We start from the raw sequence: 57,093 nt of genomic DNA on the forward strand, positions 1-57,093 counted from the left end.
GGCCGTCCGGCAGAGCCGCGGCCCGCTGGAGCAGGCCCGCGCCTGGCGCGAGCACGGGGACGTCCAGCAGGAGATCCACGCGCACACCCGGGCGCCGGACCGGCTCGACCGGGCGGCGGACTCCTACCGGCGGGCCTGGCGCTGCGCGCTGGCCGCGGACCGCGAGGAGCGGCGGGACATGGCGGTGGAACTGGGGGCTCGGGTGCAGGAGTTGCGTGGCGAGGTGCTCGAACGCCTGGCGCGGCCCCGGGCGGCGCTGGACGCCTACCGCTCGGCGCTGGAGCTGTGGACCCGGCTGGGGGATGCGGCCGCCGACCGGCGGGAGGCCCTGGGATCCCGGGTCCGCACCCTGGAGGCGGGGCTGTGACCCCCGTAAGTGGGTAGTGGACCATCGACACGCGACTCGACGGGGGGACGGGCAGCCCATGGTGACTCGGCAGCATGAAGTGGAAACGGCGGGCTCCGCCTGCCCGGGGCAGTTACCGGACCTCTCCGGGTTCGATCTGGCAGCACTGCGCGGGATCGACCACCCCGTGCTGGCCCGGGTCATCGAAGGCATGGTGGAGAGGGTCACCCACCCCGCGGAGATCCTCAACGCCTTCGACTCGGGGGTGGCCTGACGGCGGACCCCTCACGCACCGCAGTCCCAAGGCCACGCAGAGCACCCACAGTTGTCCCGTTTCCGCCGTTAGCAGGTGCCGTCCGCCGGGCAGGGATGCACCGTCCGCGGCGCGGGAGGTACAGGTGATGAGGCAGACCGACACGAGCGACGCCGTGCTGCCCTCGACGCCTTCGACGCCCTTGACGCCATCGATGCCCGTGACGCCCTCTCGGCGGAACCACCTCGTCCACGCGCCGTGGCCGTACGCCCGGCTCGACGTGCCCGCGCTCCGCGCCGCGGGCCACCGGCCCCACCCGGTACGGCAGTTCGTGCTCAAGACCCGCAGCCGCTGCAACCTCGCCTGCACCTACTGCTACGTGTACGAGATGGCCGACCAGGGCTGGCGCGGCCAGCCCGCCGCCATGTCCCCGGCCACGGCCGCCCGCGCCGCCGCCCGCATCGCCGAGCACGCCGCCGCCCACGACCTGGCCCGCGTCGACCTCGTCCTGCACGGCGGCGAACCCCTGCTCACCGCACCCGCCGAACTGGCCGCCCCCGTCGACGCGGTACGGGCCGCCCTGGCCCGGACCTCGCCGCGGACCCGGGTCACCGCCACCGTCCAGACCAACGGCACCCTGCTCACCCGGGGCCGGCTCGGCGCGCTCGCCGCCGCCGGGATACGCGTCGGCGTCAGCCTCGACGGCGGACTGCCCGCGCACAACGCCCGCCGCGTGGACCGCACCGGCCGACCGGGGTTCGCCGCCGCCGCCCGCGGACTGCGCCTGCTCGCCCGGCACCCCGAGAGCTACGCCGGGGTGCTCTGCGTCGTCGACCTCGCCCAGGACCCGGTGGAGACGTACGAGTCCCTGCTCGCCTTCGCCCCGCCGGTCATCGGGCTGCTGCTCCCGCTGGCCAACTGGAACACCCCGCCGCCCGGCCACCACCCGCCCCGCACCCCGTACGCCGACTGGCTCGTCGCCGTCTTCGAACGCTGGTGGCACGACGCGGTGCTGCGGACCCGGATCCGGATCTTCGAGGAGATCATCGCCCTGCTGCTCGGACTGCCCGCCGCCACCGAGACCCTCGGCCTCGCCCCCGCCGCCACCGCCGTGATCGAGACCGACGGCTCCATCGAGCAGGCCGACTCGCTCAAATCCGCCTACGAGGGCGCGGCCGCCACCGGGATGACCGTGGAGAGCCACGGCTTCGACGCGTTCCTCGACCACCCCGGGCTCGCCGCCCGCCAGCTCGGCCGAGAGGCGCTCGCCGACGGCTGTCGCGCCTGCGAGCTCGTCGAGGTCTGCGGCGGCGGCCACTACCCGCACCGCTACCGCGCCGGCGAGGGCTTCCGGCAGCCCTCCGTCTACTGCGCCGACCTCCAGGTCCTCATCCGTCACATCGCGACGGCACTGCACACGGCCGCCGCGCAGGCAGCCCCCGGGCAGCCGGCCCCCGGGCAGCCGGGCGCCGGGCAGCCCGGACCGATGTCCGCCGGCCAGGCGCCCCGGCGGGCGGCCGCCTCATGAGCACGCCCCTGACCGGGTTCACCGTCACCTCGGCCACCCTGCGCGCCCTCGCGTCCACCGAGCCCTGCGCCGACGGCACCCGCCTGGTCCGCGACATCCGCCGCTCCAAGCGGCTCGTCCTGCTGCGCGGGGTCCTCGACGCCGCCCCCGGCGGCCGGGCCGGGGAGGCCGCCGACCACTGGGCCCTGCTGGAGGAGGCCGAACGGCGCGACCCCGACGCCGTCCGCGACGTACTGCACTACCCGGCCACCGGGGTGTGGGCCGAGGAGACCCTGCGCCGGCTGCACGCCCCGTACGGGCCCCCGGCCGACCTCGGCCACCTCGGAGCCCTCGCCGTCGCCGCGGCCCTGCGCTCCGGGATCACCTTCAAGACCACCCTGCGGCCCGTGCACGGCCGGCTCGTACTGCCCACCCTCGGACTGCTGCGCCCCGCCCGGCCCGGCCCGCTCGCCCTCACCGAAGGCTGCTGGGACCCCGACGACCCCGCCGCCCTCGTCCTGCACCCCCTGCCCGGCGGCCGTACCGCCCTCGACGACCTCGACCCGTACCGGGCCCCCGGGCCCGCCTACCCCGGGCCCGCCCACCCGGGGCCCGTCCGCCCCGCCCGCCGGCTCACCCCCAAGGGCCACAAGCGCTGGGACACCCAGTGGTCCGGGGCGCTCACCCTGCTCGACCGGTACGACACCGCCCGCGCCGACGAGATCGGCCTGCTGCTGCGCTCCGTCGTCCCGCTGGGCGGCGGCTCCCGCTCCAGCGGCGCCACCCTGCCCGCGGCCGCCGGGTCCGTCCTCGCCCGTACGCAGGCCCCGCCCGCGCTGGCCGCCACCCTCGTCCACGAGGTCCAGCACGGCAAGCTGACCGCCCTCGCCGACATCCTGACCCTGCACACCGCCGACCGCACGCCGCGGCACTGGGCCCCCTGGCGCGGCGACCCGCGCCCGTTGGAGGGACTCTTGCACGGCGCGTACGCCCATCTGGCCCTGGCCGGGTACTGGCAGCGCGCCGCCCTGTACGGCGCGCGCGGCGCCTGGGCCCAGCACGCCCGGATCCGCGCCCAGGTCGCCGCCGTCCTCCCCGTACTCCACGGGCATTCGCAACTCACCACGGCCGGGCGGGAGTTCACCGCCGCCATGGCCGTCGCGGAACGGGCCATGGACGACCTGCCGCCGCCCGGCGACCAGTACGCCGTCGCCCGCCGCGCCGTCGACCGGGAGCGCCGCGCCTGGTGCGCGCTCCACCCCGAACTCGCCCCGTTCGCAGAGGTCTGACGGGCCGTCCGCTGCGGTACCTTTCAAGCCCGTCCACCGCCCGGATGCCAGGGAGACGGCCGCATGACCACCGGACTTCGCCAGGACCGAGACCGCGACGGAGCCGCGCAGCCGCAGCGCTTCGTCATCAGCTTCGCCGGGTTCAACCGGCCCTGGGCCGTGTGGATCGCCCACCGCCTGGAGGAGCACGGCCACCGCGTCGCCCTCGCCCGCTGGGACCCGCGGTCCACCCCCGGCCTGGCCCCCGCCCTGGACGACCTGGCCCGCAGCGGCAGCCGGGTCCTGCTCATCCTCAGCGAGCGCTACTTCTCCGCCGCCGCCCACACCGACGAGGAGTGGAACACCGCCCTGCGCGCCGTCACCGACGCCCACCCCGACCGGTTCGCGGCCGTCTGCCTCACCGACGCGCATCTGCCCAGCGCCGTCGCCGTACTGGAGAAGACCGACCTGTGGGGCCTGGACGCGTACGAGGCGGAGTACCGGGTGCTGCGCCGGCTCGAACTGCCCACCGACCGCATCGGCGCCGAGACCGGCCGCCGCGGCCCCCGCTTCCCCAACGACCCGCCCGAGATCTGGGGCCGGGTCCCGCGCCGCAACCCGCGCTTCACCGGCCGCAACGACGTGATCGGCCGGCTGCGCGCCGCCCTCGCCGACGCCCCGCCCGGCGCCTCGACCGTCACCCTGCTCGGACTGTCCGGGGTGGGCAAGACGCAGGTCGCCACCGAGTACGCGTACCGCTTCGCCTCCGAGTACGACGTGGTGTGGTGGGTCCCCGCCGAGGACCGGCCCACGCTGCGCGAGCGGCTCGCCGACCTGGCTCCGGCGATGGGCCTGCCGCGCGGCGCCGGAAGTTACGGCGAGCAGATCCGGGCCGTCCTGGAGGCGCTGCGGCGCGGATCCCCGTACAGCCGCTGGCTGGTGGTCTTCGACGGCTGCGACAACCCCGACGACCTCACCGATCTGCTGCCCTCGGGCGCCGGCGACGTCATCATCACCTCCCGCAACCGCGAATGGGCCTCGCGGCACACCAGCCTCCTCGAAGTCCCGCTGTACGCGCGTCCCGAGTCGATCACCTTCATCCGCCGCCGGGCCCGCCGGCTCACCGGCGAGGAGGCCGACCAGCTCGCCGAGGCCCTGGAGGACTACCCCCTCGCCCTCGACCAGACCGCCGGCTGGCTCGCCGACTCCCCGCTGACGGTGGGCGACTACCTGGCCCTGCTCCAGCGCAGACTGGACTCCCACGAGGCCGTCACCGTCTCCGACGACTACCCGCTGCCCTTCCCCACCGCCCTCGCGATACTGCTGAACAACGTCCGGGAGAACTTCCCCGACGCGCTCGCCCTGCTGCGGCTCTTCGTGTTCTTCGCGCCCGGGCCGGTGCCGCTGCGGCTGCTGCGGGAGTTCCCCGCCGACGACGTGCCCGAGCAGCTCGCCGGGCTCATCAACGACCAGATCCGGTGGAACGCCGCCCTGAACAAGCTCGTCCAGTTCTCGGTCGTCCGCCTCGAATACTCCGACCTGTCGGTGGAGGAGGGCGGGGGCGGGCTGGAGACCGTGCAGCTGCACCGCATGGTGCACGGGATCGTCCGCGAGGACCTCTCCGAGGAGGAGGCCGAACCGCTCTCCCGCGCCGTCCGGCAGGTCCTCGCCGCCGCGGACCCGGGCCGCCCCTCCGACTCCCGGCTGTGGCCGCGGTACGCCGAGCTGATCCCGCACCTGGAGAGCGCCGGCGTCCTGACCAGCAGCAACCCGCGGATCCAGACCTTCCTGCTGCACTGCCTGCGCTACCTGATCCTCGCCGGGGAGTACCGCACCTGCCTGCGGCTCGCCGAGCACACCGACGCCGTGTGGCGCGCGATGCTCGGCGACGACCACGACCAGGTCCGCGAGCTCAGCTACCACTACGGCGGCGCCCTGCGGATGCTCGGCCACTTCAAGCGTGCCGAGACCCTCGCCAAATCGGTCGCCGACCGGCTGCTGGCCGAGCGCGGCGACCGGGACCTGGAGACCCTGCGCGCCACCAGCACGTACGCCGGGGTGCTGCTCAGCACGGCCAAGTTCGACCGGGCCCGCGAACTGCTGGAGCACGCCTTCGCCCGCTACCGCGAACTGCTCGGCGAGGACGACTCCACCACCCTCAACGCCGAGAACAACGTGGCCGTCGCGCTGAGGCTGCTGGGCCGCTACCAGGAGGCGTACGACACCGACCTCGACACCCTGCGCCGGCGCGAGCGGGTGCTGCGCGTACGGCACATCGCCACCCTCTCCTCCGGGATCGGCTGCGCGATGGGGCTGCGGCTGATGGGCCGCTACCGCGAGGCCCTCGCCCGCCAGGAACAGGGCCTCAAGCTCAACAGCCAGGTCCTCGGCCCCAACCACCCCCAGACCCTGCGCGCCGAGCACAACCTCGGCATGTGCCTGCGCCGCTCCGGGGACATCCCGGGCGCCGGGGCCCGGCTGCGCAGCGTCCTGGAGCGCTCCACGCGGGTGTTCGGCGCGGAGTTCCCGTGGACGCTGATGGTCGCCTCGGACTACGCGACGTACCTGCGGGAGTACGGGGACATCGGCGAGGCCCGCCGGATCTCGGAGGAGGTGGTCCGCGGCTATCAAACCCAACTCGGACTCGCCCACCCGTACAGCATCGGCACGGTCGGCAACCTCGGCCTCGTCCTGCGCGCCCAGGGCGAACGGGTGGAGGCCCTCAATCTGGCGGAACAGGCGCTGGTCGGCATGCGCGGCGCAGTCGGCGACCGCCACCCGTGGACCCTGGGCTGCGCCCTGAACGCCACGGGCCACCGCAACATCACGGGCCACTTCGAGGACGCGGTGTCCCTGAGCCGTGAAACCCTCCGCAGCTGCGAACAGATCCTGGGCCCGGACCACCCGATGACCCTGAGCGCCCAGATCGCCCTGGCCGCCGACCTCCGCTCGGTCCGCGAGGACACGGAGGCCCAGAAACACGAGGACGCGGGCCTGAAGGCCCTGACCCGCACCCTGGGCCCCCAACACGTCCACACGGTCTCGGCCCGCCAACAGAACCGCCCGTACTGGGACTTCGAGCCGCAGCCGTAGCGGGTACCCGCGCCACCGGTCAATCCCGCGGACGGGCCGCGACCTCGTGGACCGACGCCCGGTCGGCGTTCACCCGTGCGCGGAACCGTCCGGCTTCCAAGGACAGGGCCACGGGCGTACGGGCTCCGGGGCCGAGCGTGATGCGCCCCACCGGGTCACTGTCCTGCGCGGCCTCCAGTGCGGCGGCCGCGCCGGTCAGCGGAAGCTGCACCTGGACCGTGTCGCATCCGTCCTCGGCGGGCAGGTCGAAGCGGATCAGCAGCTGAGGTCCGTCCTCGACGCGCCACACGACCTCCCGTACGAGGACCCCGTCGAGCTCCGGAACGGACCGAGCCCCGTATACCGTCCGTACCGCTTCGGGATTGTCGACGAAATCGAGCCAGCCGACAGCCTGCCCGACCGCTTCCGCCTGCGGAGCCGCAACCTCCTCGGGGAGCGGGAGCCTGACCCGGTCGATCAGCCGGCGCTCACTGGCACCGAACGCCTGGTAGTTCCGGCGGGCCTCACGGAGCGTGACGTGATTCGGGCCGCCCACGTACCGGTCGGGATCACGGTAGTCCCCACCGTCGTCCTGCCATCCGCAGACGGGGCAGATCTCATGGTGCCCCGGCACAAGGACAGTGAGGTTCCCGCAGACGATGCAGGGAAATACGTGCGCGGTCACTACTGCTCCAGCCCTGGACGATCGTTTCAAGCATTGTGCGCGCAGCGCTGTTCGCGTAGCCCTGGGCCTTGTACTCGATGCCCTGGAGCATGCCCTCCAACTTGTCCGCGCCGCGCGTGCAGACCGCCTCGGGCGTGTACCGAGTGCTCGCGCTCACGTCGCCGCGTGAAGAACTCGTATATATGCGCGGGTGGTTGTGGCTGGTGTGGGTAGCGTGGCGGTCGGGGCTGCTCTGCGGCCAGGGACACGGGGGTCTCGGCGATGTCGTTCGATGAAGAGTGGGCCGCGGACAAGGCGGCGGCCGTCAGCATGAGGCTGAACCACGCCGACAGTACGGGTGGTTCGGCTCCGAAGGAGGGCTCGGCCGACTACGTGGTCGAGGACGACGACCTCGGCGAGATCGGCCATGCCGCCCACGGCCTGTTCGACGGCCTGGAACCCGCCGGGAAGCACGCGAGCGCGGCGAGCGAGAGCGCCGGGAGCGGCCTGAAGGGTGACGGCTTCGACGCCGGCGCCGCGCTCTCGGAGGTGAACAAGACCTGGGAGACGCAGGTCAAGACCCTCCTCCAGGCGTGCGCGCACATCTCCAACCACCTCGACTACACGAAGAGGTCGAACAAGGGCAACGACGAGTGGATCGGGGCGCAGCTGCGCATCATCGGTCCCGTCGTGCCGGGCCGCGACGGCGCCGTGTCCGCGTCCAAGATCAACGAGTTCTTCCGGTAAGGAGCCGCAGCCATGCCCACGTTCGAGCAGCTCCTGAACGTCAAGCTGGGTCCGATGGACACCGCGGTCACCCAGTGGACCGAGATGATCGCCAAACTGACGCAGCTCAAGACCGATGCGTCGGCCATGCAGGGCAAGGCCGGCAAGTCCACCTGGAGGGGTGAGAACGCCTCCGTGACGAAGGAGTTCGTCACGAAGACGGCCAAGGAGTTCGGTGACGCCGTCACCGAGGCCGAATCCGTACGCGACCTCCTCCAGGACGCCCACACCTTACTCAAAACCGCCCATGACGACCTCAAGGCCACGTACGAGAACCCTCCTCCGGGCATCACCATCTACCCGAACGGCGTGCTCAGCCACCGCGTCCACCCCGACCGCCGGTCCAAGGACAGCACCGAGCCGATTGCCACCGAGGCGCAGTTCGAGGCGCTGCGCGGCAAGATCGAAGGCATCCTGCAGCGTGCCAACGAGGCCGACGAACTGTGTGCCTGGGGTCTTCGCGCGCTGATCAAGAACCACCCCAACGACTTCGGCAGCACCGACCTCGGCGGCGTAGCCGACGCCAAGAAGATGCGCGCCGAGGAGAAGCAGCAGACGGAGAACGGCCGCGAGGCGGCCAAGCTCTACGGCCGCTGGGAGTACCTCGACGACAAGGAGCGTGAGCGGCTCCTCACCCTGGTCGAGGGTGGCAAGGACTCGCCGGCGTTCTCCGCCGAGCTGATGCAGAACCTCAGCTACAACGGCCGCGAGGACCAGGAGGCGGTGCTGCTGCTCGCCGGAAGCCTGGAGAACGGCGGCCGCGACGGCCAGGTCTCCGCCACCGACGCCCGTCTCTACAAGGCCCTGTCCGGGAGCCTGGCCACCGCCACCGGACCCGACTCGCCGATCGGCTCGCCGGGCGGCGTCACCTCGCCCTGGACCGACCGGCTCATCGCCACCGCGCGCAACGGCAACGGTCTGCCGAACCAGCACCCGGGGCAACTGTCGGGCGGGGCGACGGGCTGGAAGGCCCTCACCGATCTGATGGCCGCCGACGCCGGGGACAAGCCGTACGACCCGAAGGACCCCAAGGACAGTCCGTTCCGCAAGGACAAGGACGACCCCGTCTACAGCGAGGCCTTCCTGAAGAAGGTCGGCGACGGCATCCGCGAGTGGGAGACCCACGACAAAGACGCCTACGACGGGGTCATGAAGAACTGGCAGGGCACCCAGGAGGACCCGATGAAGGGTCTGATGAACGCGATGAGCCGCAACCCGTCCGCCGCCACCCACTACTTCGATCCCCACACGACGGACAACCTGAAGTACTTCCTGGAGGACCGTGAATGGCCGGGTGGCGACGTTCAAGACAAGATGCCTGAGGACCTGCAGCGGACCTCCGCCCGTGGCGAGTTCGCGGCCGCCGTCGACGCCGCGGCCACAGGCCGTCAGCCGGGCGGCCCGCTGCACCCCGTGGGCACGCGCCACGACGGTGCCGAGACCGCGATCTTCGAGCGAATGGTCGACGAGTACGCCGAGGAGACGAAGAAGAACCAGAGCGCCGTGCCCGTCACCATGCGCATGGCCATGGGCGAGATGATCGGCGACTACGGCTCCGACGTGCACCAGATCCTCGGCAAGGACATGGATGGGCACACCGCCTTCAACGATCTCGACATCGACCGCGGGGCCCTGACCCGGATCATCCGCTCCACCGCCGAGGACCCGCAGGCCTTCGGCGTCATCCACGCCTCGCAGACCGCGGTGATCGCCGACGGCCTCGACCGCTTCCCGGCGGACTCCTACCGTAAGGAAGACCCGGAACTGCGCGCCTGGGTCAAGCAGTCCTCTGAGGTGCTCGGCCACCTCGACGGCACGCGAGGGGATGTCATCTACGACCTCGGGCAGGCACAGAAGGACGCCAACAGCTGGAACAAGATGATGAACTACCACATCATCGGCGCGCCCCTGACGGCCATCCCCGTAGCGGGTGACGTCCTCCAGCGCTCGATCGACGTCGGCACGGCCGCGTACATGAACGATCTCAACTCCAAGGTCGATGCCGAGACCCGCAACAACATGATCAACCACTACGACAACGGCGAGAAGCAGATGGACGCCATGCTGCGCCAGATGGCGCAGGGGCGGGGTCTTGCCCTGTCGGAGCTGGACGCGAGCCCTGGGGAGTACGAGGACGGCCTCCAGCCCACCGCCCAGCAGTGGTATCAGAACGGCATCAAGGACGCTGACATGAAGATGGGCGAGCGTTGACCGTGAACAGGAAGTACCTGGTGCTGCCCGCCGTGCTCCTGGCCGCGGCGGCGGTCGTCACCGCGATCCAGCTGTGGCCCAGCCCGCTGAAGGACCTGCGTGCGCGTAACCTCTGCCTCGGCATGCTCACCGAGAAGACGGCGGGGCTGCTGTCCGACGGCATGGGTGGCCGGGTCACCGTCGACGAGCACAAGACCGGCAAGTCCGGGGCGGACCCCGTCTTCTCCACCACCTGCTTCTTCATCCGGGTCCCGGAGAAAGCCACCGAAGGCCCGCTCCAGTACACCCTCGCCGTCCGTCCCGCCAACACCCTGAACAACCCGGCCAAGGGCGCCACCGGGCTTCCCGACGGCCGTTCGGGATGGGTGGGCCCCCGGCAGAGCGAGGTCCAGGTCCCCGCCGGCTGCCCGAAGAGGATGAAGGCGGGCACTGAGTACGTAACGGTCTCGCTGGAGGTCGCACCCGGCGTCGTCGTGGCGGAGAACTGGGACGACGCGGCCCTCGTAGCGGCCTCTCGCACCGTGGTCCTTGAGGCCGTTGACCACCTCGCCAAGCAGTACGACTGCGAGGCCTGAGCTCGCTCGGGCCTTCACCCTTCTCCCACCACCGGCGGGCCTGGGGCTTCGAGGTTCGGCACCTCATCACCCGGCATCAGGGAGGGTTTGGGGGTTTCCCGTCAGTCCCATCGTCCTTCCGGTGCGGGCCGGCCCGTCAAGGGCGCTCCCTGCGGTCGCGTCGCTCCGCGATGGCCTTCGGCCACCCTTGACCCCCCGTCCCACCCCGGAAAGACAAAGGACTGCCGGGAACCCCCCAAAAGAACGGCACGGGCCAGAGCGCAATGAGCGGGGCAGATCAGGGACCGACTGCCACGTTCCCCGGGCAGCGTCCGGCAAGGCTCACCACCCCGTCCGGGCAGGGTCGGGGCGCGGGCATCAGGCAACCTTCCGCCCGGGCCAATGCGTAGGCATGTTTCGAGTCGGTGGCGGCTCTACCCGCACGAATCAGCGACCAGCAGCCCATCGGAGGCAGGCCCGCAGCAGATCGCTACGCGCTCCTCACGCCTGGCGTCCGACGGCCGTCCGGGGCTGAGCGGTTGGTCATTGGACTGTTCTCGTCGACTGCAGGGCCTCAGGCCTTCTCGCCGAGGGCGTTGCGCAGCCAGTCCAGCGGTCCCTGTGCGAGCAGCTCGTCGGCCAGCCGCTGCCCCGTCTCGGTCGCGATCCGGGCCCGGCTGTTGTCGATCCACCGCTGTGCGTTCGCGTAGCCCTGGGCCTTGTACTCGATGCCTTGGAGCATGCACTCCAGCTTGTCCGCGTCGCGGGCGCAGACCGCCTCAGGTGAGTCTTTCGCCTCGTACTCGGCGACCAGCTCGCGAATCGCCGACGCGAGTACGTCGGGCATGCCCGCGGTCTGGTCGGCCGTCACGGCCTGCGGGTCGCCGGCCGGCGCATACTTCTTCCCGAGGTGGTTGACGTCCCCGGTACGGGTCTCCTGCGTGTCGTGCCAGACGGCCAGGAACGCGGCACGCGCGGGGTCGGCGCCCTCCAGCTTCGCGATGACCGACGCGATGAGCGAGGTGCGCCACGAGTGCTCGGCGACGCTCTCGGGGTCGTTGACGCCGGCCATCCACCAGCCGGTACGGCGGGTGTGCTTGAGCGTGCCCGCCTCGTAGAGGAAGCGCGCCACCGCGGACAGGTCGTCAGCCACTGTGTCTCCTTCTCATGCCTCGGCGAGGCGAATCGCGTACCGGATGCCCTCCAGCTCTCGGCGCGCACGCGCCGAGGCCGCGTCACCATCCAACATCAGGTGGTCCGCGAGGAGGGCTCACAAGCAGTGGACACTGAGGTCTCTGGTACGCCAACGGGGCCGCGAGGGAGGCGTTTTCGTGCGTTCTGGATCACACAGAATCGGCCCTGCCCCATACCCTGTTGGTGTCGAGCTGCAAGGAGAGGGGCAAGGCCGCCATGTCACCTGAGGCTACTCCGGACCCGTACACCGACCCGTTGGTCTTCGGGCAAAGAATGCAGATCCTCCGCCAGCGCCGCGGCCTCACCCGCGACCAACTCGGCGGCCTTCTCGCGCGATCCGGATCATGGGTCAAGGCCATCGAGACCGGCCGTCTGCGGACCCCGCATCTGCCCGTCATCCTCCGCATCGCCGAGGTGCTGCGCGTCCGGGACCTGTCCGACCTCACGGGGGACCAGTCCATGCGGGTCGGGCTGTTCACCGGCCCCGGGCATCCGCGGTTCGCCGCGGTCCGCGAGGCCCTCAACACGCTCCAGCTCGGCGACAGCCGAGAGGCACCGCCGGCCGCGCACCTGACCGCGCGCCTCGCGCGCGCGTGGTCGGCCCGGCATTCGGCGCCGAATCACCGCGAAGTGGTCGGGGCGCTGCTCCCGGATCTGGTGCGGGACGCGCAGGCTGCGGTCCGCCAGGCCACGACCGTTGCCGACCGGAAAGCGGCCCAAGCGCGCCTGGCAGAGGTGTACTTCCTCGCGCAGTTCTTCTGCGCCTACCAGCCGGACGCGCCCTTGGTGTGGCGTGTGGCGGAGCGCGGCATGATGGCCGCGCAGGACTCCGAGGACCCGCACGCGATCGGCCTCGCCGCGTGGCTGACCACGCAGGCCCACCGGGAGAGTGCCCACCTGGACGCGGCGGACGCTGTGACCCTGGAGACGCTCCGCTACCTGGAGCCGCTCCTCCCTGACGCCGACACGGACGTCCGCGCGGTCGCCGGTGCCCTCACCGTCGAGGCGGGGCTGACGGCCGCCCGCCGCGGCGAGACCGGCACGGCGTGGCGGTACTGGGACGATGCCCGGGCCCTGGCCGAGTCCCTACCCCGTGGGTACTTCCACCCGGTGACGAGCTTCTCCCGGGCCGTCATCGGCGCTCACGCGGTCACCGTCGCAGTCGAGCTGCACGCCGGCGGCGAGTCGGCGCGCCAAGCCGCGCGGGCGGAGGCGGAGGCGATTCCGTCGCGGCCGCGACGGGCCCGGCATCGGATCGAGCAGGCCCGCGCGTACCACCTCGACGCGCAGCCGGACGTGGCACTGGCGACGCTGGCGCAGGCCCACGAGGCTGCGCCGGAAACCGTGCAGTACAACGGGTACGCGAAGCGGATCGTCCTGGAGGAGGCCGAGTCGAAGAGCCCTGCCCGCCGCAGGCGAGCGTCTGAACTCGCCTCGCGGCTGGGGCTGCTGACTGCCTGAAGGCACGGGCACAAACTGTGCCTCTGCCTGTACCGGGCCGCCCCTACCGTCGTCACACCACCCAATGACGACGGCAGGGAGTGAGACCCCGTGATGCATGAAGCAGTACCCCGCCCCTTCGAGGATGTCCCTCACGCACTGCTCCACAAGCGGGTGCGGGACATTGCGTCCGGCGTCGAGGGGGAGCTCATGGCGGTGGTCCGTCAGGACGTCTCCGACACACCGGTCCGTGAGCGCTGGGTGCAGCTGGCGTATGTCCGGGGTCCGTCCGGCCGGGAGATCTCCACGGCCGTGGCCAACATCGAGGCCGTGTGATGGAGGCCGCCGACCTGTTCCCCCGGCTGCCGGTCCCTCCGGACTCCTGCGCCGAGTGCACCGCCCACGTCGCAGCCCGCTTCCAGGCCCACGTGGACCGTGACCGCTCACGCGTCAGCGACATGAACGTCCTGATCATGCGACACCACCCCGAACTGCGCGTCCGTCGCCAGACAGGCTCAGGCGCGTAGCGATCTGTGGCGGCCTATGTCCAGCCACAGAGGGGCGTCGGACGCCAGTGGCGAGGAGCGCGTAGCGATTTGACGCGACCGGGGACGCTGATGGGCTGCTGGTCGTCGTTTCGTGCAGGTTGGGCCGTCGGCGACCCGGTTCACGCATGCTGGTGGGCCCGATGGCCAAGCCCCCGGACTCTGGCTGCTTCCTGAGCCGGCCGCTCATGGCTCTCCGCCCCGTGCCGTTCTTTTGGGGGCTTCCCGGCAGTCCTTTGTCTTTCCGGGGTGGGACGGGCGGTCAAGGGTGGCCGAAGGCCATCGCGGAGCGACGCGACCGCAGGGAGCGCCCTTGAGGGCCCGGCCCGCACCGGAAGGACGATGGGACTGACGGGAAACCCCCAAACCTTCCCTGATGCGGGTCAATTGGATGCCGAACCCCGCGTCGCCGGGGTCCACTGGCCGACTCGGCCCGGCGGAACTCTGCTGTCCGAGGCCCGTCCGGCGATGTGCCGCGCCCGCTTCGTTGCCGAGGGGGCGGGTGGGCAAATGCCGGGTCCGGTGGGGGGAGAGGGGGGTGAAGGCCCCGGGCGAGCGGAGCTCCTCGACTCCGTCCGGCGATGCGCTGCGCCGCGCCTCGCTGCCGATGGGGGCGGGTGGGCAGCCACCGCTTGGCGGTGGGGGGAGAGGGGGCGAAGGCCCCGGGGCGGCGGAGGCCCCGGGGCGGCGGAGGCCCGTACGTAGCCGGAAGGCCCGGCACCCCCTTTGGGGGCCGGGCCTTCCGTCGTGCCGTCGGCTTCGTGGTTACGCCTCGAAGACCTCGTTCAGGAGGAGCTGCTGCTCCGCCTGGTGGCGCTTCGCCGAGCCCACCGCCGGGGAGGAGCCGTGCGGGCGCGAGATGCGCCGCAGGCGCTCGCCCGCCGGGACGTCCGCGCCGACCGCCAGGTCGAGGTGGTCGATCAGGTTGAGGGCGATGAAGGGCCACGCGCCCTGGTTCGCCGGCTCCTCCTGCGCCCAGATGTACTTCGCCGCGTTCGGGAACTTGGCGATCTCCGCCTGGAGTTCCGCACCCGCCAGCGGGTACAGCCGCTCGATGCGGATGATCGCGGTGTCCGTGATGCCGCGCTTCTCCCGCTCGGCCTCCAGGTCGTAGTAGACCTTGCCCGCGCAGAACACGACCTTGCGGACCGCGTTCGGGTCCACCGTCGAGTCGCCGATCACCGGGCGGAAGGAACCGCTGGTGAACTCCTCGGCCTTCGACGCCGCCGCCTTCAGACGCAGCATCGACTTCGGGGTGAAGACGATGAGCGGCTTGTGGTGCGGGTTGTGGACCTGCCAGCGCAGCAGGTGGAAGTAGTTCGACGGCAGGGTCGGCATCGCGACCGTCATGTTGTCCTGCGCGCACATCTGCAGGAAGCGCTCGGGACGCGCGGACGAGTGGTCCGGGCCCTGGCCCTCGTAGCCGTGCGGCAGGAGGAGGGTGACGCCGGACGTCTGGCCCCACTTCTGCTCCGCGGAGGAGATGAACTCGTCCACGACGGTCTGCGCGCCGTTGACGAAGTCACCGAACTGGGCCTCCCAGAGGACCAGAGCGTCCGGGCGGGCCAGCGAGTAGCCGTACTCGAAGCCCATGGCCGCGTACTCGGAGAGCAGCGAGTCGTAGACGTTGAAGCGGGCCTGCTCGTCCGACAGGTACTGCAGCGGGGTGTAGTCCTCGCCGGTCTCCCGGTCGATCAGCACCGCGTGGCGCTGGCCGAACGTACCGCGGCGGGAGTCCTGGCCGGACAGCCGGACCGGGGTGCCCTCCATCAGCAGCGAGCCGAAGGCGAGGGTCTCGCCCATGCCCCAGTCGATGGTGCCCTCGTCGATCATCGCCGCGCGGCGCTGCAGCTGCGGCAGCAGACGCGGGTGGACGGTGACGTGGTCCGGGATGTTGACCTGGGACTCGGCGATCCGCTTGACGACCTCCTGGGAGACCGACGTGTTCACCTTGACCGGGAACTCCTGCGCGGTCTGCGCCGGGGACACCGGGGCGCCGACGGGCTGCGTGGAGGCCTCGCGGACCTCCGCGAAGACCTTCTCCAGCTGGCCCTGGAAGTCCTGGAGCGCCTGCTCCGCCTCTTCCAGCGTGATGTCGCCGCGACCGATGAGGGACTCGGTGTACAGCTTGCGCACCGAGCGCTTCTTGTCGATCAGGTCGTACATCAGCGGCTGCGTGAACGCCGGGTTGTCCGACTCGTTGTGACCGCGGCGGCGGTAGCAGATGAGGTCGATGACGACGTCCTTGTTGAACGCCTGACGGAACTCGAAGGCGAGCCGCGCGATGCGGACCACGGCCTCCGGGTCGTCGCCGTTCACGTGGAAGATCGGCGCCTCGATCATGCGGGCCACGTCGGTCGCGTACATCGAGGAACGCGAGGACTCCGGGGCGGCGGTGAAGCCGACCTGGTTGTTGATCACGACGTGGACGGTGCCGCCGGTGCGGTAGCCGCGCAGCTGAGACATGTTCAGCGTCTCGGCGACGACACCCTGGCCGGCGAAGGCCGCGTCACCGTGCAGGGCGACGGGCAGGACGGTGAAGTCCGTGCCGCCCTTGTTGATGACGTCCTGCTTGGCGCGGGCGACACCCTCCAGGACCGGGTCCACGGCCTCCAGGTGCGAGGGGTTGGCGACGAGCGAGACCTTGATCTGCTCCCCGTCCAGGCCCGTGAAGGTGCCCTCGGCGCCCAGGTGGTACTTGACGTCGCCGGAGCCGTGCATGGACTTCGGGTCGAGGTTGCCCTCGAACTCGCGGAAGATCTGCGCGTACGACTTGCCGACGATGTTCGCGAGCACGTTCAGGCGGCCGCGGTGGGCCATGCCGATGACGACCTCGTCGAGGCGGGCCTCGGCGGCCGAGTCGAGGACGGCGTCGAGCAGCGGGATGACGGACTCGCCGCCCTCCAGCGAGAAGCGCTTCTGGCCGACGTACTTCGTCTGCAGGAAGGTCTCGAAGGCCTCCGCCGCGTTCAGGCGGCGCAGGATGCGCAGCTGCTCCTCGCGCTCCGGCTTGGAGTGCGGGCGCTCGATGCGGTCCTGGATCCAGCGGCGCTGCTTCGGGTCCTGGATGTGCATGAACTCGACGCCGGTGGTGCGGCAGTACGAGTCGCGCAGCACGCCGAGGATGTCGCGGAGCTTCATCATCGACTTGCCGGAGAAGCCGCCGACCGCGAACTCGCGCTCCAGGTCCCACAGGGTGAGGCCGTGCTCGGTGATGTCGAGGTCGGGGTGCTTGCGCTGCTTGTACTCCAGCGGGTCGGTGTCGGCCATGACGTGGCCGCGGACCCGGTAGGAGTGGATCAGCTCGAAGACGCGGGCGGCCTTCGTGACGTCGTCGTCGTGTGAGGCGTCGATGTCCCGGAGCCAGCGGACCGGCTCGTACGGGATGCGCAGGGCCTCGAACACGTCGTCGTAGAAGCCGCTCTCGCCGAGCAGCATGTTCGCGACGATGCGCAGGAACTCGCCGGAGGCGGCGCCCTGGATGACCCGGTGGTCGTAGGTCGAGGTCAGGGTCATGACCTTGGAGATGCCCAGCTTGTTCAGGGTGTCCTGCGAGGTGCCCTGGAACTCGGCGGGGTAGTCCATGGAGCCGACGCCCATGATGACCGACTGTCCGGGCATCAGGCGGGGCACGGAGTGGACGGTGCCCAGGCCGCCGGGGTTGGTCAGCGAGACGGTGACGCCGGTGAAGTCGTCCATCGTCAGCTTGCCGACGCGGGCGCGGCGGACGATGTCCTCGTACGCCTGCCAGAACTCGAAGAAGTTGAGGGTCTCGGCCTTCTTGATGCCGGCGACGACGAGCTGGCGGTCGCCGTTGGGCTTCACCAGGTCGATCGCGAGGCCGAAGTTCACGTGCTCCGGCTTGACCAGGGTGGGCTTGCCGTCCTTCTCCGCGAAGGAGTAGTTCATCGACGGCATGGCCTTGATGGCCTGCACCATCGCGTAGCCGATCAGGTGCGTGAAGGAGATCTTCCCGCCCCGGGCGCGCTTCAGGTGGTTGTTGATGACGATGCGGTTGTCGAACAGAAGCTTCACCGGGACGGCGCGGACGGACGTGGCCGTCGGGACGTCGAGGGAGGCGTTCATGTTCTTGGCCACGGCTGCCGCCGGGCCGCGGAGCGTCACCAGCTCGGGGCCCGCGGGGGCCTCGGTGGCGGGCGCGGCCTTCTGGGCGGCGGCGGGAGCGGCGGCCGGAGCCGGAGCCGGGGCCTGAGGGGCTGCGGCGGCCGGTGCGGCGGCCTGGGCCTGGGAGGTGACAGTCACAGCAGGGGCACCAGAGGGGGTGGCAGGAGCAGGGGCAGGAGCTGACACAGGCGTGCGCGCGGCGGCAGGAGAGGGCGCGGCGGCGCTCGCCGCCCCCGTGGCGGCGGCGTCGGAGACCTGCGGGGTGACAGCGGCGGCGGCCTGTGCGGAGGCGCCGTCCGTCGTCGGGGACTTCTTGGGCTCGTCCGGCTTCACCGGAGACGCAGTGCCCCCCGGCTTGTAGTCGGCGAAGAAGTCCCACCAGGCCCGGTCGACCGAATTCGGGTCCTGGAGGTACTGCTGATAGATCTCGTCGACGAGCCACTCGTTGGCACCGAAGCCTGAGGCAGGGGTCTTCCCGCCCTCTGCTGCTTCGGTCGTGGTGCTCGGGTTACTGGGGGACTGTGGCGACACGGCGGCAACCGCCCTCTTCCGCTTCACAAGGTATGGACAGCGGGAATAAAGGCTACGCCTCCCTGGCCGGTGGATGCAGACCGGGCGGGAGATACGTCATGTAGGTCACACCGAACGGCGGGTTTCGCCGCTCTGAATGGCGGGAAACCAGCCTGGTTCGGGTAGGGGGCACCGTGGTTGCGGCCCCCATGGCTTCGCACCCCTGACGGACCCCGGCACGTGTGGCCGAGATCATGTCCTACGCACTCGAACCCTACGTCAATGTGACGCCGGGGAGCTGCCCGGAAGCGTGACGAGGATGCGGCAGCCGCGTGACGATTCGGCCACCCCGATATGCCCTCCGTGCAGGCCGACGGCCCAGCGGGCGATCGCGAGCCCCAGTCCGGTGCCCCCGTCGCCGCCGTTCGCGCTGCCCCGGTTGAACCGCTCGAAGACCCGGTGCCGCTCGGCCTCCGGGATGCCCGGGCCCTCGTCCCGTACCTCCAGCGCCAGGCTCCCGGGCCCGTCGCCCTCCCGGGCCCGGACGGTGACCCGGCCGTGCGGCGGGCTGTGCTTGACCGCGTTGTCGATCAGGTTCGCCACCACCTGGTGCAGGCGCTCGGCGTCCGCGTACGCCGTGAGCTCGGGCGGGAACACGTCCAGGTGCAGGTGTACGTCGTTGCGGGTGTGCCCGCCCGAGCCGGAGGTCAGGCCCGGCCGGCCGGCCGCCGCGAGGCCCGACTCCTTCAGGACCCCCGACAGGTACGGCCACACCTCGAAGCGGCGCGCCTTCAGCGGCACGACCCCGTTGTCCACCCGGGACAGGTCCAGCAGGGTCTCCACGAGCCGGCCCAGACGCTCGGTCTGCTTCAGCATCGTGCGCATGGTCTCCGGATCGGCGGCCGAGACCCCGTCCACCACGTTCTCCAGCACCGCCCGCAGCGCCGCGATCGGCGTGCGCAGCTCGTGCGAGACGTTGGCGACCAGCTCCTTGCGGTGCCGGTCCACCGCCTCCAGGTCGTCCGCCATCAGGTTGATCGTGGAGGCCAGGTCGCCCAGCTCGTCGCGGCGCCCGGCCCCGCGCACCCGGCGCGTGTAGTCCCCGTCGGATATCGCCCGGGCCACCGTGGTCATCTCGTCCAGCGGCGCGGTCAGGCTGTGCGCCACGAACTGCGTGATCAGCATCGAGGCGATCACCGAGAACACCGTGATGAACCGGAACTCGGTGCTCGTGCGCACCGCCACCATCAGCAGGCCCGTCGTGATGAAGACCGAGACCACGACGAGCGTGCCCAGCTTGGTCTTGATCGAGAACGGGGAGAACGGCCGCAGCCCCCCGGCGCGAGCACCGGCTCCACCGGAGCGGCTGACGCCGCGCCCTCGATCGCGCCCGATGCTCACGCCTGGGCCGGGGTCTCCAGGGCGTACCCGACGCCGTGGACCGTACGGATCCGCTCCGCCCCGATCTTGCGGCGCAGGGCCTTGATGTGGCTGTCGACCGTACGGGTGCCGGACGCGTCGGCCCAGTCCCACACCTCGGCGAGCAGCTGCTCCCGCGAGAGCACCGCCCGCGGGGTGCCGGCCAGGCAGACCAGCAGGTCGAACTCGGTGGGCGTCAGGTGCACGTCCTCTGCCTGCACCCGGACCCGGCGCTGCGCGTGGTCGATCTCCAGATCGCCCAGGCGCAGGGTGGCCCCGCGCGGGGCGGTGGCGGCCAGGGTGGCCCGTTCCACGCGCCGCAGCAGGACGTGGACCCGCGCCGCGAGCTCGCGCATGGAGAACGGCTTCGTCATGTAGTCGTCCGCGCCGACCCCGAGCCCGACCAGCATGTCGGTCTCGTCGTCCCGCGCGGTGAGCATCAGTACCGGCACCGGCCGTTGCGCCTGGACCCGGCGGCAGACCTCCAGGCCGTCGAAGCCGGGCAGCATGACGTCGAGGACCAGCAGCTCGGGCTGCCAGCTCTCGGCCGCAGCCACGGCGGCCGGGCCGTCGAACGCGGCCTGCACCTGGAAGCCCTCGGCGCGCAGCCGTGCCGCGATGGCGTCGGCGATCGTACGGTCGTCCTCGACCACGAGCACGCGCCGCTGTGCGCCGGGGGTGGCCGCGGCGCCGCCGTGGGTGGTGTGTGTCTGTTCCATGTCCCGCCCCTGAAGATCCGCGTGGTAGGGGTGCAGCGTAGAGGAGGCACCGGCCTGCGGCTATGCGGGGTTCAGACAGGGGAACGTGCGGAACCAGTGGTTCCGATTATGGCGGGTATGGGGATATGGGCGGTGATGCCGGGTGGCCGTCCCCCCACAGAACGGCCACCCGGCGCGCGGTGATCGTCAGCCACCGCGCGCATGTGGCGACCCTTTTGTCGACCCCCTACAGGGACAGACCGTGTCCGTACGGGAACACAGGGTCGACGGTGTCGTTCGGCACGTCCGGCCGCGAGGCCTCCACCGCCGCCATCGAACGCGGCAGCTCGAAGGGCAGCCGGCCCTCGGGGACGGCCCGGCCGAAGGCCACGTCGAGCAGCGCGGAGTCCTCGGCGCCGTAGTCCGCGATCAGCGCCGCCGCCCGCTCGGCGATCTCCGGGATCACCGCCGCCCGCTCCAGGTTGATGCAGACCAGGGTCGGTACGGCGGCCAGCAGCGCCAGGATCCGCGACAGTTCCGGCTCCGGATGGGCCAGCGAGCCCGAGTGGAAGAAGGATTCGAAGATGTTCTCCCGCGGCTCGTACGGGGTGTGCAGCCGCAGCACCGCCAGATCCGCCGCCCCCGGGTCGGACACGACCTCGCCGTACCCGGCCGCGACGGCCTCGTCCACGCCCTCCACGTACAGCTTCGGGGTCCCGGAGACCGGCAGCAGGGCGCCGGGATTGGTCAGCACCGTGAGCGAACGGCGCTGGGCCGCCGCCCCCGCCGCCGCGAAATCGGCCCGCCCGACCGTCTCCGCCGCCGCGTCCGGGTCCACGTACGGGTTCTCGAACAGGCCCAGTACGAACTTCTCGCGCAGCAGCCGCGCCACCGACGCGTCGATCCGCGACTGCGCGATCCGGCCCGAGCGGACCAGTTCCACGATCACCTCGGGGCACTGCTCCCCGCCGAACTGGTCGGAGCCGGCGTCCAGCGCGTGCGCCGCCCGCTCGGCGACCGTCAGGTGCTCCACGCCCCAGGCCCGCGCCGGGTGGACCTCGCCGAAGATCGACGCGTCGTTGAGCAGCCCCCAGTCGGTGCAGACGATCCCCTCGAAGCCCAGCTCCTCCCGGAGCAGGCCCGTGACCACGCCCTTGTTGAAGCCGAAGCCGACCTCCTCCCAGTCCGTGCCGATCGGCTGGCCGTAGTACGGCATCATCTGCGCACAGCCGGCGGCGATGGCCGCCTTGAACGGCTCCAGGTGGTGCTCGCGCATCCCGCCCGGGTAGACCTGCTCCTTGCCGTGCGCGAAGTGGGGGTCCTCGCCGTCCTTCTGCGGGCCGCCGCCGGGGAAGTGCTTGACCATCGCCGAGACGGACTCGGGGCCGAGCTCCGGGCCCTGGAGCCCGCGGACGTACGCCTGGACCAGCTCGGCGGTGAGCTGCGCGTCGGAGCCGAACGTGCCGGTCTGGCGGGCCCAGCGGGGCTCGGTGGCCAGGTCGATCTGCGGGTGCAGGGCGACGCGGAAGCCGACGGCCAGGTACTCGCGGCGGACGGTGTCCGCGAAGCGGAAGACCAGCTCCGGGTCGCCGATCGCGGCCAGGCCCAGCGCCTCCGGCCAGGCGGAGAAGGCGCCGGCGTTGAAGGAGGCGCCGACGTTGTCGGTGAAGGCGTGCCGGGGGTCGGTCGAGAGGGTGACCGGGATGCCGAGGCGGGTGGCCGCGGCCATCTCCTGCACCGCGTTCTGCCACTGCGCCATCTCGCGGGCGCCGTAGGTGCCGAGCAGGTTGAAGTGGCTGATGAACCGGTCCCCGACCAGCTCGGGCGTGGTGAACGGGAGCATCGAGCCGTCGGTCTCGGTGACCGGGGTGCCGTCCGGATTCATCATCAGCATGGAGTGGAAGAGCTGGCCGGCCTTCTCCTCCGGCGTCATCCGGGAGAGCAGGTCCGCCACGCGCAGGTCCACGGGGAGGGCGGCGTCCTTGTACGGGGGGATGGCGGCGGGGGGCGTGGCGTTCATCGGCGTACGGCTCCTGGGTGCGGTCCGGGATGGGGGGCCATCCCGGGGGAGGGGCTCACCGTAAGCGCGAAAACCATGCACCCACTAGGTTTTGGAAAAGTGACCTGAATCACTCCCTTCGGGGGCCGGGCGTGGGCACGGCCTAGGGTGGGCCGTATGGCACAGCACAAGGAGGCGGCCGCCGCGAAGGCCGCCGGCCGCGGCACCTACGCGGTCGGCGACGCCCGCCGCCGGAAGATCCTCGACACCGCGGTGGAGCACTTCGCGCAGTGGGGATTCCACGCCTCCTCGCTCGCCCGCATCGCCCACGACTGCGGCATCACCCAGGGCGGGCTCCTGCACCACTTCCGGGGCAAGGAGGACCTGCTGCTGTCGGTGCTGGCGCAGAGCGAGCAGCACGACGTGGAGCGGCTGTTCAGCGAGCCGGCGGAGTCCGTCGCCGCGTACTACGCGACCGTCGTCGCCCTGGCCGCGGACAACGCCCGCCGCCCCGGCCTCGTACGGATGTACAACACGCTGGTCGGCGAGTCCGGAAACCCCGGCCACCCGGCGCACGCGTACTTCACGCAGCGCTACGCCCGCGTCCTCGCGCACAACGTCCGGCTGCTGGAGACGGGCGTCGCGCGGGGCGAGCTGCGGCCCGCCACCGACTGCGAGGCCGTCGCCCGCGAGACCATGGCCGTCATGGACGGGCTCCAGATCCAGTGGGTGCTGGCCCCCGAGGCCGTGGACATGCCGGCCGCGCTGCACGCGTACCTGGACCGCCAGCTGCGCGGCATCTCGACGGCGGGCACGGGCCTGGCGGGCCAAGACACGGCCTAGCCCTCTTCGAACGCCGGCAGCTCGTTCAGGACGTTGCGCAGGCCAGGGGTCAGGGACTGCTGGTCGGCGGCGACCTCGTAGCCGCCGTGCACGAAGACGTACAGGAACCCGTCGAAGACCCCCGGACCGCCCGTCGGGATCCTCGGCAGGTGCGCGAGATCCGCCTGCGCGAGCGCGGTGCGGAGCTTCGCCACGCGGTCCGCCGGCAGCTTCCCGGTGCCGATCGGGCGGGCCTGCCCGTCCAGCCGGGTCCATGAGCCGTCGCCCTTGACCAGCAGGCTGGTGGTCTTCCCGGCGTAGCCGCCGCTGCGGGTGACGGTGACGAGGCGCTCCAGCGCCGAGGAGGGCCCGGGGGAGACGGGCACGGACGAGGCGGACGCGGTGCCCGTCGGCTTCCCCGGCGGAGCGCCGGTCGTGCCCGGGGACCCGGGTCCGGGAGACGGCTGAGCCGAAGCGGAGGCGGAGGCCGACGCCGCGGGGCTGCCGCTGCCGCCCGGCGGGGGGCTCGCGGACGGCTTGGCCGACCCGCCGCCCCCCGAGCCGCACCCCGCCAGGACCACCGCACTCAGCAGTACCGCCGCCACCGCTCGGAACGCGCGCACACCCCACCCCCGGAGGTCTTCGGGCCGACCCCCGAGTATGGAGTCGGCACTGCCCGTACGGAAAGCACCAGGAGGACGACATCCGCCGCATCGCCGCCCGGCGCTGGCTGCCGCCGCTGCTCGCCGTCCTCCTCGGCCTCTGGGGCCTGGAGCGCGCCGGCGCGGACGGCCGCGGCAGCATGTGGCGCGACGAGTCCGTCACCTGGCAGGTGGCGCACCGGCCGCTCGGTGGGATCTGGGAGCTGCTCGGGCAGGTCGACGCCGTGCACGGGCTGTACTACCTGCTGATGCACACGGTGTTCCTGGTCTGGGACGGCGGCGGGCCGGGGGCGGGCGGGCCCGGCGGTCTGTGGGCGCTGCGCCTGCCGTCGGTCGCCGCGACCGCGCTCGCGGCGGCCGGGGTGGCCGCCATCGCCCACCGGCTCGCGGGGGAGCGGGCCGCGCTGTGGTCCGGCGCGGCCTACGCCGTGCTGCCGCCCGTGCAGACGTACGCCCAGGAGGGCCGCTCGTACGCCCTCGTCGCGGCGGCCGTGGTGTGGGCGACGTACCTGATGCTGCGCGAGCGGTGGGTCGCGTACGCCGTGGTCCTGCTGCTGGGCTGCTGGCTGCACGAGTTCGCCGTACTGGCCCTCCTCGCGCACGCGGTCACCGCCCGGCGCTCGCGCGGCTGGCGGTGGAGCGCCGCCGCGGTGGTGGCCCTGCTGCTGCCGCTGGCCGTGGTCAGCGCCCGGCAGGCGGAGCAGCAGCTGGGCTGGCTCGGCCGGCCGAGCTGGCGGGACTGGGCGGCGTGCGCGGTGGTCGCGGCGGCCGCGCTGCTGCTCGCGCGGGGCCCGGTCGTACCGCGGGAACTGGTCCGGGTCGCCCTGCCGCTGGCCCTGATCCCGCCCGGCCTGCTGATGGCGGTCTCCCTCGTCCACCCCTGGTACGTGGACCGGTACGTCCTCTACGCGCTCGCCGGGCTCGCCCTGCTCGCCGGGACCCGGCTGGCGGCGGCCCGGGGGTGGTGGCCGTGGCTGCTGGTGGGCGCCCTGCTGGTGCCGTTCGGATGGTGGTCGCTCTGGCTGCGCACCCCCGAGAGCCGCAAGGACGACGTGCTCGCGGTGGCCGCCGCCGTACGGGAACGGGCCCGGCCGGGAGACTCCGTACTGTTCATGCCGTCGCGGCGGCGCGAGTGGCTGCTGTCCTCGCCCGAGCTGTACGCGACCCTGCGCGACCCGGCCCTGGACCGCACCCCGGCGGCTTCGCACAGCCTCCAGGGCACGGAGCTCCCGACGGCGGAGATCTGGACCCGCCTGGTGGACACCCCCCGGGTGGTGGCCCTCCAGGACCCGGCGGACCAGCCGCTGGACCCGTACCCCCGCGAGGCGGTCAAACGCCAGACGCTGGCCTCGCACTTCGACCTGTGCTCGGTGGACGAGGTCCGGGGCGCCCGCATCGCCGTCTACGCCCGGCCGGGCCACTGCACGGACTCCCCCTAGCTAGGGGGAGTCGCGAAGTCTTTCCTGGTAACGGGCGTGCGGACCGGCGAACGGTTCGAGGAAGTCCTGCTGGTGCGCCGGGTTCAGCATGGCCTTGCCGGGCCCCAGCAGGAACGGCTTGCCGTGGTCGGACAGCGTGAAGGAGGCGCGTTCGCCGGTCGGCAGGGTGATCGTCACCTCCACCGTCATGCCGAAGGTGGCCTCCTCGGGCGCGATGACCGCGCTGATGCCGAAGGTGCCCCGGCCGTCCGCGCCCGCCTGACTGAAGGAGAACAGCTCGTCCTTGGCGAGCGGCATCGAGAGGCCCACACCCCGCTCGGGGCGCCAGCTCGGGTCGTACTTCAGCGAGCCGCTGGGGAACGGCCCCAGCGCGTGCAGGGTGTTGGGAAACACGTGCCGCTTGATGTCCGGCCTGTCGACGGGGTCGATCGGGTCCACGCCGGCGCGTGCGCAGGAGTAGCGGTGGCGCTCCGCGGCATCGAGGCGGACGGTTTCGAGCCGCACCGACGCGTCCAGTACGGCCCCTTCGACGAGGGGCGGACCGCTGATCCGGAGTTCGAGTTCGTGGTCCGCGGCCGGCACACCGCCGGCGCGCAGCACGGAGTCGTACATGCGGCGGCAGGCCACGCCGCCGAGCCGCGCTTCGCCACCGACGGCGGCCGCCGGGTCCTGCGGGGCGTCGGATTCGGCCTCCCAGCCGTCGGGGTTCGGGACCAGCGCGGCTGCGACGGAGATCCCGGCCGGGGAAGGCTGCGGGTCGCCGAAGGCCCGGGAGAGCGGGCGCGCCCCGAGGAGTTCCCGGTCGGCGGAGGTCGAGAGCGGGGTCGTCGGCGGTGCCAGGGTGAAGGGGCGGCCGCCGTCGTCCACCCGTACGGTGGCCTGCCTGCCGTTCTCCTCCACGTCCAGTTCGAGCCACCAGGCGCAGGTGCAGGCGGCCGTCGTGACGGTGACCAGCCCCGTGGCCGTACCGCCCGCCCGGACCGGAAGCGCAGCCTCCTGATGGGCGCCGGCGTGGTCCAGGGAGAGGCGGACCGGCTGCACGGGCTTGCCGCGGGCCACGGTGACGGCGTCCAGCCGTTCGTCCCGCGCGGATCCGGCGCAGCCGACGTCGTCGCCGCGGGGTACGGGGACGGCCGGCCCCTTGACCACGCGGATCCCGCGGACCACGGCCGCGCGGGACGGGGACGCCCCGACGGAGTACGCGACGGTGACCTGCCCGCGGGGTACGGCGCGGGCCGTGGTGGCCCACCGGAACAGCGGAACGCAGCCCAGCGCACCGCGCATCAGCTCGGCCGGGGGCTGTCGGCCGGGCTGCGGGAGGGTGGCGGTCCAGGAGCCGTCGCCGCCCAGGAGCGGTGAACCGGTCGCGTACAGGCCGTGCCGGCCGGGACCGTCCGGGCCGGGGAACAACGCACGCAGCAGGGCGACGGTGAGGGCGGAGCACAGGGTGAGGACCAGGACGGCGACGGCCGCGGTGATGACGGTCCGGCGCCGGCCTCTCGGCTTGCCGCTCGTCATGTCGGCTGTGGTGTCGGGTGTCATGACGCTTGCCCTAATGCGCTCCACCCGGTGGCGTTGCAGCGGAATCCCTGGGACAAGCCTTCGACCCCCTGGGCCAGGACGAACGGACGTCCCGCGTTGTCCACGAGCAGGTGCTGCTGCCGGTCCCCCTGTGTGTAGGCGACGTCGAGTACGAACTCGTAGGCGACGGCGCTCGGGCCCGTCGCGTTGTCCGTTCCGACCTCGACATCGAAGTAGGCCGGGTCCCCTTGGGCGGCCACCTGGACCTTGGTGCTCGGATACTGCCCCGTCGGCCTCCCCTCGGGGTCCTGCTCCATTGCGGGCCGCTGCGGGGTGGACAGATCGAGGACCACCCGGCTGACCTCGGAGCTTCCCTGGGGTCCGCCGCATTGGAAGAGCGGGCCGGTGGGCGCGGGGTGAGTGCGTTCGATGCGGGCCCGGACGGAGGTGATGGTGGCGGGCGTCCGGGTGAAGTTCGTGAGGATCAGCCGGATCCGCATCCTGCCCGCGTCGGCCCCGCCCTCGGTGACCATGTGGGCGAGGGTGTCCTGGGCGTCGCCGAAGAGGAGCGGTTCCTTGTCGTACGTGGATCCGGGCGCGGTCCGTACGAGGTGGTGGTCGCTCAACAGGTCCCACCAGACCTCGGAGGCGGCCGTGATGCGCGGGGCGCCGGGCGGTGGTTCCCGTACGGACCAGATGTCGAGGTACGCCGAGACGACCGCCGCGACCACGGCGCTGAGCGCCACTCCGGCGCCGGCGAGCGCGAGCGTCCGCAGCTGCCCCCGCAGCCGCTTTCCGAGCCGTTGGTCTTCCGGTTCCGCTTCCGCTTCCGGTTCCGCTTCCGGTTCCGGCTCTTCGGGCGGAGTGGCCGCTTCGGGCTCGGATTCGGTCTCCGGCTCGTCGGCGGTGTCGACCGCCACCTGTTCGACCTGTTCGTCCTGCTCGGTCGGTCCGACATCGGACTCGGACTCGGTCCCGACGACGCTCTCGGGCTCCCCCGCCGGTTCTTGCTGCTCGCTGGTCGTCTCCGTCACGGCTCCCCCAAGCCTTGGCCCCGTCTCCCGGGAACCGCCATGGTGAGGCACCCGGGGCGCGGAGCAGAGGCGAAAAACAGCCGATCCGAAACGAGATCGTGGACGAGGTCCCGGTCGGTGGTGACGATGTGCGTCGGGCCCCTGCGGCTGCACGGCCCGCCGACCCACTCGGAGGTGCCGTATGACCATGTCCCGCCACGCCGCGGACGCTCCCGCCCGGCCAGGACCGCTGGTCGGGGCGGACTGGCTGGCCGGCCGGCTCGGCGAGCCGGGGCTCGTCGTGTTCGACGCCTCCGTCGGCGCCCACCGCGGCGCCGGCCGGCGGATCCCGGGGGCCCGGCCCTTCGACCTCGACGGCGCCCTGTCCGATCACGACGCCCCCGCCCCGCACACCATGCCCGCAGCCGCCGCCTTCGAGGAGGCGCTGCGCGGGCTCGGGGTCGACGACACCAGTACCGTCGTGGTCTACGACGGCGCCGGCGTCTACTCCAGCGCGAGGGCCTGGTGGATGCTGCGCGCCATGGGCTTCGACCGGGCCGCCGTCCTGGACGGCGGACTGCCCGCCTGGACCGCCGCCGGACTGCCCGTCGAGGAGTGCGGACCCGCGTACGAGGGCCCGCGCGGCTCCTTCACGGCCCGGCCGCGGCCGGGGCTGCTGGTGGACTTCGGCGCAGTCGGGGCGGCGCTGGCCGATCCGGGAGCGCTCGTACTGGACGCCCGTACGCGCGAACGCTTCACCGGCGCGGCCCCCGAACCGCGGCCGGGACTGCGCGGTGGCCACATGCCGGGCGCGGTGAACCTGCCGTTCGGGGACCTCCAGCGGGACGGCGGCCTGATGCGGCCCGCCGGGGAACTCCGCGAGGCCTTCGCGGCGTTGGCCGGTGACCGGGAGCGGCTGTACTTCAGCTGCGGTTCGGGAGTGACGGCCTGCGTCCTGGCCCTGGGCGCCACCCTCGCCGGCTACTCCGCCCTGGCGGTCTACGACGGCTCCTGGACGGACTGGGCCATGCGCCCGGAGCTGCCCGCGGTGACGGGCCGGCGGGCGCAGTTCTTCGACGGCGCCGACACCGAGAGCCGGTTCGCCGCGCCCGCGACGGGCGACGAGCGGACGCTGCTCACCGATGTCCTGGCCGCGCAACGGGCGACGCTGGAGCTGAAGTGTGCCGGGCTGGACGCGGAGTTGTTCCTGCGGTCGGTGGAGCCGTCCACGCTCTCGCTGCTCGGCTTGGTCCGCCACCTCGCGGAGGTGGAGCGCCGCTGGTTCCGCCAGGTCCTGGCCGGGCAGGAGGCGCCGGCCCTGTTCTCGTCGGAGGCGGACCCGGACGGCGATTTCGACGGGGCGGTGCCCGGCCCGGGGGCCGTCGCGGCGGCGTGGGAGGCCTGGCGGGACGAGGTCGCGTTCGCGGAGTCGTTCACGGCCGCGGCGCCCGACCTGGACGTGGAGGCCGAGGACGGGTGGCGGGGGAAGGTGTCACTGCGCTGGGTGCTCATCCACATGATCGAGGAGTACGCCCGCCACAACGGCCACGCCGACCTGCTGCGCGAACGGATCGACGGCGCGATCGGCGTCTGAATCCGGGGGGCCGCCCCACCCCGGGCCGGGGCGGGGCCCCGGATCGCCCTCAGCGGGCCGCCGAGGGCGTTCGCCGCAGGCGAACGGGGGGTGGGGAACATTGGGGGGCGCACATGCATTGAGTCGGCATAGCTCAACTTCACTGCCGGAGGGAAGATCATGGCTTCGACGTCCGTAACGCTCACTCTGCCCGTGCTGCCGCTCGACGACGAGGTCGTGCTGCCTGGGATGGTCGTACCGCTGGACCTGTCCGACGCCGAGGTGCGGGGGGCCGTCGAGGCTGCCCAGGCGGCGGTCCGGAGCGGGAAGCCCCGGGTGCTGCTCGTGCCGCGGGTCGACGGGAAGTACGCCGGCACCGGTGTGCTCGGGACCGTCGAGCAGGTGGGGCGGCTCTCCGACGGGGACCCGGGGGCGCTCATCCGCGGCGTCGGCCGCGTCCGGATCGGGGCCGGGACCACCGGGCCCGGTGCCGCGCTCTGGGTCGAGGGCGAGAGCGTCGACGAGAGGCTGCCCGATCCGCTGCCGGGGTCGGTCACCGAGCTCGTCAAGGAGTACAAGGCACTCGCCACCAGCTGGCTCAAGAAGCGCGGGGCCTGGCAGGTCGTGGACCGCGTCCAGCAGATCGAGGGCGTCTCGGCCCTCGCCGACAACTCCGGGTACTCACCCTTCCTGACCGTCGCGCAGAAGGTCGAGCTGCTGGAGACCGCCGACCCCGTCGCCCGGCTCAAGCTGGCCATCACCTGGCTCCGCGACCACCTCGCCGAGCAGGACGTCGCCGAGTCCATCGCCAAGGACGTCCAGGACGGCGTCGAGAAGCAGCAGCGCGAGTTCCTGCTCCGCCGCCAGCTGGAGGCCGTCCGCAAGGAACTGCGCGAGCTGGGCGGGGAGAAGGACGGGGAGGAGTCCGACGACTACCGGGCCCGCGTCGAGGGCGCCGACCTGCCCGAGAAGGTACGGGAGGCCGCGCTCAAGGAGGTCGACAAGCTGGAGCGGTCCAGCGACCAGTCCCCGGAGGGCTCCTGGATCCGCACCTGGCTCGACACCATCCTGGAACTGCCCTGGAACGAGCGGACCGAGGACGAGTACGACATCCGCGGCGCCCGGGCGATCCTGGACGCCGAGCACGCCGGGCTGAGCGACGTGAAGGACCGCATCACCGAGTACCTCGCCGTGCGCAAGCGGCGCAGCGAGCGCGGCATGGGCGTCATCGGCGGCCGCCGCGGCGGCGCCGTACTGGCGCTCGTCGGGCCTCCCGGCGTCGGCAAGACCTCCCTCGGGGAGTCCGTCGCCCACGCCATGGGGCGCAAGTTCGTCCGCGTCGCCCTCGGCGGCGTCCGCGACGAGGCCGAGATCCGCGGCCACCGGCGTACGTACGTCGGCGCCCTGCCCGGCCGGATCGTACGGGCCATCAAGGAAGCCGGGTCCATGAACCCGGTCGTCCTGCTCGACGAGATCGACAAGGTCGGGTCGGACTTCCGCGGAGACCCGGCGGCCGCGCTGCTGGAGGTCCTGGACCCGGCCCAGAACCACACCTTCCGGGACCACTACCTGGAGGTGGAGCTGGACCTGAGCGACGTGGTGTTCCTGGCCACCGCCAACGTCCTGGAGGCCATCCCGGAGGCGCTCGCCGACCGCATGGAGCTCGTGCGCCTCGACGGGTACACCGAGGACGAGAAGGTCGTCATCGCCCGCGACCACCTGCTGCCCCGCCAGCTGGAGCGCGCCGGACTCGGCGCCGACGAGGTCGTGCTGGAGGAGGACGCCCTGCGCAAGCTGGCCGGGGAGTACACCCGCGAGGCGGGCGTGCGCACCCTGGAGCGCTCCATCGCGCGCCTGCTGCGCAAGGTGGCCTCCCAGCACGAGCTGGGGGAGCGGGAGCTGCCGCTGCGCCTCGGCGCCGAGGACCTGCGCGGGCTCATCGGGCGCCCGCACCACGTCCCGGAGTCCGCGCAGGACCCCGCCGAGCGGCGCACCGCCGTCCCCGGCGTGGCCACCGGGCTCGCGGTGACCGGAGCGGGCGGCGACGTCCTCTTCGTCGAGGCCTCGCTGGCCGACCCCGAGACGGGGGCCGCCGGACTCACCCTCACCGGGCAGCTCGGCGACGTGATGAAGGAGTCGGCGCAGATCGCGCTCAGCTTCCTGCGCTCGCACGGCGCGGAGCTGGAGCTTCCGGTCGCCGACCTGAAGGACCGGGGCGTGCACATCCACTTCCCGGCGGGCGCGGTGCCGAAGGACGGCCCGAGCGCGGGCATCACGATGACCACGGCGCTCGCCTCGCTGCTCTCCGGGCGGCAGGTGCGGACCGACGTGGCCATGACCGGCGAGGTCTCGCTGACCGGGCGCGTCCTGCCGATCGGCGGGGTCAAGCAGAAGCTGCTGGCCGCACACCGGGCCGGCCTGACCACCGTGATCATCCCGAAGCGGAACGAGGCCGACCTGGACGACGTCCCGTCCGAGGTGCTGGAGGGCCTGGAGGTCCACCCGGTGACGGACGTACGGCAGGTCCTGGAACTGGCCCTCGCGGCAGACGCCGTCCGGGTGACCGCAGCCGCCTGACCGCAGCCGCCTGACCGGCCCGCCCGACCGGCCCGGGACCCCTCTCCGGCGGGGTCCCGGGCCGGTGGCGTGCGCGCTGCGAAATACTGGTGCCTCGGGACACCATCGATGGGAGCGGACGTGCACGGAAGCGAAGACCAGGAGTTCCTTGCCCTGGAGCGGGAGCTGTCCGTCTTCCTCCGGCGTGCCAGGGCCTCGTCCGGGGAGATGGCCCGCGCGCTCCATCCCGAGCTGGAGCCGGCCGCGTACGGGCTGCTCACACGGCTGGAGGCCGCGGACCGGCAGAGGGCCACCGAACTCGCCGCCTACTTCGGGGTCGGCAAGGCCACCATGAGCCGGCAGCTGCGCGCGCTGGAGGTGCTGGGGCTGGTGGCGCGCGAGCCGGACCCGGCCGACGGCCGGGCCTTCCTCGTCGGCCTCACGGACGAGGGCCGGGAGCGGTTCCTGCGCGTACGGGGGGCCCGGCGCGAGCAGTACATGCGCAAGCTCGCGGACTGGGACCGGGGAGAGGTAGCGGAACTGGCCCGGCTGCTCCATCAGTTGAACCAGGGCGAGGAGTAGCCGCCCGAGCAGCCAAGGCCGCGGCCGGGGCCATGGCTACAGCTGCGGCTGCAACTACAGCTCCGCGTACGCCGCCGAGGCGTCGTCGTGGCGCTTGCCGCGCGTGCGGGGGCGGGCCGGGTCCGACTCCAGGGTGCGGACCCGGGCGATCAGGGACTCCGCGCCCTCCTTCCGCAGCACCGCGAGGCACTGGGCCCAGTCGCCCTCCCCGAACGTGTCCGTCCACCGGCTCGCCCCGTCGGTCAGCGCCGCCAGCGCCCGGACCCGCTCGCGCGGGGTCCGGCCCGTCACCGCCCGGGCGGCGACCTCCGGGTCCGCCGCCGCCGTGAAGAAGCCGCCCTCCGCGTTGCGCAGCGCGTCCGCCGAGGCCTGCGTCCGCAAGCGCTCGCGCGGGATCCGGTCCAGCCGGTCGTCGAGCACCGCCGTCACCTCGCCGCCGGGTGCTTCGAGGAGCAGTACGGAATCCGAGAGCACGAGGTGCTCCACGTACTCCTCGTCCCACCGCGCCATCACCACCGTCGCCTGCGGGGTCCGCACGTGAGAAAGGTCACAGGTGTCCCGGTGCGCGTCGGCGGTGCCGCGGATGGCCTCCGACAGGATCCGCTCCAGCGGCATGTCCCGCCGCGATCCGGACAGTTCGGTCAATCGGCCCCCGAGCCGTGCCGCGAACCAGGGCACGCCGTGCGAACACCCCACCTCGCCGCCCGGCGGGGTGACCCCGTCCAGGGCGACCAGGACTCCACCGCCCGCAGCGGGTATCGCCGCCGATAGCCAGTCCTCGTTGGGGCGTTCCGGGTCGCCGGGGGCCGAGGCGAGGTCGATGCGCATACGGACATTCTGCCCGCCCCGCACGTGCCGGACAGCCGGGGTGGGGCGAAAAGTCCGTACCAATGAGCTGGTCGCCCGACGCACTGCATCCGTGCGGCCGGCGCGGTGCTCGGCGGGCCTCCGGCGGCTGTGGGCGGGCATATTGCCAAAGCCCTCACCGATCTTTCAACCACCCGTCCGCGACGACCCCCTGTAGGCGCACCGCCGAGTTGGTTGCCAACTCATCCGTGATGTTCACTCGTTCGAGTGGCCGGGTGGGCGATGTCAGGCTCTCTCCCCAACACACTGCAAAGGTCTGAGGCGGTACGAGGGGGCAGGGGGCGTTTACTTGTTGACCGGCCGTTACCTCGGCCACACGAGTAGACGAGCACGAGCACACGTACAGGATTGCGAGCACCGGTGCAGAAGAAGCGGTCTCGGAAGAACGGCACCGCCACCGACGGACCAGCCCCCGCAGGACGTCCCGTCCGCGTGCGCAGCAGGCTCGTCATCGGCGTCGCCGTCGCCGGCCTCACCGTCCTCGCGGCCGGCGCCCCAGCCGTGGTCTCCGCGACACGGGAGCTGAACGACTCCCAGCAGCTGGTCACGCTCGCCGAGCAGACCCAGCACACCCTCACCCTCGCGCACCTCCTCGGCGACGAGCGCGACGCCGTCGTCGAGTACGTGGCCAAGGGCCGCCCCGGCGCCCAGGCGAAGGGCCCCGTCCAGGAGCGCACCGCGCTCACCGACCGCCAGCTCGCCGAGGTCCAGAACGAGGCCGACGAGACGCTCGCCCGCGCCCTCGGCCGCGTCCAGGCCGTCCGCACCGAGGCCGTCGACGGCAAGGGCAGCGCCCTCGCAGCCCAGCAGGCGTACGCGGGCGTCATCGCGGAACTGCTCGCGCCGGGCGACCGGCTCGCCGAGCTGACCCCGCCGCGCGCCGTCGCCGCCCTCGCCACCACCCGTCCGCTGGCCCCCCTCGGCCAGGCCGTGGAACAGGCCTCGGCCACCCGTGGACTGCTGCTCGCCGCGCTGGCCGTCCCCCGCGGCGAGCAGGCCTCCAACACGGCCGCCACGGACGAACTCAGCACCGCCGCCCAGCGGGCCCGCGTACGGGAGCAGGCCGCGCTCGACGACTTCAACCGGGTCGCGCGCCCCGACGTACGCCAGACCCTCGCCGCCACCGTCACCGGACCCGACGTCAAGACGGCCGACGACTACCTCAAGCGGCTCACCGAACGGCCCACGCTGTCCACGGCCGACCGCCGGCTCGACGGCGCCGCCGTCGCCCCGTCGCTCACCGCCCGCATCGACCGGATGCGGTCCGTCGAGGCCACCCTCGCCGGGCAGCGGGCCACCGCGCTCGCCACCCTGCGCGACGACGACGTGACCCGGCTGGAGATGCTGGTCGCGGTCCTCGGCCTGCTGTTCCTGGTCGCCGTCGGCTTCTCGACGGCCGTCGCGCGCTCGCTGACCCGGCCGCTGTCCGTACTGCGCCGCGGCGCGGCCCGGCTGGCCACCCCGGAGGGCTCGGTCGAGCCGGTCCGCTTCACCGGCCGCAACGACGAGTTCGCCGAGGTCGTACGCCACCTCAACGCGGTCCGCGACCAGACCGTCTCCCTGCACACCCGGATCGCCGGCCTCGACGCCGACGGGCGCCGGCTCATCGGCCGCAACGAGGCGCTTTCCGCGGCCCGCGAGACGCTGGAGCAGGAACTGACCGCGGGCCGGGAGGCGCTGGAGCAGGAGCTGACGCAGCTGCGGGCCGGCCTCGAAGAGCACCGCCGCATCATGTCGACGACGTCGGTCTCGCTCTCGCTGCGCACGCTGGGGCTGGTGGAGCGCCAGCTCGCGGTCATCGAGGAGCTGGAGTCCAAGGAGCAGGACCCGGACCGGCTGGCGACCCTGTTCAAGCTGGACCACCTGGCGACGGTCATGCGCCGCCACAACGAGAACCTGCTGGTCCTGGCCGGCCAGGAGCACAACCACGGCGCCGGGGCCGCGCCGGTCCCGCTGATCGATGTGATGCGGGCCGCCGTCAGTGAGATCGAGCGCTACGAGCGCGTGGACCTGGCGGCGCTGCCGCCGTTCACACAGGTCGCCGGGCACGCGGCCGACGACATCTCGCACGTGCTCGCCGAACTGCTGGAGAACGCGACGACGTTCTCGCCGCCCGAGGCGAAGGTACGGGTCTCCGGGTGGCTGCTCGACTCGGGTGACGTGGTGCTGTCCGTCGTGGACGAGGGCATCGGGGTCACCGGCGACCGGCTGGAGGCGCTGAACGCCCGCCTGGCCACGCCGGAGGCGTACGACGAGGAGCCGGAGGCCGAACACGGCCTGGGCCTCGGCCTGTACGTGGCGGGCCGCCTCGCGGCCCGGCACGGGGTCACGGCCGAGCTGCGCGCCGGTCGGCACGCGGGCACGGAGGCCCTGGTGGTCGTCCCGGCCTCGCTGCTTCCCGCCACGCCGCCGAGCTCGCCGGTGCACACGTTCGCCACGCCGTCGCCGGGCCTGCCGCAGCTGCGGCTGCCGGGTGTGATCGCGGAGGCGAACGAGAACACGATCCCGGGGCGCCGGATGCCGGAGCCGCCGGCGGTTGAGCGGGACGCGGAGGCGTCGGCGCAGGCCGACTCCGCGACTGCGTCTGCCCCGGCCCCTGCCCCGGCTGCCGAGCCCTTCCAGGACCTGGGCCCGGAGGCGGACGCCGAGCTGCTGCGGGGCATGGAGTGGGACCCGGCCGAACCGGACGCCGCGGACGAGGCGTTGACCGCAGGTACGGGTACGGGTACGGGCTCGGGCACGGGCTCGGACGCGGATCCGGACTCGGGCTTCGATTCGGACGCGGCTGTCGGCCTCGGCCTCGGCGCCGAGCCGGGTACGGACCCGGCGCCGGACGCAGCCCGGCCCGCGGACGTGGCCACCGACCAGGGCCCGGACGTGGATCCGGCCTCGGGCTTCGCTTCGGCCGTGGACCCGGACTCGGTCTCGGACTTCGCGTCGGGCGCGGGCCTGGCTCCGGACTTCGGGCCGGATCTGGCCGGGGGGCTGGAGCCCGACAGGGCTGCGCAGGCGCCGGGCCCGGACGGTGGGCTGCCGCCCGCCGACCAGGTGTTCACCGCGGCCGGCGGACCGGCCCCGGCCGAGGAGCTGCTGGCCCGGGTCGTTCCGGACGCCGCCCCGGCGGCGGAGCCCGGGCTGCCGGGCGCCGACCAGGTGTTCACCGCGGCCGCCGGCACCGAAGAGGTCCCGGGCGAGCCCGATCCCGGCGAAGAACTCCTCGCCCGGGTCGTCCCCGACGCGGGACCGGACGCCTTCGCCGGGCCCGACCCCGACCCGGCGTCCCCCGACCGGCTGCCCGATGCCGGCCCGCGGGCCGACGTACCGGAAGCAGGACTGCCGCTGCCCGGGGAGTCCGCCACCGCCGTCGCCCCCGACGGCCCGGCGGAGCCCCACCGGCACGCGCCCGACGAGGCCGACTGGGTCCCCCGCCAGGGGAGCCACCCCGACTCCGGGCCTGAGACGGCCGTCACCGGCAAGGGGCTGCCCAGGCGGACCCCGCGCACGGTGGCCGCGAGCCGCCCCGAGGCCGTACGGCCGCCCGCGCCGCCGCGCCGCGTCGACGCCGACGAGCTGCGCCGCCGGCTCGGCGGCTTCTACCAGGGGACGCGGGACGGACGGCGCGTCGTGGCCGCCGAGCTCGCACAGGACACCGACCAGGGGGACACCGCACAGGAGGCACGCACATGACCGCGCCCAGTACGTACGGACTGAGCACCCAGGCCCGCAACCTGCAGTGGCTGCTGACCGACCTGGTCGAGGAGGTGCCCGGCGTCAACTCCGTCGCCGTCGTGTCCTCGGACGGGCTCCTGCTGCTGTCCTCCGACCCCGGGGGAGCGGCCGCGGGCGGGGACCCCGCGCCCACCAAGGGCCCGCGCGGCGCCTCAGCCGACCTGGCGACCATCGTCTCCGGCCTCGGCAGCCTCACCACGGGCGCCGCCGAGCTCATGGAGGGCGGGGCGGTCAAGCAGACGATGGTGGCGATGGAGCACGGCTCCGTCTTCGTCATGGCCATCAGCGACGGCTCGCTGCTCGGCGTGCACGCCACCCCCGACTGCGACATGAGCGTGGTGGCGTACCACATGGCCCTGTTCGTGGGCCGGGCCGGCCACGTCCTGACCCCCGAAGTCCGCAGCGAGCTGCGCCAGTCGATGGAGAAGACCCCGTGAGGAGTACGGCCCCGGCGGCGTCCGCGCCCGCGTCCGACCGTCTGCCGATACGCGGGGCCGACCGCCGGCCCGCCCGCGTCCGCCCGTACTCCCTCACGGGCGGCCGCACCCGCTTCGCGCAGGTCCTGCACGTGGAGACGTTCGTCGCCGCCTGCGACACCCGGGCGTCGGAGCCGCAGCGGCCCGAGCCCGACGACCGCATGCCCGAGATGCCGGCGATCGTCGAGGTCTGCCGCCGCATGCGCACCATCGCGGAGATATCCGCGCTGCTGAAGCTGCCGCTCGGGGTGGTCCGCGTCCTGGTCAGCGACCTCGCCGACCAGGGACGGATACGCGTCTACGGGACGGGGCACGGCCCCGGGCGACCCGAACGCGCGCTGCTGGAAAGGGTGCTCAGTGGTCTTCGCAGTCTCTGACCCGCCCGTCGGCACGCCCGCCGGCACGCCCGTCCACGCCGGGACCGCCTTGGACGACGAGCCCGTCCAGCCCTGGCAGTACGACCGCTCCCGCGCACCCGTCGCCGTCAAGGTGCTGGTCGCGGGCGGCTTCGGCGTCGGCAAGACCACCTTCGTGTCCTCCGTCTCCGAGATCACCCCGCTGCGGACCGAGGCGGTGATGACCCAGGCCGGCGCCCCGACGGACGACCTGTCCGGCACCCCGGACAAGAACACCACCACCGTCGCGATGGACTTCGGCCGCGTCACCCTCGCCGACGACCTCGTGCTGTACGTGTACGGGACCCCGGGCCAGGAGCGCTTCTGGTTCATGTGGGACGACCTGGTGCGAGGCGCCATCGGCGGCATCGTCCTGGCCGACACGCGCAGGCTGCGCGACTGCTTCCCGGCGCTCGACTACTTCGAGAGCTGCGGGCTCCCGTACGCGGTCGCCGTGAACCACTTCGAGGGCTCGCACGCGTACGAGCCGCAGGACGTGCGCGAGGCGCTGGCCATCCCGCCGCACGTGCCGGTGCTGATCATGGACGCGCGGCGCCGGGACACGGTCGTCGAATCCCTGGTGACGCTGGTGGGCCACGCGCTGGACGCGACCCCCGAATAGGTTCCCGACACCCCCGAACCGCCGAACAGCTCACCCGAATCGAGAACGTGAGATGCGCAAGATACTCGTCGTGGGGGCCGGTCAGTCCGGTCTCCAGCTCGCCCTCGGCCTCCAGGCGAAGGGGTACGAGATCACCCTCATGTCCAACCGGACGGCGGACGAGATCCGCACCGGGCGGATCATGTCCACGCAGGTCATGTTCGACACGGCGCTGCGGCACGAGCGCGACCTCGCCCTGAACTTCTGGGAGCGGCAGGCCCCGCGGATCGAGGGCCTCGGCGTCTCGGTCGCCGCCCCGGACGGCTCGCGCCCGGTCGACTGGCTCGGCCGCCTCAAGGGGTACGCGCAGTCCGTCGACCAACGCGTGAAGATGGCCGGCTGGCTCGACGTCTTCGTGCAGCGCGGCGGACAGCTGGTGATCCACGGCGCGTCCGTCGCCGACCTGGACTTCTTCTCCCGTACGTACGACCTGGTGCTGGTCGCCGCGGGCAAGGGCGAGCTGGTGTCGATGTTCGGGCGGGACGCGGCGCGCTCACCGTACGACGCGCCGCAGCGCGCGCTGGCGGTCTCGTACGTGCACGGGCTGGAGCCGCGGCCCGAGCACCCGGAGACGGAGGCGGTGCGCTGCAACCTGGTCCCGGGGGTGGGCGAGCTGTTCGTCATGCCGACGCTGACCATGTCGGGGCGGGCGGACATCCTGTTCTGGGAGGGACTCCCGGGCGGCCCGCTCGACGTGTTCCGGGGGATGAACGACCCGGCCGAACACCTCGCGCTCACACTGGAACTGATGGAGAAGTTCACGCCCTGGGAGTACGCGCGGGCGGCGAACGCGGAACTCACGGACGCGGGCGGCACGCTGGCCGGCCGGTACGCGCCGGTCGTCCGCAACCCGATCGGGCGGCTGCCGGGCGGCGGGCTGGTGCTGGGCGTAGCCGACGTGGTCGTGGCGAACGACCCGATCACCGGCCAGGGCTCGAACTCCGCGTCCAAGTGCGCGGCCTCGTACCTGTCGTCGATCCTGATGCACGGGGACAAGCCGTTCGACGAGGCCTGGATGAAGGCCACCTTCGACAAGTTCTGGTTCACGACGGGCAAGCCGGTGACCCAGTGGACGAACGCGATGCTGGGCGTCCCGCCGGAGCACGTGCTGAACCTGATCGGGGCGGCCGGGCAGCTCCAGCCGGTGGCGGACCGTTTCGCCAACGGCTTCGACAACCCGGCCGACTTCGACGGGTACTTCTACGACGCGCAGGACGCGGAGGACTACTTGGCGGAGGTCGCGGAGGTCGCGGAGGTCGCGGGAGCCTCGGCGGAGGAGTAACCGCTGTCGTCGCTGCCGCTGCCGCTGTCCGTGTCGTTGTCGGGAAGTGCCGGTGCGGTGAACTCGGCGAGCGGGGCCGCGTCGGGATCGGGCCGTACGGCGCCGAGGAGCGGATTGGCGGCGATGGGGGACACCTTGACCTTCGCGCCGGGGCGCGGGGCCTGGATCACCTTTCCGTCGCCGACGTACAGGGCCACGTGGGTGGCGGTCGGGAAGTAGACCACCAGATCGCCGGGGCGCAGCTCGTCCAGGGGCACCTTGGGGAGCTGCGCCCACTGTTCCTGGCTGGTCCGGGGGATGGACCGGCCGGCGCGCGCCCAGGCCTGTGAGGTGAGCCCGGAGCAGTCGAAGGAGCCGGGGCCCTCGGCGCCCCAGACGTACGGTTTGCCGATCTGCTCGGTGGCGTAGGTCAGGGCGGCGCCGCCGGCGGCCGTGGGCGTACGGGGGGTGGCGGCGAGCCGGCCGGAGTCCAGCAGCTCGCGCTGCGCGGTGGCGGTGTTCGCGGCCTCGCGGGAGCCGAGCCGGGCGAGCTGTTCGGGGGTGAGCGCGGCGAGGACCCGCTCGACCTGCCGGAGCTTGAGGTCGGCCTCCTGCTTGTGCCGCTTGCGCTGCGCGGTCAGGGTCTGCCGGGCGTCGAGTGACTTGCGGGCGGCAGTGGCGAGGAGGTCGGCCCGGCGCTCGCTGCGGGTGAGCCGGGTCAGCACCCCGGCCCGCCGGGCGCCCTCGCGGGCGGCGAGCCGCCGCTGGTCCTGGGCGGCCTGGGGGTCGCCGGTGAGCAGCATCCGGGCGTACGGGGAGAAGCCGACGGCGCCCTGGTACTGCTCCCGCGCCACCCGCCCGGCGGCGGCCTTCTCGGCGCCGAGGGTGGTACGGGCCTCCGCGAGCTCGGCACTGAGCCGCCGCTCTTCGTCCTGCCCGGCCTTGAGCGCGAGTTCGGTGGCCTTGTACCCCTCGGCGGCGGCTTCGGCATCCCGATAGAGTCCCTGCAGCCGCGCGAGCAACTCCCCGACGCCGAGCCCCTGGAGGGCGGCGTCCCCTGCACCGCCGAGCCCCGACGGCGCACCGTCGGTGCCTGCGGCCTGCCGGCCGGTGGCATCCGCCGCACCGGCGGCCCGCGAGTCGGCGCCGTCCACCGAGCCGAGCCCCTGCGCGGCGGTGGCACCGCGGGCGCCGGTGGTGCCGGTGGTCCGCCGGGGGGTGGCGTCTTCCGGGTCGGGGGGCTCCGTCCCGGCGACATCCACCGCGTTGGGCCCCTGCCGGGCGGCGTCTCCGGCGCGGGGATTCCGCGTGGCGAAGGCACCAATGGGGCTGTCGCCCTGCCGGTCGGTGGCGTCCGCCGAATCGGTGGCCGGCCGGTCGGTGGCGTTCGCCGAGCCGAGACGCTCCGGGGCGGTGGCGTTCGCCGAGCCGAGGCTCTGCCGGTGGGCGGCGCCTGCGGTGCCGGGGGGCTGGGCGGGGCTTCGCCGGGAGGAGGCGTCTGCCGAGCCATGGGCCTGCCGGGCGGTGGAGCCGCCGGGGGCGGCGGGTTCTGTGGTGGCACGGGGCTGCCGGGTCGTGGCAGCGGCCGAGTCCGCCAGGAAGTCGGGCACGGACCCGGCCTGGGTGACGGGGAGCGGCCCGGCCGACACGAACAGAGCGGCGATGCAGGCGGCACGGAGCACGCGGCGTGACATGTGATCACCTCCAGGCGGCCGATGCTGCCACGCCCGGTATGACAAATCCCCCACCTGAGACGGCCAGTTCCCCACGCCCACCCGTCCGGCCCACCGCTGCCGGGGCCGCTGCCGCCCGTCCGGCCCCCCTGGGGCTAGCCGGACCCTGCGGGGCGGCTTCGTGGTGGGCCGGTGCCGGGGGCGGGGTGGGGTGCCGTCCGGGGCGGGGCCTGATTTATGGCGGCTGTTCCGGGTCGGAGGGGTGCCCGGGGGCCACGCCACAAATATGTTTTACGCCCAGGCCAACACCTCACCCCACCCCCCGACCCCGGCGGGTCGGCACCCCCCGGCGCATCCAGCCCATCGGCGTTTCGGCGCGGCACCGCGGGTCCGGGCGGAGCCCTGGGGGCGCCTCCCAGCGGTAGCTGAGGGAGAAACGGAGAAAGGGCGGGGCGGGGAGAAGGCCCCGCGCCGCGGGACCCGCGCCACCGACCGGCACGGGCATGTGCCCCGGGTGCGGCCCGTGCCGGGCCGTCAGGAGTGGAGGAGGCGGGTTTTGGCCTCCTTGAACTCCTGGGGGGTGAGGAGGCCTTCCTTGGCCAGGTTGGCCAGTTGCGCCAGTTCCGTGGCCAGGCCGGTTGGTGGGGCCGGCTGGGCGCCGCCCGTGGTTGCTCCGCTCCCCGGAGCCGTCGTCTTGGCCGGCGCCGGTTCGCGTCCGGCGGCCGCGGGTCCCGCCGTCTGCGGGCCGGCGGCCTCGGCTCCCGGGCCCTCGGGGCCGGCAGGCTCGGCGTCGGCCGTCTCGGAGTCGGAGGACCCCGCCGCCGGCGGCCGGCCCGCCGCTCGGGTGAGGAGGCCCTGGAGGAGGGGGCGGCCCGTGGGGCGGCGGGCCGGTTCCACCCTCGTGCCGACCGGGCGGATGAACATCAGGCCGCCTCCGTCCGCTCGGGCGGGATCCGGACCGAGCCCACGATGCGCCCGCCCGCCGCCCGTACCGCGATCGCCGCGTCCTCGGCCCACACGTGCTCCACGAGCAGCAGCAGCGCGCAGCTGCCCCGCTCCAGCAGCTCCGCCGACTCCTTGACGTCCTCCGCCCCGATCAGCTGCGCGGCCTCCCGGTGCCGCAGCAGCCCCAGCAGCTCCATGAACTCGTCGAACTCCGCCGCCAGCACCTCACCCGCCGCGGTCTTCGTGACCACGAGCCCGTCGATCAGCCGTACGACCCCCGCCTTGCGCAACCCCATCACGGCCTCGACCGCCGGTACCCGCAGCTGCTCCTCCGGGAAGGCCAGGACGATGAATTCCACTGGTCCCATGTGTCGCCGCTCCCACTCGTGACCGATTCTGACTACTCCTCGGCACTCTATGACATAAGCGGACATACCATCCGTCCGCTTGCTACGTTTCCGATATGACCGCTCTGACGGCAGAGGTGGCGGAGCCCGCGCCGCCCCCGCCCCCCGACGGCTCCGCGTCCACGCGCAGAGGCGTCGAGCTGACGCTCCTCGTCGGAGCCGTCCTCATCTGCGTCCTCGGCCACCTCTACGTCGGCCTCGCCACCACCGGCCGCGCCCCCGGGGCCGCCGGCCGCTACGCCGCCGGGCTCGGGGGCGCGGCCCTAGTCGCACACCTCGCCGTCCGCTTCCGGGCCCCGTACGCCGATCCGCTCGTCCTGCCCATCGCCGTCCTGCTCAACGGACTCGGCCTGGTCCTGATCCAGCGCCTCGACCTCACCACTCCCGCCCACCTCACCGCCGGTGACCAACTGCGCTGGTCGGCGCTGGGCGTGCTCCTGTTCGTCCTCCTCGTCGTGCTGCTGCGCGACCACCGGGTGCTCCAGAAGTACGCGTACCTCTCCGTGGCCGCCGCCCTCGTGCTGATGCTCGTCCCCGTCCTCTTCCCGGCGGTCAACGGCGCGCACATCTGGATCCGGTTCGCCGGACTCTCCTTCCAGCCCGGCGAGTTCGCCAAGATCCTGCTCGCCGTCTTCTTCGCCGCCTACCTCGCCGCGAACCGCACCGCCCTCGCCCTCACCGGCCGGCGGCTGTTCTGGAAGCTGCGCCTCCTGCCCGGCCGGGTCCTCGGTCCGATCCTCGCGATCTGGCTGCTCAGCGTCGGCGTGCTCGTCCTGGAGCGCGACCTCGGGACCTCGCTGCTCTTCTTCGGGCTCTTCGTCGTCATGCTGTTCACCGCCACCGGCCGGATCGGCTGGATCGCGATCGGGCTGCTGCTCGCAGCCCTGGGCGCGTACGCCGTCGGCACCCTGGAGCCGCATGTGCACAGCCGCGTCGAGGACTGGCTGAATCCCTTTGCCTCCATCGACCGCGGCCAGGGCCCCGGCCAGCTCGCCCAGTCCCTCTTCGCCTTCGCCGCCGGCGGGCTGCTCGGCTCCGGGCTCGGCCACGGGCAGTCGTTCCTCATCGGCTTCGCCGCCAAGTCGGACTTCATCCTCGCCACCGCCGGCGAGGAGCTCGGCCTCGTCGGCCTCACCGCGATCCTGCTGCTCTACGGACTCCTCGTCCACCGCGGATTCCGCACCGGGCTCGCGCTGCGCGACCCCTTCGGCCGGCTCCTCGCCACCGGGCTCGCCTCGATCGTCGCGCTCCAGGTGTTCGTCATCGCCGGGGGAGTCACCGGGCTGATCCCGCTCACCGGCATGGCCATGCCCTTCCTCGCCCAGGGCGGCTCCTCCGTCGTCACCAACTGGATCATCGTCGCGCTGCTCGTCCGGCTCGGCGACAGCGCCGGCCGGCCGCGCCCGGCCGAGGGGGGCGGCGCGTGATCCGGTACATCCGCTGGTGCGCGTACTTCTGCGCGCTGCTGCTCGCCGCCCTGCTCGTCAACGTCGCCCGGGTGCAGGTCTGGGAGGCCGCCGCGTACGGGGCGAACCCGGCCAACAAGCGCCCCGCCATCGAGCGCTACGCCGAGCCCCGCGGGGACATCCTGGTCGACGGCCGGCCCGTCACCGGATCCCGGGACAGCGGCCAGCTCCTGCGCTACGAGCGGACGTACGCGAACGGCCCGCTGTACGCGCCGGTCACCGGGTTCTCCTCGCAGACGTACGGGACCAGTCTCCTGGAGCGCGCCGAGGACGCGGTCCTCTCGGGCACCGACCCGGGGCTCTCGGCCTTCCCGCTCTGGTACGACCTGGCCCGCGGCCGCCCGTCCGGCGGCAACGCGGAGACCACCGTACGGTCCGGCCCGCAGCTGGCCGCGTACACCGGACTGGCGGGCCGGCGCGGCGCGGCCGTCGCCCTGGAGCCCGCCACCGGCAGGATCCTCGCGCTGGTCAGCAGCCCCTCGTACGATCCGGCGGCGCTCTCCGGCACCGGCGGGCCCGTCAAGGCGGCCTGGGCCCGGCTGAACGCGGACCCCGCCCGGCCGATGCTGAACCGGGCGCTGCGCGAGACGTACCCGCCCGGCTCCACCTTCAAGATCGTGACGGCGGCCGCGGCCCTGGACGCGGGCGTGGTCACCGATGTGGACGCGCCCACGCAGACCCCCGACCCCTACCCGCTGCCCGGCACCAGCACCCTCCTGCCGAACGCGGCCACCGGCTGCCAGGACGCCTCGATGGCGGAGGCGGTGCAGTGGTCCTGCAACACGGTGATGGCGAAGATCGGGGTGCGGGTCGGGCTGCGCGCGATGGTGGACGCGGCGCGCCGGTTCGGGTTCAACGAGGAGGGGCTGCGGGTGCCGGCGTGGGTGTCGCGGTCGAACTTCGACACGGACATGAGTCCGGACCAGCTGGCGCTGTCCTCGATCGGGCAGTTCAACACGACGGCCACGCCGCTCCAGATGGCCATGGTGGCGGCGGCGGTCGCGAACGGCGGCGAGCTCAAGTCCCCGTACCTCGTCGACCGGACCACCCAGGACGACGGGGACCAGGTCCGGCGCGGGCAGCAGCACGGCCTGGGCCGGGCGATGAACCCGGCGACGGCGCTGCGGCTGCAGGAGATGATGGTGCAGGTGGTGGAGAACGGCACCGGGCGCAATGCCGCGATCCCGGGCGCGGTGGTCGGCGGCAAGACCGGCACCGCCCAGCACGGCGTCGGGAACGCGGGGGCCCCGTACGCGTGGTTCATCGGCTGGGCGAAGGCCGAGGACGCGCCGCAGCCGGGGGTCGCGGTGGCGGTGGTCGTCGAGGACGCGGAGGCGCGCCGCGGGGACATCAGCGGCAACGGCGCGGCCGCCCCGATCGCCCGGGCGGTGATGGAGGCGGCGCTCGCCGCGAGTTGAACCCGACCGGTTGGGCGCGACCGGTCCCAGGGGGACACCCCCTACGTGGGATCCGCCCCCTCCGCGATCGCCGCCTCCACCTCCGCCACCCGGTCCGCCTCCTGGACCGCGAAGCGTTCGCGGTCCAGTGCCTCGGCGATCTCCTCGTCCTGGGCCATCAGCAGGTCCAGGTTGGAGTTGCCCATCTCGAAGACGCCCATGTCCAGGTACGCCTTCTGCAGCCGCTCGCCCCACAGCCCGATGTCCTTCACGCACGGCACGATCCGGCTGAACAGCAGCTTCCGGAACAGGTGCAGGAACTCCGACTGCTCGGTGAACTCCGCGGCCTCCTTGCGGGAGATGCCGAAGTTCTCCAGCACCTCCACCCCGCGCAGCCGGTCCCGCATCAGGTAGCAGCCCTCGATCACGAACTCCTCGCGCTCGCGCAGCTCGGCGTCGGTCAACTGCTTGTAGTAGTCCCGCAGCGCCATCCGCCCGAACGCCACGTGCCGGGCCTCGTCCTGCATCACGTACGCCAGGATCTGCTTCGGCAGCGGCTTGTCGGTCGTATCGCGGATCATCCCGAACGCCGCCAGCGCCAGCCCCTCGATGAGCACCTGCATGCCCAGGTACGGCATGTCCCAGCGGGAGTCGCGCAGGGTGTCGCCGAGCAGCGCCTGGAGGTTGTCGTTGATCGGGTAGAGCATCCCGACCTTCTCGTGCAGGAAGCGGCCGAAGATCTCGGCGTGCCGGGCCTCGTCCATCGTCTGGGTCGCGGAGTAGAACTTCGCGTCCAGGTCCGGCACCGACTCCACGATCCGCGCCGCGCACACCATCGCGCCCTGCTCACCGTGCAGGAACTGGCTGAAGTTCCAGGCGGCGTAGTGCCGGCGCAGCTCCCCCTTGTCCTTCTCGGTGAGTCCGGCCCAGTGCCGGGTGCCGTAGAGGGTCAGCGCCTCGTCCGGGGTGCCGAGCGGGTTGTACGGGTCCACCTCCAGCTCCCAGTCGATGCGCTTGGCGCCGTCCCACTGCTTGTCCTTGCCCTTCTGGTAGAGCGCGAGGAGCCGTTCGCGGCCATCGGCGTACTCCCAGCTGAAGCGGGCCGAACCGGAGGCCGGAACCTGCCAGACGTCCGCGCCCGGGTCCTTGGTGTAGAGCTCGTGCGTCGACACTGACGCTCCCTCGGCTCGTGTACTTCCGTACAGGACTGGATGGTTGGCAGCGTCACACGTTGGTAGACGCGGGGTCAACAAGTCGTGCGCAGGGGATTGACGGTCTTGCTGACAAGCAGTCTCATAACTGTTGACCGCCGGTAACCCGATGAGCGAGGTATCCGAAGCCATGACGACCGTGACCGATCGAAACGCGCTGCAGGACGCGCTCGGCCTCCTCAAGGACCGCGAGCAGGTCGCCGCACGGCTGCTCGAATCCTCGGCCAAGCACTCCTTCGACCCCGACAAGGAACTCGACTGGGACGCCCCGACGGTCGACGGCAAGTACTACTGGCCGCCCGAGCTGCTCTCCCTCTACGACACCCCGGTCTGGAAGAAGATGGGCGAGGAGCAGCGCATCGACCTCTCCCGCCACGAGGCCGCGGCCCTCGGCTCCCTCGGCATCTGGTTCGAGATCATCCTCATGCAGCTGCTCGTCCGGCACATCTACGACAAGTCCCTGACCAGCAACCACGTCCGGTACGCGCTCACCGAGATAGCCGACGAGTGCCGCCACTCCATGATGTTCGCCCGCATGATCGAGAAGGCCGGCGCCCCCGCCTACCCCGTCTCCCGCACCAACCACAACCTCGCCCGCATCCTCAAGACGGTCTCCACCACCCCCGGTTCCTTCGCCTGCACCCTCCTCGGCGAGGAGATCCTCGACTGGATGCAGCGCCTCACCTTCCCCGACGAGCGCGTCCAGCCCCTCGTCCGCGGCGTCACCCGCATCCACGTCATCGAGGAGGCCCGGCACGTCCGGTACGCCCGCGAGGAGCTGCGCCGCCAGATGCGAGGCGCCCCGCGCTGGGAGCAGGAGCTGACCCGCGTCAGCTGCGGCGAGGCCGCCCGCGTCTTCTCGCTGGCCTTCGTCAATCCGCAGGTCTACGAGAACATCGGCCTCGACCGGCGCGAGGCCCTCGCCCAGGTCAAGGCGAGCGGCCACCGGCGCGAGGTCATGCAGACGGGCGCCAAGCGGCTCACGGACTTCCTCGACGACATCGGCGTCCTGCGCGGAGTCGGCCGCAGGCTCTGGAAGAGCTCGGGACTCCTCGCCTGAACCGGCTGTTTCGGGGCTACCCTGCGGGCATGACGACCGTACGCGCGTACCGCAGGCTGAGCGTCGAGGAGCGGCGGGCCCAGCTCCTCGACGCCGCCTTGTCGCTGTTCGCGCACCGGGCCCCGGAAGAGGTCTCGCTCGACGACGTCGCCGAGGCGGCGGGCGTCTCGCGGCCCCTGGTCTACCGCTACTTCCCGGGCGGCAAGCAGCAGCTGTACGAGGCGGCCCTGCGCTCGGCGGCCGACCTCCTGGAGCAGTGCTTCGCCGAACCGCAGGCCGGTCCGCTCACCCAGCGCCTCTCCCGTGCCCTGGACCGGTACCTGGCCTTCGTGGACGAGCACGACGCGGGGTTCTCGGCCCTCCTCCAGGGCGGCAGCGTCGTCGAGACCTCCCGTACGACGGCCACGGTGGACGGCATCCGCCGGGCCGCGGCCCAGCAGATCCTCTACCACCTGGCCGTCCCGGCCCCCGGCCCGCGGCTGCGCATGATGGTCCGCACCTGGATCACGGCGGTCGAGGCGGCCTCCCTGATCTGGATCGACGAGGGCAAGCAGCCGGAGGTCTCGGCCCTGCGCGACTGGCTGGTCGACCAGTTCATAGCCCTCCTGACGGCGACGGCCGCCACCGACCCGGAGACCTCCGCCGCGGCGCGGGCCGCGCTGGCCCTGGAATCGGCGGACGGCCCGGTCGGGGTCCTGGCCCGCCGCGTGATCCCGGTGGTCTCCGAGGCCGCCCACCTGCTGTGACACTGGTGGGGTGAGAAGCGAACCCACGCCCTTCGAGGGCGGCCCGATGGACGGCCGGGTCCTGCCGATCCTCCTCGGCCCGACCGGCCACCCGCCGAAGTGGTACGAGATTCCGGTCCCCTCGGCGGACGGCGGCCCCGCGACGGTCCTGCTGTACGAGCGGGTCCCGGCGGGCTATTCCAAGCGGCTGCACCTGCAGAAGGGCTGGAAGTACGCGTACGCCCCGTCCGGGCAGAAGCCCAGGCTCCGCTGGCCCTGGACGAAGCCGACCCCGCCGCGGCAGGACACCCCCTGACAGGGCGCCTCCCTACAGGGAGTCCGGCGGGGGCTCCGGGAGGGTCAGGACGGCCAGCGCCCCGCCGCCCTCGGCCTCCCGGAACTCCAGCCGCGCGCCGATGACCTCCGCCTGCCCCACCGCGATGGTCAGCCCCAGCCCGTGCCCCTTGCCCGTCCCCACGCCCCCGGTCCGGAACCGCTGCGGGCCGTGCGCCATCAGGTACTCCGGGAACCCGTCCCCGTGGTCCCGTACGGTCACCACCGGACCGTCCACGGTCAGGGCCACCGGCGCCCGCCCGTGCTTGTGCGCGTTGGCCACCAGATTCCCGAGCACCCGCTCCAGGCGGCGCCGGTCCGTCTCCACGTGCGCGTCCCGGACGACCACCAGCTCCGTCTCCGTCCCGGACGCCCGGACCACCCGCCGCGCCAGGCGCCCCAGCTGGTGCAGATCCGTCTCCACCACCTCGCGCCCCGAGTCCAGCCGCGAGATCTCCAGCAGGTCCTCGGTCAGCCCGCGCATCGTCCGTACCCGCTCCTGCACCAGCTGCGTCGCCCGCCCCTCCGGCAGCAGTTCCGAGGCTGCCTGCAGACCCGTCAGCGGCGTGCGCAGCTCGTGCGCGACGTCCGCCGTGAACCGCTGCTCGCTCAGCAGCTTCGCCTGCAGGGTCCCGGCCATCGTGTCGAGCGCCCCCGCCACGGTCGCCACCTCGTCCTGGTGCCGGGAGGGGTCCTTCGTCCGCGGATCGTCCACGCGCGCGTCGAGATCGCCCTGCGTGATCCGCCGGGCCACGGTCGCCGTCTGGTGCAGCCGCCGCGTCACCCGGGTCACCGCGAAGGCACCCACCAGCAGCGTTCCGCCGATGGCCAGCACGGACGATCCGATGATCGCGTTGTCCAGGCCGCCGATCGTCCGCGCGCTCTGCGAATAGTCCACGGCCGTGGCCAGGACCTTGCCGTCCGCCGGGGCAGCCGCCCACATCGTCGGCCGGCCCTCGTACTCGGCCACCATCGTCGCGCGCTGCCCGGACACCGCCAGGGCGCGCAGCGCCGGGGGCAGCCCCGCCGGATCGATCCCCGCGTCGGGCGGCAGGGCCTCGCCGGCCTCGTACTCGCGGGACACGTCGTGCAGTTTCTCCAACGCCTTGTCCCGCGCCGCCGCGACGGTCTGCCGGGTCACCTCCACGTGCACCAGCGCGCCGAGCACGGCCGCGAGCGAACAGCACATCACGACGATGAACAGCCCGGACTTCCAGGTCAGGGTGGCCGTCCAGGCGGGCAGCCGCCCGTGCAGCCCCTTCACGGGGTCCCCTCGGCGGACGGCTTCAGCGGCGGGGAGGGGGAGGGGCTCTGCACCGTCCCCGGCAGCCGTACGATCTGCTCCCGCGTCGGCAGCATCGTCCGCTGCTTCTCGTCCCAGGACCACGCGGTGATCAGCTCGTAGCCCGGATTGCCGCTCGGCACCCGCAGGATCACGTCCTGCCCGGCCAGCTCCACGGTGACGACGGTCTGCGTCGTCGCCATGATCCGGTTGAGGCGTCCGTCCGGATCCGCCGTGTACGCCCGTACGGACATCATCCGGTCCGGCATCTCGATGCCGATGACGAGCTCGTCGCGGCCGTTGCCCGTCAGGTCCCGGTAGTACGGGGCCAGCACCGGGCACTTCTCGCCCTGCTGCCCCGCCGGCCCGCACGCCTTGATCGCCGCGACGGTCTCCGGGGGCATCCCGTCCGGGCCGACGCCGGTGTTCGGGTGGGCGGCCAGCTCCGCCTGGACGAGGGCCACCGGATCGACCCCGTGCACGTTCTGGTCCGTCACGCGCGGCAGTCCCTGTACGTACTCGGGCGGCGCACCGCCGGGATCGGCGGGCGGTACGGAGGCCCCTTTGCGCTCCGGCCACAGATGTACGGGCCCGCTCGCGGTCGGGGTCACACCGGCGCCCACCGGACCGCCGGTGTCGCCGCAGCCGGCGAGCAGGGGCAGCAGCGGGAGCAGCGGCAGGGCGAACAGGGCGGCGCGGGTCATCGGCGCATCTTAGCCTTATGTGGAGATATGACCGTTTGGGGAGCCTTCGAGGCCTCCCGGGCGGTCGTGGATCAGCCCTCGGTACGGCCGCGGCGCAGCATGGCGAAGCCGAGCCCGGCCGCGCCCACGGCTGCGATCCCGCCGCCCGCGGCGAGCAGCAGTACGCCGTCGCCCGGCCCGTCGGCCAGCGTGTCCAGGGTCCCGCCGGCGACCGCGCGGGCGTGCCCGGCCGAGGCCTGGACGACCCGGCCGTCCCGGATCCCGGTCTTGTACCCGTCGGTGACGGGCGTGGCGGTGTGGCCGTTCGCGTCACCCGTCCCGCCGACCCAGGAGGAGAGCCGGCCGTCGGGCTGCAGGGCCGCGTGGAGCGCGCCCGTGCGGCCCATGCCGGCGACCCCGTCACGGCTGGTCAAGGTGGCCGCCTTGGCGCCGTCTGCGGCCAGGATGTCGGCCTGGAAGCCGCCCTCGGCGATCCGGTAGACGTTCGCCCTGGACACGCCGTCCGCGAGGGCGAGGCTCTTGACCAGGGTCCGGGGCGCACCCGCGGACCGCGCCGCCGACGCGGCGGGCACCCCCTCGGCGAGTGCGGCCGCGGCGGGCAGCGCGAGGAGGGTTCCGGCGCAGGCGGTCACTGCGGCGGCTCGTACGAGAGTGCGGCGGTTGACGGTGCTCACGGGAAATCCTTCGGTCCGGTCCAGGTGCGACAAACCTAGGAGCCCGCTGTGTCAGTACCGCGATGAGCTTGTAACAGGCACCCGGCGGAGTCCCGTAGAAGCTGTTACACGGTCGAGAACTCCACCGGGGGATTGCCGCGAGGCGTCCGGGCTGCTCCCATGTACGGCGGGGGGTGAGGTCCATGCGGGGACTCAAGGTGCTGCCGAGCGGCCGCCCCGGCCGCGGCCGGCTCTACGTCAACCTGCCCGACGGCCGGGCGGTGGCCTGGTACGACCGGCAGACCAACCGGATCAGCGTGCTCGCCGACCAGCACCGCGACGCGGTCGTGGCGGCGTTACGCCCGTACATCGCCGGCCCGTTCACGGTCGGCCCGCCGCCGGTGCCCACACCGGCCGACCTGCGCAGACTCGCCCTTCCGCCGGACGAGGACCTGGCGGCGAACCGCCCCGGCGAACTCCTGCTGGGCGAACTGGAACACGGCTCGGCGGGCACCCGGACCCGGCACCGGATGCGCCAGGACCTGACCGCCCAGCAGCGCATGGGCGACCTCCTCGACTCCCTCGAACCGGACGGCTGGCGGGTCCTGCACGGCGTCCCGCTCCCGGGTCTGGGCGCCATCGACCACCTGCTCATGGGCCCGGCGGGGATCTTCTGCGTCCGTACGCTCCCGGGCCGCCGCCAGCGCGCGGCCGTCGGGGACCTGCTGCTGACCGTGGGCCGGGCCGAGCCGCGCCAGGACCCGCGCTGGATCCGCCGGGCCGCCGCCGCGGCCACCCGGGCGCTCGCGGCCCCGGTCCTGCCGGCCCTGGCCCTGGTGGACGCCTCCCGCGTGGAGGTGGCCCCGACGGTCCGCGACATCCGCGTCCTGGAGCCGGCCACGGCCCGGGCGCACCTCGCGTCGGCCCCGGTCACCCTCAAACCCCCGGACACGGAAGCCCTGTTCACCCAGGCCCGCGACGCCCGCACCTGGCTCCCGCCCCTTCCGCACCGCCCGCGACGCCGGTTCCTCCCGGCCCGCCCGGCGCTCGATGACCGGGGTCCGGGGCGGAGTTCCGGGAAACGCTGAAGGAGCGGGGCGGGGGTGGGGGCCGCGGGCTCACCCCCGCCCCGCCCTCAGGCCGAGGCCCGCTTGCGCGGGGCCGCCTTCTTCGTCGCAGCGGCCGTCTTCTTCGCAGAGGCGGACTTGGAGGCCGACTTGGCGGTGGACTTGGTGGTGGACTTGGTGGCCGCGGACTTCGTGGCGGTCGACTTGGTGGCCGTCGACCCGCCCGCGGTGGACTTGGCCGAGGTCGACTTGGCCGACGCGGTCTTCTTCGTACCGGAGGCCGCCGTCTTCTTCGTCGCGGCCGTGGACTTCTTCCCGCCCACCGCCTTCGGCGCGGCCGCCGCACTCTTCCGCCGGATCGGCGTGACCTCCGCCTCCGGGCCCGCCTCCCCCCGCGAGGCCTTCGCCGCGCTCACGCTCTTCTCCAGCGCCGCCATCAGGTCGATGACCTTCCCGCCGGCCGGCTCCACCTCGGCCGCCGCAGGGGGCTCGAACGCGCCCTCCGACTTCGCCGAGACCATCGCCTCCACGGCCTCCCGGTACTCGTCCGTCAGCGAGTCCATCTCCACCTCGCCCAACGTCGCCATCAGCGCGTCCGCCAGGTCCAGCTCGGCCTCCCGCACCGACACCTTCCCCTCCGGAGCCACCCCCTCCGGCACCCGGATCTCGTCCGGCCAGAGCAGCCCGTGCATCGCGATCACGTCGTCGACCACCCGCAGCATGCCGAGCCGCTCCCGCCCCCGCAGCGCGTACTTGGCGATCGCGACCTTCCGGCTCCGCTTCAGCGCCTCCCGCAGCAGGGTGTACGGCTTCGCCGCCGTCGGCCCGTTCGCCGCGAGGTAGTACGCCGCGTCCATCTGCAGCGGGTCGATCTCGTCCGCCGGTACGAACGACACGATCTCGATCGTCTTCGCCGTGGCGATCGGCAGCTGCGCCAGGTCCTCGTCCGTGATCGGGATGATCGACCCGTCCGCCTCCTCGTACCCCTTGCCGATCTCGGCGGTCGCCACTTCCTCGCCGTCCAGTTCGCACACCTTGCGGTAGCGGATCCGTCCGCCGTCGCTCAGGTGGATCTGGCGAAAGGAGATCGAGTGGCTCTCGGTGGCGTTCACCAGCTTGATCGGAATGCTGACCAAGCCGAAAGAGATTGCCCCGTTCCAGATGGATCGCACGGTTCCTCCCGATTCATGGCAATCTCATCGTATGACGCCGATCACCATGGTGGAGGGGCGTCGCATCCCGCTCTCCAACCTGCACAAGGTCCTGTACCCCGAGACCGGCTACACCAAGGGCGAGGTGCTGCACTACTACGCCACCGTCGCCGGTCCGCTGCTGGCCCACGTCCACGACCGGCCGGTGTCGTTCCTGCGCTATCCCGACGGCCCGGACGGCCAGCTCTTCTTCACGAAGAACCCGCCGCCCGGCACCCCCGCCTGGGTGAAAACCACCCCGGTGCCCCGCTCCGAGGACCTCTCCGCGCTGCAGGTGGTCATCGCGGACCTGCCCTCCCTCATGTGGGCCGCCAACCTCGTCGTCGAGTTCCACACCCCCCAGTGGCCCGCCGGCAGCCCGGCCGTCGCCGACCGGCTGATCATCGACCTCGACCCCGGGGCCCCCGCCACCGCCGTCGAGTGCTGCGCCGTCGCGCTGTGGCTGCGCGAGCGCCTCGCCGCCGACGGGCTGGACGCGTACGCCAAGACCTCCGGCTCCAAGGGCGTGCACCTGGCCGTGGCCCTGGAACCGACCCCGTCCGACCGCGTGTCGGCGTACGCGAAGGGCCTCGCCCAGGAGGCCGAGCGCGCGCTCCCCGGCCTCGCCCTGCACCGCATGGCCAAGGCCCTGCGCCCCGGCAAGGTCTTCGTCGACCACAGCCAGAACGCCGCCGCCAAGACCACGGCCGCCCCCTACACGCTGCGCGCACGGGCCCGGCCGACGGTCTCCGCCCCCGTCTCCTGGGAGGAGGTCGCGGCCTGCCGCGCCCCCGCCGACCTGGTCTTCCTCGCCGACGACATCCCGCCCCGACTGGAGCGCGACGGCGACCTCTTCGCCCCGCTGACGGACCCCGACCGCGCCCACCGGCTGCCCGCACCCCCCGGGGCCCGGCCGTGATCCGCGTCGCGCTCGCCGCCACCGTACGCACCCTGCCGCGCCGGGCGGGCCTCGCGTACGAGCCGAAGTTCGACGGCCACCGCCTGGTCGTCGTGCGCACCGCCGAGGACGTGGTGCTGCAGGCGCGCTCGGGCCGCATCGTGACCGCGGCCTTCCCCGATCTGGCGGCGGCGGCCCGGCAGTTGCCCGCCGGGACCGTCCTCGACGGCGAGGTGGTGGTCTGGCACGCCGGCCGTACGGACTTCGCGCTCGTCCAGCGCCGGGCGGCGGCTGCCACGGCCGCGCGGGCCGCCGTACTCGCCCAGAGCCTGCCGGCCTCGTACGCGGCGTTCGACGTGCTGGAACTGGCCGGGCTGGACCTGCGCGGGCGCACCTACGAGCGGCGCCGGGCGCTCCTGGTCGACCTGCTGCTCCCGCTGGGCCCGCCACTGCAGCCGGTCCCGATGACGACCGACCCGGAACTGGCCGCCACCTGGTACGAGACCCTGCCCGCCAGCGGCATCGAGGGGCTGGTCGTCAAGCGGCTGGACCAGACGTACCCGGCGGGCCGGCGCGGCTGGCAGAAGCTGCGGCACACCCAGGTGCGGGACGCGGCGGTGGTCGGGTACACCGGCACCCCGCGCCGCCCGCTCGCGCTGGTGCTGGTCCTGCCGGTCGGGGACGGGATCCCGCTGGTGTCGAGCCCGCTGACGGTGGCGCTGCGGGCGGACGTGGTGGCGGCGGTCGCGGAGCGCGAAGCCCCCGCCCGCACCCCGGCCGGGTCCCGGGCGGGTGGGGCCACGGTCACCGCGATCGGGCTCGGCGAGGTGCCGTACCGCCCGCTCGACCCGCCGCTGACGGCCGAGGTCCGCCACCCCTCGACGGCCCGGCACCCGCCGCCGGAGGTGCTCAGGCTGCGGACGGAACTCTGACCCGCGCCGTGGCGTGGCGCGGGTCAGAGTTCGGGCAGGACCTCGGGGCCGGGTTCAGCTGTGCGCGCCGCGCCCCGCGTCGGGGGGAGCGCCGGGCTGTACGTGCGGATGCGGCCCCTCCACGTGCTTCCAGCCCGACTCCCGCTCGGCCCGGACGTCTTCCGGGTGGCTGGAGGCCGTGGAGCCGAAGTTCCCGTAGCCCTGCATCTCGTGCGGGCGCAGCCCGCCCTCCGGGATCTCCACCTGGTCGCGTTCCTCGCGGACCTCGTAGACCGCGCCGCCGGCGGGCAGGTGCGGCTGGCTCTCCGCGGTCGGCGGCGGGGGCTCCTTGGCCCGGACCCGCTGGCCGAGCTTGAAGCCGGCGAGCAGGAAGGCGACCACGGCGATCCCGACGACCAGGAACCACACGATGTGCGTCACTGTCTCGTCCAGACTCAAGGTCATGTCCATACGCACTATTTTCCCCGATAGGGGCTGTTTCGGCCGTGAAGCCGGGAAGACCCCCTTGTCCGATCAACGTGTGACTAGCGGGCCGAATCCGGGGCAGGCGCCGGGACGACCGCCCCGAAGGGAGCCGCAAAATGCCCCGCGGATCTTCACCCGAACGAGAACGCCAGTACGAGCACATCAAGGAGAGCGCCGAGCGGCGCGGCGAGACCGAGGAGCGCGCCAAGGAGATCGCGGCCCGGACCGTCAACAAGGAACGGGCCCGGGCCGGCGAGTCCGAGACCGCGAGCAGGCTGTCGCTGGACGACATGTCCTCCGGACGGCGCGGCGGCCTGCACTCCCGTTCGGGGGCGCAGGGGCCGACGTACGAACAGCTCTACGCGGAGGCCAGGCGCCGCAACATCCGCGGCCGCTCCGACATGAACAAGACGCAGCTCAGGCGCGCCCTCGGCAGCTGAGCCGCAACGCCCCGGCGCCTACCGCAACGCCGCGGCGCCTAGCGCAGCGGTCCGTCCGAATCCCGCAGGGCCCGGACCTCGTACCCCCCGAGCACGG

50 protein-coding genes and 1 pseudogene (2 of these 51 only partly in view) are annotated in these 57,093 nt (G+C 72.9%); 31 read left to right on the forward strand and 20 right to left on the reverse strand.

Annotation, left to right across the window (positions count from 1 at the left end; all coding sequences use genetic code 11):
• From OG509_RS25310 to fxsT, 5 genes are all read left to right on the forward strand, one after another.
• Positions 1–367, forward strand: partial view of an SAV_2336 N-terminal domain-related protein gene (locus OG509_RS25310; protein ID WP_406184780.1) — the 3' portion only. The gene continues 2,792 nt to the left of window position 1, outside the view; only the last 367 of its 3,159 coding nucleotides appear in the window; the start codon falls outside the window, past its left edge; the stop codon is at positions 365–367.
• 58 nt (positions 368–425) lie between these two features.
• On the forward strand, positions 426–620 hold the full coding sequence (gene fxsA / locus OG509_RS25315) for an FxSxx-COOH cyclophane-containing RiPP peptide (RefSeq protein ID WP_385579287.1): 195 nt from the start codon (positions 426–428) through the stop codon (positions 618–620).
• A 193-nt stretch (positions 621–813) separates the two neighbouring features.
• Positions 814–2,127 carry an FxsB family cyclophane-forming radical SAM/SPASM peptide maturase gene (locus OG509_RS25320; RefSeq protein WP_406187677.1) on the forward strand — a complete coding sequence of 438 codons (1,314 nt, stop codon included), beginning with the start codon at positions 814–816 and terminating at the stop codon, positions 2,125–2,127.
• Positions 2,124–3,395: an HEXXH motif domain-containing protein gene (locus OG509_RS25325; protein ID WP_406184782.1), complete on the forward strand. Its 1,272-nt coding sequence runs from the start codon at positions 2,124–2,126 to the stop codon at positions 3,393–3,395. The genes OG509_RS25320 and OG509_RS25325 overlap by 4 nt, the downstream gene beginning before the upstream one ends.
• A gap of 63 nt (positions 3,396–3,458) precedes the next feature.
• Positions 3,459–6,467, forward strand: a complete 3,009-nt coding sequence (gene fxsT / locus OG509_RS25330) for an FxSxx-COOH system tetratricopeptide repeat protein (protein ID WP_406184783.1) — start codon at positions 3,459–3,461, stop codon at positions 6,465–6,467.
• A gap of 19 nt (positions 6,468–6,486) precedes the next feature.
• Here the strand turns inward: fxsT and OG509_RS25335 are convergent, their stop codons facing one another.
• Positions 6,487–7,080: a CPCC family cysteine-rich protein gene (locus OG509_RS25335; protein WP_406184785.1), complete on the reverse strand. Its 594-nt coding sequence runs from the start codon at positions 7,078–7,080 to the stop codon at positions 6,487–6,489.
• Positions 7,081–7,392: 312 nt separating this feature from the next.
• Here OG509_RS25335 and OG509_RS25340 point away from each other — a divergent pair, with 312 nt between their 5' ends.
• Genes OG509_RS25340 through OG509_RS25350 form a run of 3 tightly spaced genes read left to right on the forward strand, consistent with a single transcriptional unit; the run spans position 7,393 to position 10,682 of the window.
• A complete protein-coding gene (locus OG509_RS25340) occupies positions 7,393–7,857 on the forward strand; it encodes a hypothetical protein (RefSeq protein WP_406184786.1) in 465 nt (154 codons plus the stop codon).
• Between the two features lie 12 nt (positions 7,858–7,869).
• Positions 7,870–10,107, forward strand: coding sequence for a DUF6571 family protein (locus tag OG509_RS25345; protein WP_406184787.1), 2,238 nt, complete (start codon positions 7,870–7,872; stop codon positions 10,105–10,107).
• Between the two features lie 2 nt (positions 10,108–10,109).
• Entirely contained in the window at positions 10,110–10,682 is a 573-nt protein-coding gene (locus OG509_RS25350) for a hypothetical protein (protein WP_406187679.1), read from the forward strand.
• Positions 10,683–11,235: 553 nt separating this feature from the next.
• On the opposite strand, the gene OG509_RS25355 is transcribed toward OG509_RS25350, so the two are convergent.
• Complete coding sequence (locus OG509_RS25355; RefSeq protein ID WP_406184789.1) at positions 11,236–11,814, reverse strand: HD family hydrolase; 579 nt, start codon at positions 11,812–11,814, stop codon at positions 11,236–11,238.
• 257 nt (positions 11,815–12,071) lie between these two features.
• Between OG509_RS25355 and OG509_RS25360 the strand changes: the two genes are divergently transcribed.
• The 3 genes from OG509_RS25360 (at position 12,072) to OG509_RS25370 (ending at position 13,822) form a co-directional block, all read left to right on the forward strand.
• Positions 12,072–13,316, forward strand: a complete 1,245-nt coding sequence (locus OG509_RS25360; protein ID WP_406184791.1) for a helix-turn-helix domain-containing protein — start codon at positions 12,072–12,074, stop codon at positions 13,314–13,316.
• Between the two features lie 93 nt (positions 13,317–13,409).
• Positions 13,410–13,631, forward strand: coding sequence for a hypothetical protein (locus OG509_RS25365; protein WP_406184792.1), 222 nt, complete (start codon positions 13,410–13,412; stop codon positions 13,629–13,631).
• A complete protein-coding gene (locus tag OG509_RS25370; RefSeq protein WP_406184793.1) occupies positions 13,631–13,822 on the forward strand; it encodes a hypothetical protein in 192 nt (63 codons plus the stop codon). Before OG509_RS25365 ends, OG509_RS25370 begins: the two co-directional genes overlap by 1 nt.
• Before the next feature lie 783 nt (positions 13,823–14,605).
• On the opposite strand, the gene OG509_RS25375 is transcribed toward OG509_RS25370, so the two are convergent.
• The 4 genes from OG509_RS25375 to OG509_RS25390 all read right to left on the reverse strand — a co-directional run bounded on the left by OG509_RS25375 (position 14,606) and on the right by OG509_RS25390 (position 22,612).
• Positions 14,606–18,496, reverse strand: coding sequence for a multifunctional oxoglutarate decarboxylase/oxoglutarate dehydrogenase thiamine pyrophosphate-binding subunit/dihydrolipoyllysine-residue succinyltransferase subunit (locus OG509_RS25375; protein ID WP_406184794.1), 3,891 nt, complete (start codon positions 18,494–18,496; stop codon positions 14,606–14,608).
• A gap of 258 nt (positions 18,497–18,754) precedes the next feature.
• A complete protein-coding gene (locus tag OG509_RS25380) occupies positions 18,755–19,870 on the reverse strand; it encodes an ATP-binding protein (RefSeq protein WP_406187680.1) in 1,116 nt (371 codons plus the stop codon).
• 2 nt (positions 19,871–19,872) lie between these two features.
• A complete protein-coding gene (locus OG509_RS25385; RefSeq protein ID WP_030153642.1) occupies positions 19,873–20,613 on the reverse strand; it encodes a response regulator transcription factor in 741 nt (246 codons plus the stop codon).
• A gap of 226 nt (positions 20,614–20,839) precedes the next feature.
• Complete coding sequence (locus OG509_RS25390) at positions 20,840–22,612, reverse strand: glycoside hydrolase family 3 protein (protein WP_406184796.1); 1,773 nt, start codon at positions 22,610–22,612, stop codon at positions 20,840–20,842.
• 156 nt (positions 22,613–22,768) lie between these two features.
• On the opposite strand from OG509_RS25390, the gene OG509_RS25395 reads away from it, so the two are divergent.
• Positions 22,769–23,434 (forward strand): TetR/AcrR family transcriptional regulator, encoded by a 666-nt coding sequence (locus OG509_RS25395; protein ID WP_406184798.1) that lies wholly within the window; start codon positions 22,769–22,771, stop codon positions 23,432–23,434.
• Here the strand turns inward: OG509_RS25395 and OG509_RS25400 are convergent.
• Positions 23,431–24,036: a hypothetical protein gene (locus OG509_RS25400; RefSeq protein ID WP_406184800.1), complete on the reverse strand. Its 606-nt coding sequence runs from the start codon at positions 24,034–24,036 to the stop codon at positions 23,431–23,433. The genes OG509_RS25395 and OG509_RS25400 overlap by 4 nt on opposite strands.
• Before the next feature lie 179 nt (positions 24,037–24,215).
• Here OG509_RS25400 and OG509_RS25405 point away from each other — a divergent pair, with 179 nt between their 5' ends.
• On the forward strand, positions 24,216–25,514 hold the full coding sequence (locus OG509_RS25405; protein ID WP_406184802.1) for a heparan-alpha-glucosaminide N-acetyltransferase domain-containing protein: 1,299 nt from the start codon (positions 24,216–24,218) through the stop codon (positions 25,512–25,514).
• On the opposite strand, the gene OG509_RS25410 is transcribed toward OG509_RS25405, so the two are convergent.
• On the reverse strand, positions 25,515–27,056 hold the full coding sequence (locus tag OG509_RS25410; RefSeq protein WP_406184804.1) for a hypothetical protein: 1,542 nt from the start codon (positions 27,054–27,056) through the stop codon (positions 25,515–25,517).
• Positions 27,053–28,069 carry a hypothetical protein gene (locus OG509_RS25415; protein ID WP_406184805.1) on the reverse strand — a complete coding sequence of 339 codons (1,017 nt, stop codon included), beginning with the start codon at positions 28,067–28,069 and terminating at the stop codon, positions 27,053–27,055. Before OG509_RS25415 ends, OG509_RS25410 begins: the two co-directional genes overlap by 4 nt.
• A 187-nt stretch (positions 28,070–28,256) precedes the next feature.
• Here OG509_RS25415 and OG509_RS25420 point away from each other — a divergent pair.
• From OG509_RS25420 to OG509_RS25435, 4 genes and pseudogenes are all read left to right on the forward strand, one after another.
• Positions 28,257–29,105: pseudogene (locus tag OG509_RS25420) on the forward strand (sulfurtransferase); the annotation flags it as partial.
• Positions 29,088–29,642: a DinB family protein gene (locus OG509_RS25425; protein ID WP_406187681.1), complete on the forward strand. Its 555-nt coding sequence runs from the start codon at positions 29,088–29,090 to the stop codon at positions 29,640–29,642. The pseudogene OG509_RS25420 and the gene OG509_RS25425, both read left to right, overlap by 18 nt.
• 159 nt (positions 29,643–29,801) lie before the next feature.
• On the forward strand, positions 29,802–32,198 hold the full coding sequence (gene lon, locus OG509_RS25430) for an endopeptidase La (RefSeq protein ID WP_406184807.1): 2,397 nt from the start codon (positions 29,802–29,804) through the stop codon (positions 32,196–32,198).
• A gap of 108 nt (positions 32,199–32,306) precedes the next feature.
• Positions 32,307–32,759 carry a MarR family winged helix-turn-helix transcriptional regulator gene (locus OG509_RS25435; protein ID WP_406184808.1) on the forward strand — a complete coding sequence of 151 codons (453 nt, stop codon included), beginning with the start codon at positions 32,307–32,309 and terminating at the stop codon, positions 32,757–32,759.
• Positions 32,760–32,813: 54 nt separating this feature from the next.
• On the opposite strand, the gene OG509_RS25440 is transcribed toward OG509_RS25435, so the two are convergent.
• Positions 32,814–33,587, reverse strand: coding sequence for a protein phosphatase 2C domain-containing protein (locus OG509_RS25440; RefSeq protein ID WP_406184809.1), 774 nt, complete (start codon positions 33,585–33,587; stop codon positions 32,814–32,816).
• Between the two features lie 471 nt (positions 33,588–34,058).
• Between OG509_RS25440 and OG509_RS25445 the strand changes: the two genes are divergently transcribed.
• From OG509_RS25445 to OG509_RS25465, 5 genes are read left to right on the forward strand one after another with little or no spacing between them, the layout of a single operon-like run.
• On the forward strand, positions 34,059–37,313 hold the full coding sequence (locus OG509_RS25445; RefSeq protein ID WP_406184810.1) for a nitrate- and nitrite sensing domain-containing protein: 3,255 nt from the start codon (positions 34,059–34,061) through the stop codon (positions 37,311–37,313).
• On the forward strand, positions 37,310–37,792 hold the full coding sequence (locus OG509_RS25450; RefSeq protein WP_385579217.1) for a roadblock/LC7 domain-containing protein: 483 nt from the start codon (positions 37,310–37,312) through the stop codon (positions 37,790–37,792). The genes OG509_RS25445 and OG509_RS25450 overlap by 4 nt, the downstream gene beginning before the upstream one ends.
• The gene (locus OG509_RS25455; RefSeq protein ID WP_406184812.1) at positions 37,789–38,208 is read left to right on the forward strand and encodes a DUF742 domain-containing protein; all 420 of its coding nucleotides are present in this window, start codon (positions 37,789–37,791) and stop codon (positions 38,206–38,208) included. Before OG509_RS25450 ends, OG509_RS25455 begins: the two co-directional genes overlap by 4 nt.
• A 49-nt stretch (positions 38,209–38,257) precedes the next feature.
• A complete protein-coding gene (locus tag OG509_RS25460; RefSeq protein ID WP_406187682.1) occupies positions 38,258–38,848 on the forward strand; it encodes a GTP-binding protein in 591 nt (196 codons plus the stop codon).
• A gap of 52 nt (positions 38,849–38,900) precedes the next feature.
• Entirely contained in the window at positions 38,901–40,169 is a 1,269-nt protein-coding gene (locus OG509_RS25465; RefSeq protein WP_406184814.1) for a styrene monooxygenase/indole monooxygenase family protein, read from the forward strand.
• On the opposite strand, the gene OG509_RS25470 is transcribed toward OG509_RS25465, so the two are convergent.
• The 3 genes from OG509_RS25470 to OG509_RS25480 all read right to left on the reverse strand — a co-directional run bounded on the left by OG509_RS25470 (position 40,112) and on the right by OG509_RS25480 (position 43,134).
• The gene (locus OG509_RS25470) at positions 40,112–41,842 is read right to left on the reverse strand and encodes an NlpC/P60 family protein (protein ID WP_406184816.1); all 1,731 of its coding nucleotides are present in this window, start codon (positions 41,840–41,842) and stop codon (positions 40,112–40,114) included. The two genes, OG509_RS25465 and OG509_RS25470, sit on opposite strands and share 58 nt — an antisense overlap.
• A 513-nt stretch (positions 41,843–42,355) precedes the next feature.
• Positions 42,356–42,745, reverse strand: a complete 390-nt coding sequence (locus OG509_RS25475) for a hypothetical protein (RefSeq protein ID WP_406184818.1) — start codon at positions 42,743–42,745, stop codon at positions 42,356–42,358.
• Positions 42,745–43,134 (reverse strand): DUF6325 family protein, encoded by a 390-nt coding sequence (locus tag OG509_RS25480; protein WP_387290145.1) that lies wholly within the window; start codon positions 43,132–43,134, stop codon positions 42,745–42,747. Before OG509_RS25480 ends, OG509_RS25475 begins: the two co-directional genes overlap by 1 nt.
• Positions 43,135–43,229: 95 nt before the next feature.
• Here OG509_RS25480 and OG509_RS25485 point away from each other — a divergent pair, with 95 nt between their 5' ends.
• Positions 43,230–44,600: an FtsW/RodA/SpoVE family cell cycle protein gene (locus OG509_RS25485; protein WP_406184820.1), complete on the forward strand. Its 1,371-nt coding sequence runs from the start codon at positions 43,230–43,232 to the stop codon at positions 44,598–44,600.
• Positions 44,597–46,057, forward strand: a complete 1,461-nt coding sequence (locus OG509_RS25490) for a penicillin-binding transpeptidase domain-containing protein (protein WP_406184821.1) — start codon at positions 44,597–44,599, stop codon at positions 46,055–46,057. The genes OG509_RS25485 and OG509_RS25490 overlap by 4 nt, the downstream gene beginning before the upstream one ends.
• Before the next feature lie 41 nt (positions 46,058–46,098).
• Here the strand turns inward: OG509_RS25490 and OG509_RS25495 are convergent, their stop codons facing one another.
• Complete coding sequence (locus OG509_RS25495; RefSeq protein ID WP_406184822.1) at positions 46,099–47,208, reverse strand: ferritin-like domain-containing protein; 1,110 nt, start codon at positions 47,206–47,208, stop codon at positions 46,099–46,101.
• Positions 47,209–47,377: 169 nt separating this feature from the next.
• On the opposite strand from OG509_RS25495, the gene OG509_RS25500 reads away from it, so the two are divergent.
• The 3 genes from OG509_RS25500 to OG509_RS25510 are packed head-to-tail and all read left to right on the forward strand — an operon-like array spanning position 47,378 to position 49,348.
• Entirely contained in the window at positions 47,378–48,307 is a 930-nt protein-coding gene (locus OG509_RS25500) for a diiron oxygenase (RefSeq protein WP_406184824.1), read from the forward strand.
• A 29-nt stretch (positions 48,308–48,336) separates the two neighbouring features.
• Positions 48,337–49,053 carry a TetR/AcrR family transcriptional regulator gene (locus tag OG509_RS25505; RefSeq protein WP_406184825.1) on the forward strand — a complete coding sequence of 239 codons (717 nt, stop codon included), beginning with the start codon at positions 48,337–48,339 and terminating at the stop codon, positions 49,051–49,053.
• A gap of 10 nt (positions 49,054–49,063) precedes the next feature.
• Positions 49,064–49,348 carry a hypothetical protein gene (locus tag OG509_RS25510; protein ID WP_406184826.1) on the forward strand — a complete coding sequence of 95 codons (285 nt, stop codon included), beginning with the start codon at positions 49,064–49,066 and terminating at the stop codon, positions 49,346–49,348.
• A gap of 12 nt (positions 49,349–49,360) precedes the next feature.
• On the opposite strand, the gene OG509_RS25515 is transcribed toward OG509_RS25510, so the two are convergent.
• The 3 genes from OG509_RS25515 to OG509_RS25525 form a co-directional block, all read right to left on the reverse strand.
• Positions 49,361–50,629 (reverse strand): ATP-binding protein, encoded by a 1,269-nt coding sequence (locus OG509_RS25515; RefSeq protein ID WP_406184828.1) that lies wholly within the window; start codon positions 50,627–50,629, stop codon positions 49,361–49,363.
• The gene (locus OG509_RS25520) at positions 50,626–51,351 is read right to left on the reverse strand and encodes a hypothetical protein (protein ID WP_406184829.1); all 726 of its coding nucleotides are present in this window, start codon (positions 51,349–51,351) and stop codon (positions 50,626–50,628) included. The genes OG509_RS25515 and OG509_RS25520 overlap by 4 nt, the downstream gene beginning before the upstream one ends.
• Positions 51,352–51,422: 71 nt before the next feature.
• Positions 51,423–52,025, reverse strand: coding sequence for a hypothetical protein (locus OG509_RS25525; protein ID WP_406184831.1), 603 nt, complete (start codon positions 52,023–52,025; stop codon positions 51,423–51,425).
• Between the two features lie 182 nt (positions 52,026–52,207).
• Here OG509_RS25525 and OG509_RS25530 point away from each other — a divergent pair, with 182 nt between their 5' ends.
• Positions 52,208–53,092 (forward strand): nuclease-related domain-containing protein, encoded by an 885-nt coding sequence (locus OG509_RS25530; RefSeq protein WP_406184832.1) that lies wholly within the window; start codon positions 52,208–52,210, stop codon positions 53,090–53,092.
• 47 nt (positions 53,093–53,139) lie between these two features.
• Here OG509_RS25530 and OG509_RS25535 read toward each other — a convergent pair whose 3' ends face one another.
• A complete protein-coding gene (locus tag OG509_RS25535; RefSeq protein ID WP_406184834.1) occupies positions 53,140–54,243 on the reverse strand; it encodes a Ku protein in 1,104 nt (367 codons plus the stop codon).
• Positions 54,244–54,274: 31 nt separating this feature from the next.
• Between OG509_RS25535 and ligD the strand changes: the two genes are divergently transcribed.
• Entirely contained in the window at positions 54,275–55,180 is a 906-nt protein-coding gene (gene ligD / locus OG509_RS25540) for a non-homologous end-joining DNA ligase (protein ID WP_406184835.1), read from the forward strand.
• Positions 55,180–56,091, forward strand: a complete 912-nt coding sequence (locus OG509_RS25545) for an ATP-dependent DNA ligase (protein WP_406187683.1) — start codon at positions 55,180–55,182, stop codon at positions 56,089–56,091. Before ligD ends, OG509_RS25545 begins: the two co-directional genes overlap by 1 nt.
• A gap of 54 nt (positions 56,092–56,145) precedes the next feature.
• Here the strand turns inward: OG509_RS25545 and OG509_RS25550 are convergent, their stop codons facing one another.
• Entirely contained in the window at positions 56,146–56,541 is a 396-nt protein-coding gene (locus OG509_RS25550; protein WP_406184837.1) for a DUF6479 family protein, read from the reverse strand.
• 131 nt (positions 56,542–56,672) lie between these two features.
• On the opposite strand from OG509_RS25550, the gene OG509_RS25555 reads away from it, so the two are divergent.
• The gene (locus OG509_RS25555; protein WP_406184838.1) at positions 56,673–56,996 is read left to right on the forward strand and encodes a plasmid stabilization protein; all 324 of its coding nucleotides are present in this window, start codon (positions 56,673–56,675) and stop codon (positions 56,994–56,996) included.
• A 38-nt stretch (positions 56,997–57,034) separates the two neighbouring features.
• Here OG509_RS25555 and OG509_RS25560 read toward each other — a convergent pair whose 3' ends face one another.
• Positions 57,035–57,093: the 3' portion of an XdhC family protein gene (locus OG509_RS25560; protein ID WP_406184840.1), read on the reverse strand. The gene runs 922 nt beyond the window's last position; 59 of the gene's 981 nt are visible here — the last part of the coding sequence; its start codon lies beyond the right edge, outside the window; its stop codon occupies positions 57,035–57,037.

Source organism: Streptomyces sp. NBC_01006, from assembly GCF_045162725.1.
GTDB lineage: Bacteria > Actinomycetota > Actinomycetes > Streptomycetales > Streptomycetaceae > Streptomyces.

Coding starts and splice junctions, on each gene's coding strand:
- fxsA (WP_385579287.1), top strand. CDS start 426: ATGGTGACTCGGCAGCATGAAGTGGAAACGGCGGGCTCCGCCTGCCCG.
- OG509_RS25320 (WP_406187677.1), top strand. CDS start 814: ATGCCCGTGACGCCCTCTCGGCGGAACCACCTCGTCCACGCGCCGTGG.
- OG509_RS25325 (WP_406184782.1), top strand. CDS start 2,124: ATGAGCACGCCCCTGACCGGGTTCACCGTCACCTCGGCCACCCTGCGC.
- fxsT (WP_406184783.1), top strand. CDS start 3,459: ATGACCACCGGACTTCGCCAGGACCGAGACCGCGACGGAGCCGCGCAG.
- OG509_RS25340 (WP_406184786.1), top strand. CDS start 7,393: ATGTCGTTCGATGAAGAGTGGGCCGCGGACAAGGCGGCGGCCGTCAGC.
- OG509_RS25345 (WP_406184787.1), top strand. CDS start 7,870: ATGCCCACGTTCGAGCAGCTCCTGAACGTCAAGCTGGGTCCGATGGAC.
- OG509_RS25360 (WP_406184791.1), top strand. CDS start 12,072: ATGTCACCTGAGGCTACTCCGGACCCGTACACCGACCCGTTGGTCTTC.
- OG509_RS25365 (WP_406184792.1), top strand. CDS start 13,410: ATGCATGAAGCAGTACCCCGCCCCTTCGAGGATGTCCCTCACGCACTG.
- OG509_RS25370 (WP_406184793.1), top strand. CDS start 13,631: ATGGAGGCCGCCGACCTGTTCCCCCGGCTGCCGGTCCCTCCGGACTCC.
- OG509_RS25385 (WP_030153642.1), bottom strand. CDS start 20,613: ATGGAACAGACACACACCACCCACGGCGGCGCCGCGGCCACCCCCGGC.
- OG509_RS25390 (WP_406184796.1), bottom strand. CDS start 22,612: ATGAACGCCACGCCCCCCGCCGCCATCCCCCCGTACAAGGACGCCGCC.
- OG509_RS25395 (WP_406184798.1), top strand. CDS start 22,769: ATGGCACAGCACAAGGAGGCGGCCGCCGCGAAGGCCGCCGGCCGCGGC.
- OG509_RS25405 (WP_406184802.1), top strand. CDS start 24,216: ATGTGGCGCGACGAGTCCGTCACCTGGCAGGTGGCGCACCGGCCGCTC.
- OG509_RS25410 (WP_406184804.1), bottom strand. CDS start 27,056: ATGACACCCGACACCACAGCCGACATGACGAGCGGCAAGCCGAGAGGC.
- lon (WP_406184807.1), top strand. CDS start 29,802: ATGGCTTCGACGTCCGTAACGCTCACTCTGCCCGTGCTGCCGCTCGAC.
- OG509_RS25435 (WP_406184808.1), top strand. CDS start 32,307: ATGGGAGCGGACGTGCACGGAAGCGAAGACCAGGAGTTCCTTGCCCTG.
- OG509_RS25440 (WP_406184809.1), bottom strand. CDS start 33,587: ATGCGCATCGACCTCGCCTCGGCCCCCGGCGACCCGGAACGCCCCAAC.
- OG509_RS25450 (WP_385579217.1), top strand. CDS start 37,310: ATGACCGCGCCCAGTACGTACGGACTGAGCACCCAGGCCCGCAACCTG.
- OG509_RS25465 (WP_406184814.1), top strand. CDS start 38,901: ATGCGCAAGATACTCGTCGTGGGGGCCGGTCAGTCCGGTCTCCAGCTC.
- OG509_RS25470 (WP_406184816.1), bottom strand. CDS start 41,842: ATGTCACGCCGCGTGCTCCGTGCCGCCTGCATCGCCGCTCTGTTCGTG.
- OG509_RS25475 (WP_406184818.1), bottom strand. CDS start 42,745: ATGTTCATCCGCCCGGTCGGCACGAGGGTGGAACCGGCCCGCCGCCCC.
- OG509_RS25480 (WP_387290145.1), bottom strand. CDS start 43,134: ATGGGACCAGTGGAATTCATCGTCCTGGCCTTCCCGGAGGAGCAGCTG.
- OG509_RS25485 (WP_406184820.1), top strand. CDS start 43,230: ATGACCGCTCTGACGGCAGAGGTGGCGGAGCCCGCGCCGCCCCCGCCC.
- OG509_RS25500 (WP_406184824.1), top strand. CDS start 47,378: ATGACGACCGTGACCGATCGAAACGCGCTGCAGGACGCGCTCGGCCTC.
- OG509_RS25505 (WP_406184825.1), top strand. CDS start 48,337: ATGACGACCGTACGCGCGTACCGCAGGCTGAGCGTCGAGGAGCGGCGG.
- OG509_RS25520 (WP_406184829.1), bottom strand. CDS start 51,351: ATGACCCGCGCCGCCCTGTTCGCCCTGCCGCTGCTCCCGCTGCTGCCC.
- OG509_RS25530 (WP_406184832.1), top strand. CDS start 52,208: ATGCGGGGACTCAAGGTGCTGCCGAGCGGCCGCCCCGGCCGCGGCCGG.
- ligD (WP_406184835.1), top strand. CDS start 54,275: ATGACGCCGATCACCATGGTGGAGGGGCGTCGCATCCCGCTCTCCAAC.
- OG509_RS25550 (WP_406184837.1), bottom strand. CDS start 56,541: ATGGACATGACCTTGAGTCTGGACGAGACAGTGACGCACATCGTGTGG.
- OG509_RS25555 (WP_406184838.1), top strand. CDS start 56,673: ATGCCCCGCGGATCTTCACCCGAACGAGAACGCCAGTACGAGCACATC.